We start from the raw sequence: 54,030 nt of genomic DNA, 5'->3' as shown, positions 1-54,030 counted from the left end.
TGGATCTCGAAGGCCACTTCGTTGGCGCCGCCGTGCTTCGGCCCACGCAGCGCGCCAATGGCGCCGGTGATGCAGGAGAACATGTCGGAGCCGGTGCCAGCGATCACGCGGGAGGTGAAGGTGGAGGCGTTGAATTCGTGCTCGGCGTAGAGGATCAGCGAGGTGTGCATGGCGCGGACCCAGGAGTCGCGCGGCTTTTCACCGTGCAGCAGGTGCAGGAAGTGACCGCCGATGGAGTCGTCGTCGGTCTCGACGTCGATGCGCTTGCCGTTGTGGCTGAAGTGGTACCAGTAGAGCAGCGCGGAGCCGAGGGAAGCCATCAGCTTGTCGGCGATATCGCGAGCGCCCGGATGGTTGTGGTCATCCTTCTCCGGGGACAGGCAGCCCAGTACGGAGACGGCGGTACGCATCACGTCCATCGGGTGGGCGGACGGCGGCAGTTGCTCAAGGGCGGCCTTGACGCCAGCCGGCAGGCCGCGCAGGGCCTTCAGCTTGGCTTTGTAGCCAGCCAGTTCGGCGACGTTCGGCAGCTTGCCGTGCACCAGCAGGTGAGCGATTTCCTCGAACTCACAGGCGTTGGCAAAATCGAGAATGTCGTAGCCACGGTAGTGCAGGTCATTGCCGGTACGGCCAACGGTGCACAGAGCGGTGTTGCCAGCGGCGGTGCCACTCAGGGCCACGGACTTCTTCGGTTTGAAGGCAGTAGTGGTTTCGGAAGCGCTCATCGCGTGATTCTCCTCATTTCAATCCGGTAGTTTGAGTCTTGTTATTCCGCAGGCCGCCCCATTAATGAAGGGGCGGCCCACTTCCGGTTACTTCTTGGCAGCGAACAGCGCGTCGAGCTTCTGCTCGAAGGCGTGGTAGCCGATGCGGTCGTACAGTTCCGCGCGGGTCTGCATCAGGTCGATGACTTCCTTCTGATGGCCGTCGCGGCGAATCGCGGTGTAAACAGCCTCGGCTGCCTTGTTGGCGGCACGGAAGGCCGACAGCGGATAAAGCTGGATGGCGACGCCGACCGAAGCCAGTTCATCGCGCGAGAACAGCGGGGTCGCACCGAATTCGGTGATGTTGGCCAGCACCGGTACGCCCAGCGCATCGACGAAGCGCTTGTAGGTCGGCAGGTCGTAGGCGGCTTCGGCGAAGATGGCGTCGGCACCCGCTTCCACGTACTGCTGGCAGCGCTCGATGGCGGCGTCCACGCCTTCAGCCTGGATGGCGTCGGTACGGGCGATCAGGAAGAACGCCGGATCGGTCTTGGCATCGGCAGCGGCCCTGACGCGGTCGACCATCTCCTCAGTGGAAACGATCTCCTTGCCCGGACGGTGACCGCAGCGCTTGGCGCCAACCTGGTCTTCGATGTGGGCAGCGGCCGCGCCAGCCTTGATCAGGTTCTTGACGGTGCGTTCGATGTTGAAGGCGCTGGGACCGAAGCCGGTGTCGATGTCCACCAGCAGCGGCAGGTCGCACACGTCGGTGATGCGGCGTACGTCGGTCAGCACGTCATCGAGGGTGTTGATGCCCAGGTCCGGCAGGCCCAGCGAACCCGCGGCGACACCGCCGCCGGACAGGTAGATGGCCTTGAAGCCGGCGCGCTTGGCCAGCAGCGCATGGTTGGCGTTGATGGCGCCGATGACCTGCAGAGGATGTTCTTCGGCGATGGCGTCGCGGAAGCGCTGGCCGGCGGTTTTCTGACTCATGACTCACCTCGTGTTTTGGACGGGTTGGCGAGCGCTTCCTGGTAGTGGCGCTCGATATTGCGCTTGGAGGCACCGATGTGACGGCGCATCAGCAACTCGGCCAGTTCGCCGTCACGATCGGCGATGGCATCGAGAATTCGGTGGTGCTCGTTGAAGGCCTGGCGGGGGCGATTCGGCACGGAAGAAAACTGTAGGCGGTACATGCGCACGAGCTGGTACAGCTCGCCGCAAAGCATCTTGGTCAGGGTCTGATTGCCACTGCCCTGGATGATCCGGTAGTGGAAGTCGAAGTCGCCTTCCTGCTGGTAGTAGCCGCGTCCAGCCTGGAAGGCCTCGTCGCGTTCGTGGGTATCCAGCACCCGGCGCAGCTCGTCGATCTCCGACTGGCTCATGCGCTCAGCGGCCAGGCGGCAGGCCATGCCTTCCAGGGATTCGCGAATTTCGTACAGCTCGATCAGCTCGGCATGGCCGAGGGACACCACCCGCGCACCGACGTGGGGCACACGTACCAGCAGGCGCTGCCCTTCCAGGCGATGGATCGCCTCGCGCAGGGGGCCACGGCTGATTCCGTAGGTCCGCGCCAGCTCGGGCTCGGAGATCTTGCTGCCCGGAGCGATCTCGCCGCGCACGATGGCCGTCTGGATACGCCGGAATACGCTTTCGGAGAGCGTTTCCGTGTCCAGCTGATCAGTAACGATGGCTTCAGGAGCGTCAATCATGATTGTCGACACATTGTTATTCGATGGGGCAAAACTACCCCCACCAACCCACGCATGTCAAACAAACACCGACCAATTGTCGACAATCCGTCTAATAGCCAAAAAACCAGGTACGGCATCACGCTCCAGCACCTGAAGCCATAAGCGTCTGTCGCGCCGGAAAATCCGCGTGTTAGAATGCGCGCCGCCAGCGCCAGTCTGGGCGCCAATGACTTGCCTGCTAGACTCCCAGACCAGGCGCCGCAGCCAAGATGGCCGTGGGCCGGGCTCCTGGACCGATGACCGCGTTACGCTCAAAGGACTTATGACACTCAAGCCCTTCGCCCCCTTTGCCTGCCTGCTTGCCCTCCCCGGACTTGGCTTCGCCACCGAGAAGACCGTCTACGGTCTCAATGAATACGCCAAGCTGAAGGATCTCGACCTGGAGGTCGCCGCCAAGCTCGACACCGGCGCCAAGACCGCATCCCTCAGTGCGCGCGATATCAAGCGTTTCAAGAAGGACGGCGAGACCTGGGTGCGCTTCTACCTGGCTATCGACGACGCCCACGAGCATCCGATCGAGCGCCCCCTGGCCCGAATCAGCAAGATCAAACGCCGCGCCGGGGACTTCAACCCCGACGAAGGCAAGACCTACACCGCACGCCCGGTCATCGAACTGGAGGTGTGCATGGGCAAGGCCCTGCGGCAGATCGAAGTGAACCTGACCGACCGTAGTGCTTTCCAATACCCGCTTCTGATCGGTTCCGAGGCGCTCAAGCGCTTCGATGCACTGGTCGACCCGAGCCTTAAATACGCTGCCGGCAAACCCGGCTGTGCCACCGACGCAAACTCTGACGAGTAACCCACATGCGCTCTCTTACCCTGCATCTGAAAGTCCTGATCACCCTGTTGGTGAGCCTGGGCGTTCTGATAACGGCCTACCAGATATTCATCCAGGGCATTCCGATCACCGAGGATGCGACCGACGACCTCTGGAACATCGACGCCAAGGTCGAGTTCCAGGCGAATCCGCGCGATCCGGTGAAGGTCCAGATGTTCGTTCCGCCGCTGAACCGGGACTACGTCAGCCTCAACGAGAGCTTCATCTCCAACAACTATGGGGTGAGCATCAATCGCGCCGACGGCAACCGCAAGGTGACCTGGTCCGCCCGTCGCGCCAGTGGCAACCAGACCCTCTACTACCGCCTGGTGTTGACCAAGCGCTACAGCGGCGAGAAGCCCAAGGACAAGGGTCCGATCTTCCGCGACAGCATTCCGGTGGAAGGCCCCGAGAAGATCGCCGCCGAAGCCCTGCTGGCTCCCATCCGCCAGCACTCGGCTGACGTCGAGACCTTCATCAGCGAGACCATCAAGCGGGTCAACAACCTGAACGATGACAACGTCAAGCTGCTGCTGGCCGGCGACACCGGCACCCCGAACAAGGCCAAGGCCATCGAGCTGCTGCTGTCCATCGCCCACGTCCCGATGGAGCGCGTCCACACCATTCGCCTGATGAGCGAACAGGCCCAGAGCCCCGAGCTCTGGCTGCGCAGCTTCAACGGCGAGAACTGGCTGTACTTCAACCCGGACACCGGCGAGCAGGGCCTGCCCAGCGACCGCCTGATCTGGTGGACCGGTGACGACAACCTGATCACCGTCGACGGCGGCAAGAAGGTCCAGGTGACCTTCAGCATGAACAACAGCGAGATGAACGCCATCCGCCTGGCCAAGCTGACCGACGAGAACACCGACGCCGACTTCCTCGAGTACTCGCTCTACGGCCTGCCGCTGCAGACCCAGCAGACCTACCAGATCATGATCATGATCCCGATCGGCGTGCTGGTGATCCTGATCCTGCGTAACCTCGGCGGCCTGCAGACCCTGGGTACCTTCACCCCGGTGCTGATCGCCCTCGCCTTCCGCGAAACCCAACTGGGCTTCGGCATCGTGCTGTTCACCATCATCACCGCGCTCGGCCTGTCGCTACGGTCGTACCTTGAGCACTTGAAGCTACAGATGTTGCCAAGGCTCTCGGTGGTGCTGACCTTCGTGGTGGTGCTGATCGCGGTGATCAGCCTGCTGAGCCACAAGCTCGGCCTGGAACGCGGCCTGTCCGTGGCCCTGTTCCCGATGGTGATCCTGACCATGACCATCGAACGCCTGTCCATCACCTGGGAAGAGCGCGGCGGCGGCCATGCCTTCAAGGTGGCCATCGGCACCCTGGTCGCGGCCACCCTGGCGCACCTGCTGATGACCGTGCCGGAGCTGACCTACTTCATCTTCACCTTCCCGGCCGTGCTGCTGATCATGGTGGGCTTCATGCTGGCGATGGGTCGCTACCGCGGCTACCGCCTGACCGAGCTCTTCCGCTTCAAAGCCTTCCTGAAGGACTGAGCCATGTTCGGCCTGATCAAGACGTGGAAAGCCCTCGAAGCCAAAGGCATCATGGGCATCAATCGGCGAAACGCGGACTACGTGCTGAAGTACAACAAACGGCACCTGTACCCGATCGTCGACGACAAGATCATCACCAAGCAGCGCGCCATCGAGGCGGGGATCCACGTACCGGAAATGTACGGCGTCATCTCCACCGAGAAGGAAATCGAGAAGCTCGACGAGATCATCGGCGAGCGTAACGACTTCGTGATCAAGCCGGCGCAAGGCGCCGGCGGCGACGGCATCCTGGTGATCGCCGACCGCTTCGAAGGCCGCTACAAGACGGTCTCCGGCAAGATCATCAGCCACGAGGAAATCGAGCACCAGATTTCCTCGATCCTCACCGGCCTCTATTCCCTCGGCGGTCACCGTGACCGCGCGCTGATCGAGTACCGCGTGACCCCGGACCAGATCTTCAAGAGCATCAGCTATGAAGGCGTACCGGACATCCGCATCATCGTACTGATGGGTTATCCGGTGATGGCGATGCTGCGCCTGCCGACCCGGCAGTCCAACGGCAAGGCCAACCTCCACCAGGGCGCCATAGGCGTCGGCGTGGACCTGGCGACCGGCGTCACCCTGCGCGGCACCTGGCTGAACAACAAGATCGCCAAGCATCCGGACACCACCAACGCGGTGGACGGTGTGCAGCTGCCCAACTGGGACGGCTTCATGAAGCTGGCGGCCGGTTGCTACGAGCTGTGCGGCCTGGGCTACATCGGTGTCGACATGGTGCTGGACCAGGACAAGGGCCCGTTGATCCTCGAGCTCAACGCCCGCCCCGGCCTGAACATCCAGATCGCCAACGACTGCGGCCTGACCCACCGCGCCCATGCCGTCGAGGCCCGCCTCGAAGAGCTGAAGGCCAAGGGAATCCAGGAAACCCCGGAAGAACGCGTGCGCTTTTCCCAGGAGCTCTTCGGCTACGTACGGCCGACTGAGATCTGATTCATCGCGTCAAGGAAAAGCCCGGCCAAGTGCCGGGCTTTTTCGTTTGAACCTGAATCACCGGCTCTGCCTTCCTGTAGGAGCGAGCTTGCTCGCGAAAGATCGTGCACGGACTGTTCGCGAGCAAGCTCGCTCCTACAAGTGCGAAAAAAAGGGGCCTTTCGGCCCCTTCTTCATTTACCCGTGCAACCTCAATCGTTGCTCGGCTTGTTCACCGCGTGCAGGACGTACTGCGGCAGGGCGAAGGCGCCGACGTGGATTTCCGGGTTGTAGTAGCGGGTCACGATACCGCTGCCGGCATAACGCTGGCGCAGGGTCTCCACAGGGAGCTTGCGTAGCTCGGCGTCGGTAGCGCCCCAGGCGAAGGTCATGGCGCCGCCGATGTAGGTCGGCACCGCAGCCTGGTAGAAGTGCCAGTCGGCAAACAGGCTGTCCATGCGGCTGGCGGTGGTCTGCACTTCGCCAAGCTGCATGAAGGGGGTACCGTTCTGGGTGACCAGCACGCCGCCGTCGTTCAGGCAGCGGCGGCAGGCCTGGTAGAAGTTCTCGGAGAACAGCACCTCACCCGGACCGATGGGGTCGGTGGAGTCGGAGATGATGACGTCGAACTTCTCCTGGGTGGTGGCGACGAAGCGCATGCCGTCGTCGATCACCAGGTTCAGGCGCGGATCGTCATAGGCGCCCTTGGAGTGGTTCGGCAGGAACTCCTTGCACATCTCGACCACGGTGCCGTCGATCTCGACCATGGTGATGCGCTCGATATCGCGATGCTTGCTGACTTCACGCAGCATGCCGCCGTCGCCGCCGCCAATGATCAGGACGCTCTTCACCGCGCCATGGGCGAGGATCGGTACGTGGGTCAGCATCTCGTGATAGATGAACTCGTCCGCCTCGGTGGTCTGGATCACGCCGTCGAGGGCCATGACACGACCCATGCGCGAGTTCTCGAAGATCACCAGGTGCTGGTGCTCGGTGCGCACTTCGTGCAGCAGCTTGTCCATGCGGAAGCGCTGTCCGTAACCGTCGTAGAGAGTTTCCTGATAGTCGCTCATGGGTTGTTTCCCCTGCTGGCTGTATTAGCGGACGGTGCCACCGCCCCATGAAAAGGCGCGCATTCTACTGTGGCTTGGATGTCAGGTCGAACCGCGACTGGGGAATTTGAAAGTCAGTTTTGCAGAGACGGCGCAGCATCAAGAGAATATCGTCGCACCATGACTACCAACGCTCCCTTTTCAGATTCCCACGAGCCCACCGAGCCCATGCGCCTTGATTACTTCGAGCCCTGGAACTGGAAGCAGTTCCAGCAGCATTACGCCTTGCGTCGCCTGCCGGGTGTCGAGCAGCTGACCGCCGACAGCTACTGCCGCAGCTTCCGCCTGGGCGAGCGCAGCGGCTGGTTCCGCCTGCGCCCGCAGCCCGGCGCGCTGGAACTGGAGTTGAGTCCATCGACCCGGGACCTTGGGCCGCTGCTGGCACCGCGCATCCGCCAGATGTTCGACCTGGACAGCGATCCAGCAGCCATCGCCCACCACCTGGGCCGCGATCCATTGCTTCAGGCGCTGCTGGCACGCTTTCCCGGCCTGCGCCTGCCGGTCGCCTTCGACCCATTCGAACAGGGCGTACGCACCATCATCGGTCAGCAGGTCACGGTGAAGGCCGCCGTCACCATTGCCGGTCGCCTGGTGGAGCGTCTGGGCGAGCCACTGGCCGATGCCGAAGCTGACGGACCGCAGCGGCTCTTCCCCACCCCACAAGCCATCGCCGACGATCCGCTGCCCGGCATCGGCATGCCCGGCAAACGTGTCGACACTTTGCGCCGCTTCGCCCAGGCAGTAGCCGACGGCAGCCTGGAACTGAGCCTGGCCGCTGGCGTCGAAGCCCTGATCGAACGCCTGTGCGCTCTACCCGGCATTGGCCGCTGGACCGCCGAATACATCGCACTGCGCGCCTTTGGCCAGCCGGACGCATTCCCCACCGCCGACCTGGGCCTGCTCAAGTCGCCACTCTGGGGGCCCGGCGGCATCAGTGCGAAGGAACTGGCGAGCCGCGCCGAACAATGGCGACCGTGGCGCGCCTACGCCGCCGTCTATCTCTGGCAGAGCTACGCAGAGGAGCAATGAAGATGTATTTCCGCTATCACGAAAGCCCCACCGGCCCTCTGCTGCTGGCCGGCGACGAGTCCGGCCTGCAGATGCTTTATATGGACAATGAAGGACGCGGCTACCCGGACGAAAGCTGGGAAGCAGCCGGACGACGGCTGGACGAACCTTGCCGCCAGCTGGAGCGCTATTTCGAGGGCCGCCTGAAACGCTTCGACCTGGCACTGGCGCCTCGCGGCACGCCGTTCCAGCAGCGCGTCTGGCAGGCGCTGCTGCAGATCCCCTACGGCCAAACCACCAGCTATAGCGAACTGGCGGAACGACTTGGCAATCCGAAAGCCGTCCGTGCGGTAGGAACCGCCAACGGCGCCAATCCCATTTCCATCATCATTCCCTGCCATCGGGTCATTGGCCGCGATGGCAGCCTGACTGGATACGCCGGCGGCCTGCCGCGAAAGGCACTGCTACTCAAACTGGAAGGCGTGAAGCTGCAGCCGGAACAGGACCAGTTGCTACTGATCTGACTCAAGGCTGGCGGACGCGCGCCAATACTTTCGGTGGATCAGCCAGCGGCAACCCGATGATCAGCCCCTCCCCGCTCTTGGCCGCGACCCCGGTCAGGGCCTTGATGTTCACCTGGTGGCTGACCATCACCACCGGACGATCCTTGGGCACCTTCTCGATGGCCTTGCGCAACTCCACCGTCTGCGCCGCCTGACTGTCCGGATCGCTGAAGAAGGAATCCAGCGCCGACAGGGTTTCGACCGCCCCCAACCCCATTTCCTGCGCAGTGTCCTGCGCGCGACACCAGGTGCTGGTATAGAGGCGTGGCTGTTCGACCTTGCGTCGCACCAGCAGCTTGCCCCAGCGCCGGGCTTCCTGGCGCCCCTTGTCGCTGAGATTGCGCTGAGTGCTGCAATCCCCCAGGCGGAAGCCTTCCGGATCACCGGTGCCGGGGGCGGTGGTATGGCGCAGCAGGAGAAACGCCTTGCCCTCGCGCAGCGCCTGCCAGGCCGACTTCTGGTCAGCGGCCGCCGGCAATGCCAGCAGCGCCACCATCATCAGAACCAGTAGGCGGGTCATTGCCCGGCCGCCAGTTGCACCGTCCGGTCGCGGGTTGCCCTGTACATGCCCGGGGCGGGGCTATCCGTATCGATGCAAAGGCAGGAATCCATGGGGGGACGCTCCCAGGTGGATGCAGTCACCCCAAGGATAGATCGGCCGATCGAAGCCTTCCTCGTGCTCCGTCAGACGATTTCAGGAAGGGTCAGAAACGCGCCAGGTCGATCACCGCGAAGCTCGCTACCGTTTCGTGGCCCTCAAGCACGCCACCCTCACGCGCCAGCCCGATGGTCTGCATGCCGGCCTCGCGGGCAGCATCCAGCTCCTGGACCACATCGGAGAGGAAGAGAATCTCCTCGCCGGGCAGGCCGATGGCAGCTGCGATGCGCTGATAGGACGCGGCCTCGCGCTTGGGCCCGGAGGTCGTGTCGAAGTAGCCGGAGAAGTTCGGGGTCAGGTCGCCCGCCTCGGAGCAACCGAAAATCAGCTTCTGGGCCTGGATGGAACCGGAGGAATAAACGTAGAGCGCGTAGCCTTCCTGCTTCCAGCGGCCCAGCGCTTCCACCGCATCCGGGTAGACATGCCCCTTGAGCTGGCCGGCGCGATAGCCCTGCTCCCAGACCATGCCCTGCAGGGCCTTGAGCGGCGTGGCCTTGCGGTCTTCGGCGATCCAGCCCAGGAGAATATCCACCACCCGCTCGGGGCTGGCCCCGGCTTCGCCGCTTTCCGCGCGCACCGCGTCGATCTGCTGTGCCACCGCCGGCTCGTCGGCGTGAGTCAGGACAAACTCGGGCAGGTGGCGTGCAGCGAAGGGAAAGAGCACGTCGAAGACAAAGCTCACCGCGCTGGTGGTCCCTTCGATGTCGGTGAGAATGGCCTTGATGGGCATTGGGAAACTCCAGGTGAATCGAATGTTGCCGTCGTAGGAGCCAGCTTGCTGGCGAACTCACAACGCTTCGCGAGCAAGCTCGCTGCTACAGTGGCCGGGATCAGTCTTCCAGCTGCGGGAAGCGCTTGGCGATCTCGTCGCCGGTGAACTGGGCGACCCAGCCTTCCGGGTTGTTGAACAGTCGGATGGCGACGAAGTGCGGATGTTCACCCATGTCGAACCAGTGGCGGGTGCCGGCCGGTACGGAGATCAGGTCGTTCTTCTCGCAGAGCACGGCATAGACGTAGTCGTCGATATGCAAGGTGAACAGGCCGCGCCCGGCAACGAAGAAGCGCACCTCGTCTTCGCCGTGGCGGTGCTCGTCGAGGAACTTGGCACGCAGCTCCGCCTTTTGCGGGTGGTCGCTGGCCAGGCTGACCACGTCGACGGTGACGTAGCCCTGCTCCTGCATCAGTCGGTCGATCTGCGGGCGATACGCGGCGATCACCTCGTCCTGGCTGGCGCCCGGCGCGATGGGGGCGGAAGCCTCCCAGCGCTCGAAGTGCACGCCGACGGACGCGAGGGTCGAGGCGATGTCATCCAGGTGGGTCAGGACCTTGTTCGGCAGGTCGGGGCTGGATTCGTGGTAGACGGTCAGGCTGCTCATCTGGGTACTCCTTGCGGGCGTCCTCCCGGCTCTCTGGCGGGTCGGACGGCACCGTTGTCAGTCAGGCATCTTCGTGCGAAGGAAGCTTCAGCGCTGGGTGATCGAGAGCGTCTTCAGTTCGCATTCGAAGAGGAATTCGAAGGCTTCGACCTGGCGCAGGGCATCGCTCATGCGCGGCCCCCAAGTATAGAGGCCATGCCCCCGGATCAGGTATCCGACGCAGTCCGGATGCTCGTCCAGCCAGGGTTGCACCTGGGTGGCCAGGCGGGCGATGTCCTGGTCGTTGTCGAAGATCGGCACCAGCACCTGCGATTCGTGGGTGCTGATGCCACTGAAGGCCTTCTGCAGCTCGTAGTCGGCGAACACCAGCGAATCGGCCAGGGTCAGGCGCGACAGCACGGTGGCATTTACCGAGTGGGTGTGCAGCACGGCACCGATTTCCGGCTTCCAGCGATAGAGCTGGGTGTGCAGCAGGGTTTCCGCCGATGGCTTCTTGCCCGGTTCCAGGCTGTTGCCATCCAGGTCAGTGGCCAGCACGTCGTCCGGGCCGAGTTCACCCTTGTGCTTGCCGGAGACGGTCAGCAGCGCCTCGGTGGCGGAAAGCCTTGCCGAGTAGTTGCTGCTGGTGGCCGGCGACCAGCCGCGACCGTACAGGAAGCGGCCGGCGTCGATGATTTCCTGGGCGAGTTTCTGGCGATTCATGCCCGCTCCTCTTGCAATTGGGTGGCAATGATAACGGCTGCGGCAAGCGCCGCGAGACTGGCGATGGCGTAAGTCCAGACCGGTCCCAGGCTGCTCCAGCTGTAGCCCGAGTAGAGCGCACCCAGCGCTCCGCCGGTACCGGCGAGTGCAGCGTAGAGCGCCTGGCTCTGGCCCTGTTGGCGCGGTCCGAAACGACGTTGCACGAAATGGATGGCGGCTGCGTGAAAGCTGCCGAAGGTGGCGGCGTGCAACAGTTGGGCGAACAGCAGCACCGACAACTGGTCGGCGAAGTTACCGATCAGCAACCAGCGCAGGGCAGCGATCAGGAAGCTGGCCAGCAGCACCACTCGTACCGAGTAGCGCGCCAGGATGCGAGCCATCACGATGAACAGGAGCACCTCGGCCACAACCCCCAGCGCCCAGAGTTGGCCAATCAGGCTTCGCGAGTAGCCGAGGGATTCGAGATAAATGGTCTGGAAGCTGTAGTAAGGCCCGTGAGACAACTGCATCAGCCCCACACATAAATAGAAGGCCAATACACCCGGCTGGCGCAGTTGGGCCAGGAAACCACCCTGCCCTGGAGTGTCCGGCCGCGCCTGGGGAACCGCATTGGGCACCCAGAAGCTGCTGAGGACGATTCCCGCCATGATGAAGACCAGCGCCCAGGGATAGAGATCCAGGCTGAACAGCTCGAACAGCGTGCCCAGGCCAATCACCGTGAGAATGAAGCCGATGGAGCCCCACAGCCGAACCTGGCTGTAGCGCGCGGCTTGCTCGCGCAGGTGCGCCAGGGTGATCACTTCGAATTGCGGCAGCACCGCATGCCAGAAGAACGCGTGCAGGGCCATGATCAGGGCCAGCCATGCATAGCTGTGGCTGACGAAGATCAGCGAGAAGGTCAGCAACGTGCAGAACGCGCCGAAGCGCACGATGTCCAGGCGCCGGCCACTGCGATCACCCAGCCAGCCCCAGAGGTTGGGCGCCACGCAACGCATCAGCATCGGGATGGCCAGCAGTTCGCCGATGCGCGCACTGGAAAAGCCCAGGTGCGCGAAGTACAGGCCAAGGAAGGGCGCCGTGGCGCCCAGCAGGGAAAAATAGAAGAGATAGAAGCTGGACAGCCGCCAATAGGGCAGCGCGTTCGCGCTGCCGGTCACAGCTGGCCGAGCACCGGGGTTGCGACCCGCACGTCGGCGTTCTGCGCACGATGGCGCAGCAGGTGGTCCATCAGCACGATGGCCATCATGGCTTCGGCGATCGGGGTTGCCCGGATGCCCACGCAGGGGTCATGACGGCCCTTGGTGACCACGTCCACCGGGTTGCCATTGATGTCGATCGAGCGGCCGGGGGTGGTGATGCTGGAGGTGGGCTTCAGCGCCAGGTTGGCGACGATCGGCTGGCCGGAGGAAATACCGCCGAGGATGCCGCCGGCGTTGTTGCTGAGGAATCCTTCCGGGGTCAGCTCGTCGCGGTGCTGGGTACCACGCTGGGCTACGCTGTCGAAGCCGGCCCCGATCTCGACGCCCTTGACGGCGTTGATGCTCATCAGTGCATGGGCCAGTTCGGCATCCAGGCGGTCGAAGATCGGCTCGCCCAGCCCCGGCGGCACGCCTTCGGCGACAACGGTGATCTTCGCGCCCACCGAATCCTGGTCACGGCGCAGCTGGTCCATGTAGGCCTCCAGCTCGGGAACCTTGTCCGGGTCGGGGCTGAAGAAGGCGTTCTGCTCCACCGAATCCCAGGTCTTGAAGGGAATCTCGATGGGGCCGAGCTGGCTCATGTAGCCGCGCACGGTGATGCCCAGGGTGGCCAGGAATTTCTTGGCGATGGCACCAGCGGCCACGCGCATGGCAGTTTCCCGCGCCGAGGAACGGCCGCCGCCACGGTAGTCGCGGATGCCGTACTTGTGGTGGTAGGTGTAATCGGCGTGGGCCGGGCGGAACAGGTCCTTGATCGCCGAATAGTCCTTGGACTTCTGGTCGGTGTTGCGGATCAGCAGGCCAATCGAGCAGCCGGTGGTCTTGCCTTCGAAAACGCCGGAGAGGATTTCCACCTCGTCGGCTTCCTGGCGCTGGGTGGTATGGCGGCTGGTGCCCGGCTTGCGGCGATCGAGATCACGTTGCAGGTCCTCGAGGGACAGTTCCAGCCCCGGCGGGCAGCCGTCGACTATGGCGACCAGCGCCGGACCATGGCTTTCGCCAGCGGTGGTGACGGTGAACAGCTTGCCGTAGGTGTTGCCGGACATGCACAGTGCTCCGCAGAAATGGGCCTCGATTCGAAGGTCGAGCAGTATACCCGCGGCGCCTGGCCAGTTCACCCCTCGAACCTTGCGCCGCCAGTCACGTCCAACCCGCCAACCGACAACCGACTCCGTCCCGATGCCGCGACTCTTCCTTCTACTCCTTCCCCTCCTCGCCAGCCTGGCCCAGGCCGCCCCCCAGAGCGTGCTGCAACGGCCCATCGAACTGGACACCGGCAATGGCGTGTTGCGCGGCACCCTGCTTCGCCCGAAGACCGATCAACCGGTACCGGTGGCGTTGATCATCGCCGGCTCCGGCCCCACCGACCGCGATGGCAACAACCCACTCGGCGGACGCAACGACAGCCTGAAGAAGCTTGCCCAATTGCTCGCCCGCAATGGCATCGCCAGCGTGCGCTACGACAAACGCGGCATCGCCGGCAGCCAGGACGCGGGTACCGACGAGCGCCAGCTCAGCATCGAACTCTATGCCCGCGATGCGGCGGCATGGGGCCAACGCCTGAAATACGACCCGCGCTTCTCGCGACTCATCCTCATCGGCCACAGCGAAGGCGCGCTGATTGCCAGCCTGGCAGCGGAGACGGCCGGCGCGGATGCGCTGGTGAGCATCTCCGGTAGCGCCCGCCCCATCGACCAGCTGTTGCGCGACCAGTTGCAGAGCCGCCTGCCGCCGCCACTTCTGCGCCAGAGCGAAGCCTTGCTGGCCAGTCTGCGCGCGGGCCAGCAAGTGCCCGAGGTGCCGCAATCGCTGGAAGTGCTGTTCCGGCCAAGCGTGCAGCCTTACCTGATTTCCCTGTTCCGCCAGGACCCGTCCGAAGCCTTCGGTCGGCTGCACATCCCGGCTCTTATCCTGCAGGGCAGCCACGACATCCAGGTCAGCGTGAGCGACGCGGAGCAGCTCAAGGCCGCACGACCCGACGCGGAGCTGGCCATCATCGAAGGCATGAACCACATGCTGCGCATCGTGCCCATGGACATGGAGCAGCAGCTGGCCTCCTACGGCAACCCGAACCTTCCCCTGGCGCGGGAGCTGGGCGAACGCATCCTGGCGTTCATTCAGCAGCAGTTCGACTCCAGAAACTCGAAAGTCAGTCGATAAAGGCGAAAGGTTCTGTAGGAAATCTCGCCTGGCAAGGGCAGTTGCGCACAGAATATTGCACTGACGTACCAAATTCATCGCCGCCAGCCCTTACAAGGTACTTCCCGATGACCGAAAGCCCCGCCGAACAGCAGAGCGTCGAAGAAGCCGCCCCCCAGCCCCATCCATGGTCCGAGCTGGCGGCCGAACAGTTCGACCTGCTACGGCTCGCGCCACTCCCAATCGACCGGCACACCGGATCACGACCGCTGCGCTTTGTCGAACTCGGACGCGTGGAACGCCACAGCAAGGAGCAGAGCGTGCTGCGCCTGAGCGTCGGACTTCCCGGACAGAAGGTGCGCAAGGAGCAGAATCTGCTGGAAGTCTGGGTGGACCACCGCAGCAAGCAAGTGCGCTTCGGCCCGGACAGCGGATTGAACCTGGAGCCACAGAACCGCGGCCTGGGTCGCTTCCTCCTGGCCCAGGGCATCGCCTGGGCCAAGCAGCACTGGGCGCACTATCGCGTCGAAGGTGGCGAGCTGCCGGCCAAGGATGCCCTGGACAACGAAGCACGCCTGCGCCGCGACCATGTGCTCAAGGCGCAAGGTTTCGGGATCGAATACCTCGACAACCTACAGCTCAAAGCCAATTACGGCGCCGGGCGGCTCAGTGAGCTGCACGGCGACTGGCACCGCGAGAAGGTCCAGTTGGTGGGGCTGCAGGAAGCCGCTGCAATGCTCGAACAGGCGGATCAGAACCTGCATCGGCAGGAAGTGGAGATTCGCAAACTGGAAGAGCGCATCGCCGTCTACAAGCGAGAGGACAGTGGACTGCGCTTCACGATCGCGTGCCTGGTGGTTTTCGCGGTTTTCCAGGCCGGCCTGCTGATCTGGATCACCACCCGCTGACCCGACGGGTCAGGGATTCAAGCGCGAGCGGAACAGCGCCTGGTGCTCGCGGCACTGCTTGGCGCTGAGCATGAATACCCCGTGGCCACCGTGCTCGAAGTCCAGCCAGAGGAAGTCCACCTCCGGGTAGATATCTTCCACATGCACCTGACTGTTGCCCACTTCCACGATGAGCAAACCTTTCTCGGTCAGGTGATCGGCCGCTTCGGCCAGCATGCGCCGCACCAGGTCCAGCCCATCATTGCCGCAGGCCAGGCCCAGTTCGGGCTCGTGCTGGTATTCGGCCGGCATGTCGGCGAAGTCTTCGGCATCCACATAGGGCGGATTGGAAACGATCAGGTCGAAGCGCTGCCCCGGCAAGCCGTCGAAGCCATCGCCCTGCACGGTGTAGACCCGATCTTCCAGGCCGTGGCGCTCGATGTTCAGGTTGGCCACCTCCAGCGCGTCGAACGAGAGATCGCCCAGCACCACCTCCGCTCCGGGGAAGGTATGAGCGCAAGCAATGCCGATACAGCCCGAGCCCGTGCAGAGGTCGAGCACGCGCGCCGGCTCCTGGGGCAGCCAGGGCGCGAAATGCTGCTGGATCAGTTCAGCGATGGGGGAACGCGGCACCAGCACCCGCTCGTCCACGACGAAAGGCATTCCACAGAACCAGGCTTCGCCGAGCAGGTAGGCCACCGGCACGCGCTCTTCGATACGCCGGTGCAGCAACTCGCGCAGGCGGGCGCATTCGTCTTCTTCCAGACGGCAATCCAGATAGCTGTCAGAAATCTCGTAGGGCAGGTGCAGCGCGCCGAGTACCAGTTGGCGAGCCTCATCCCAGGCGTTGTCGGTGCCGTGACCGAAGAACAGGTTCTCAGCATGGAAACGGCTGACAGCCCAGCGGATGTAATCACGCAGGGTGCGCAGGCGGGATTCAGACACGGCAACTACCTCAGGAAACGGGGCGCCGATTCTATCACCCCTGCCGCCCCGGGGCAGCCCGCGGCAGCCGACGAACGGAAGCGCCCATCTGCGCCTCGATCCGCGATCCACGCTGCCCGGCAACTGGCCGTCACGCTCTGGCAGGGCAACTGGACCTTGGTCCATGGTTCACTTATTCCGTCGCAGGGCGGAGAATGGTGGCCATGTCGTACCTGGAGATTCGCATGTCCGCCCCGAAATCCATGTTCCAGCTCAGTGGCCGTGGCTATCCGCCCGCCAGTCTGAACAATGCCACCCTGGTGATCATCGACGCTCAGGAAGAGTACCGCAGCGGCGTCCTCGCCCTGCCCGGCCTGGATGCCGCACTCGGCGAAATCGCCAGTCTCCTTGCCACTGCCCGTACCATGGGTAGCGCCATCGTCCACGTGAAGCACCTTGGCGTACCTGGCGGCATCTTCGATCCCCGCGGCGAGCGCGGTGAGCACCTGCCGGAAGTCGCGCCCCTGCCGGGTGAGATCGTCGTCGAGAAGCGCCTGCCCAACGCCTTCGCCGGCACCGACCTGCACGACCGCCTGCAGGCTATCGGCCATCTTGACCTGATCGTCTGCGGCTTCATGACCCATTCCAGCATCAGCACCACGGTCCGCGCTGCGAAGGACTATGGTTATCGCTGCACGCTGGTGAGCGCCGCCTGCGCAACCCGCGACTTGCCGACCGTCGACGGCGGCGTCATCAGCGCGGAAGACATGCACCGTGTCGAGGTGATCGCACTCGCCGACAACTTCGCCAGCGTGGTGCCGCAGGCCAAGGCGCTTATCTAATCCCAGGAAGCGTCGTTACATCCCGCGACATCCGCGACGGGGTAGATCGGAACAACCGCCAGCTGGCGCCGGTCATACCCCGATCTAGCAAGAGGACGTCCGGATGAAGTTATCCGATGGTTTCGATGCCCGCCGCCTCCGCCCACGGGGCCCAGGTAGCTGGCGCTGGCGTTTCGCAGCGGCCTTGTCCGCGCTCTTCGCCGTGTTCGGCGTGCTGCTGGCGATGGCCGGCACCGCCACCCTCCTTGGCCGCTCCCCTGCGCTCGGCCCACTCAACGACAGCACTGGCGCGGCCATCGTGCTGCTGCTCTTCGGACTGCTCTTTCTCTGGATCGGCATACTCGCCTGGCGACTCTGCCGGCGGCGTTCACGGCGCCGCGACGGCCTCAGCATGTCGCCCCATCTGATGAAGAAACGCGACTGAGCCTCGCACGAGTCATTTGGGTACACTAGCCGCCCTTCGCGGAGGCCTGCATGCAAGACGACACCCAGAAAAACGACTCCTGGAACGACGACGAAAGTTCCTTGTTCGCCGACCAGATGCGCGGCGTGAAGCGCATCCAGAATGATCGCGCCGACACCGGCAAGGTACGGGCCGACCAGAAGCAGCTGGCCAACCGTCGGCAGAATGCGACCGTCAGCGTGGCCAACGTCAAGGTCGACGGCCTGTCCGACCAGTTCGTCATCGACGTCGGCGCCGAAGACGAACTGCACTGGGCCCGGGACGGCGTGCAGGAAGGCCAGATGCGCAAGCTCAAACAAGGCCAGATCGGCTTCGACGGCAGTCTCGACCTGCATGGCATGACCGTGGAAAAGGCCCGCGAAACACTCTGGGACTTCATTGCCGAAGCCACCCGCTTCGAAGTGCGCTGCGTGCGTGTGACCCATGGCAAGGCGGCACGCCTGGACGGCAAGCGACCGCTGATCAAGAGCCACGTCAACACCTGGCTGCGCCAGCACCCACAGGTGCTGGGCTTCACCTCCTGCCTGCCGAAGCACGGCGGCACCGGCGCCGTCTATGTGATGCTGCGTCGGACCATGCTCGATGGTCGCGACGAATAACCACGGATCTCCTGCCCATCGGAAAATGGTGAGGCGGGTTACTGCCTGAGGGTGGATGGCGAAGAACTGTTACAACGCTGCCTGCCCCTCGCGGAGTGGGCGGAGCACTGGACCAACCGTCTGCCCGTGCCTGAAAAATGACTCGCACTGGCGCATGGTGCCCTTGCCAGCCGCCCCTTCGCGCCCTACCCTGCGCCTTTGCGTAAATCCCCACAGGAATTTCCATGTCCCTGGAACAGCATTACACCGCGATCCTCGGCCAGCTCGGCGAGGATGTCTCCCGCGAAGGCCTGCTCGATACCCCGAAGCGCGCCGCCAAGGCAATGCAGTACCTCTGCCGCGGCTACCAGCAGACGCTGGAGGAAGTCACCAACGGCGCCCTGTTCAGCTCCGACAACAGCGAAATGGTGCTGGTGAAGAACATCGAGCTGTACTCGCTCTGCGAACACCATCTGCTGCCGTTCATCGGCAAGGCCCACGTGGCCTATATCCCCAACGGCAAGGTGCTGGGGCTGTCCAAGGTCGCGCGCATCGTCGACATGTTCGCCCGCCGGCTGCAGATTCAGGAAAACCTCAGCCGCCAGATCGCCGAAGCCGTGCAACAGGTCACCGGTGCCCTCGGCGTGGCCGTGGTCATCGAAGCCCAGCACATGTGCATGATGATGCGCGGTGTTGAGAAGCAGAACTCCTCCATGGTCACCTCGGTGATGCTCGGCGAGTTCCGCGAGAACGCCGCCACCCGCAGCGAATTCCTCAGCCTGATCAACAACTGAGTTATCGCTGTCCCCGAAAAAGCCGGCGCAAGCCGGCTTTTTTGTTGCCGCGCCAAAGTGCCGGGACTATTGGTCAGGGATTTTTCCAGGCAATTGGATATCGGGATTCTCCGGGATGTCGCGCAATCTGGCATTCCAGAGACCGCCCCATCACATGCCGAATGGAAGGAGATGGACCATGTCGACCGCAACTCCCCGCCCGATACTGATCCGCGCTTCGCGCCAGAACACCCGGCACCTGCTGCCTTACTTGCACAGCCTCGCCTTGGGCGGCCAATTGGAAGCGCGAGATACCGGCGAGTGGGTTCTGGCCGCTGAAGATGAGGCAAAGGCCGAAGAAGCGCTGGGAAAGCTTTTCGACAGCGGCCTGGTTAGCTGCCTGAGCTTCTGACTAGAAGCTCTTGCCGTCCACCTTCACCACCTTGAGCCCGTCCACGGGAACATCCTCCAGACAGCGGACATTCACTGCCGCCATGGCCTTGCCCTTGGGATCGGTCGCTTCACCGAAGGGGGCGCATCCGCAGTTGGCGCAGAAATGGTGGGCGATGTGCATGCGGTTGAAGCGGTAGGTGGAAAGATCGGACTCGGGCGTGGACAAGCTGAACTGTTCGCGAGGGACGAACCAGAGCAGGTAGCCGCGCCGGCTGCACAAGGAGCAGTTGCACTCCATGACCTGCTCCAGGTTGCCTTCCACTTCAAAGGCGATCTTCCCGCAGTGACAACTGCCTCGGTATTTCATGGTCGACACTCCCGGAAACGCCTGTTGGCAGGCTGGAGCGTCCAACTTAGTACAAGGCCGGAAGGTCCGCCATGAATGCGGAAAGCAGGCTGCGGCCTGCCCTCAACCGAAGAATCGCCTCATCGAGCGCGAAAGCCAGCCGCCGTTGCTGTCGTCCCGCGTCAACTGCTGCATGTTGGCCTTGACCGCTTCGACGTAGTTGGCGTCGTCATTGCGGATGTGATTGAACAGCCAGCGACCAAGCAGATCCTTGAGCTCGTCGGCCACGTCATCACCGGCCTGATGACGCGTGCGGAACACGTTGACCCGCCGGATGAACAGTTCGTGGACCTTCTTGTGCGCCCGGCTGAACTGGTAGCCGGCATCTTCCAGCAGGGTTTCTTCGAAGGCGAAGTGCGACAGCGTGTAGTCGACCACTTCCTCGATCACCCGTGCCACAGCTGCCTTGTCCATCTGCAATTGGGCGGCATGCAATCCATTGATCATCTCGACGATGCGCTTGTGCTGGCCATCGATGACTTCGATGCCGGTGTCCAGATCACTTTCCCACTCGAGATACACCACTTGCTCTCCTCACCGTGCCGCCCGGCGTTGTCTGAAAAATCGAAACGGCCGGTAGGCTAGTGGCTGGCAGTGGGAAAAATCTTGATTCCAATCAATAAGATGAGAACAACCTGCAGCGGAGACGTGAACAGGCTTTCGAGTCACCGCGCGGGTTCGCTGATAGGGATCACCGAACAATCCGGAGCAACGGATATCCGCCAGGCGCCCGCTGTCCGCCAAAAACGAAGAAGCCGGCTTGCGCCGGCTTCTTCGTGGACCAGAAAACCTCAGTCGAACATCCCCACATGCCGGGGATGGCTGGCCACGCGGTCCAGCCAGGCGAGGATCGCCGGGTAGCCGGACAGGTCGAAGCCGCCTTCATGGGCCACATGGGTGTAGGCATAGAGGGCGATATCAGCGATGGAGTAGCGATCTCCCACCAGGTACGGCGTGCGCTGCAGCTGCTTCTCCATCACCTTCAGCGCCTTGTTCCCGCGCACCTGGCAGACCTTGTACTCCTCCAGGCGATCTTCCGGCATGCCCTTGTAGAGCTGGATGAAGCGCGCCACCGCGACATAGGGCTCGTGGCTGTACTGCTCGAAGAACTGCCATTGCAGCACCTGGGTGCGCAGGCGCGGCTCCGCGGGCAACAGGTCGCTGCCTTCAGCGAGGAAGTTCAGGATGGCGTTGGATTCCCAGAGCGTGGTGCCGTCTTCCAGCTCCAGGACCGGGATCTTGCCATTGGGGTTCTTCTCGAGAAATTCAGGGCTCTCGGTCTCGCCCTTGAGGATGTCCACCGGCACCCACTGGTACGGCAGGCCGAGCAGATTGAGGATCAGCTTGACCTTGTAGCAGTTGCCGGATTTGTAGTCGCCGTAAACCTTGTACATCGCTCTACTCCTCTGTGGTCAGGCAGCTTCCGCAGCCTGGGCCTGGCGGATGACGCCTGCGAGTCGTTTCAGACCTTCGCCCAGGCGCTCAGGCGCCACATGGCTGAAGTTCAGGCGTAGGTGACCCGGGTGCTTGTCCGGGTCGATGAAGAACGGCTCGCCCGGCATGAAGGCAACATTCTGCTCCAGCGCCGGCTTGAGCAGCGTGCGAGTGTCCAGCGGCTGTTTCAGGGTCAGCCAGAAGAACAGCCCGCCCTGGGGAACTTCCCAGGTGGCCAGCTCGCCGAAATGTTCCTCCAGTGCGGCTTGCATGGAATCGCGGCGCACACGGTAGAAATCACGCAGCTCGGCCAGGTGCTGGCGGTACTGTTCGGTGCCGAACCACTGCAGCGCCTGCCACTGGCCGATGCGGTTGGTGTGCAGGTCGGCGGACTGCTTCAGGCGCAGCAGGTGCGGGAAGAGATCCGGGGTGGCAATCAGGAAGCCCACGCGCAGACCCGGCAGCAAAGTCTTGGAAACGGTACCGGTGTAGATCCAGCTGGCCTTCTTCAGGCGGCTGACGATGGGCGTGGCGCTGCCTTCGTCGAACACCAGCTCACGGTAGGGCTCGTCTTCGATCAGGGTTACGCCGAATTCGTCCAGCAGTGCAGCGACCGCATCACGCTTGGCCTCGCTGTAGCGGGTACCGGACGGATTCTGGAAGGTCGGAATCAGATAGGCGAAGGAAGGCTTGTGCTGCTCCAGACGCTGGCGCAGGGCCGCGATTTCGGGGCCATCGGCTTCCTGGGGAACGGCGATGCAATCGGCGCCGAACAGCTGGAAGGCCTGGAGGGCCGCCAGGTAGGTCGGAGCTTCCAGCAGCACTTCGGTGCCCGGATCGATGAACAGCTTGGATGCCAGGTCCAGGGTCTGCTGCGAGCCGCTGACGATCAATACCTGGCTCGCCTCGCAGTGCACGCCCAGGGCACGTGCTTCGGCGGCGATGGCCTCGCGCAGTGCCGGTTCGCCCTCGCTCATGCCGTACTGGCCCATGCTGGCCGGCATCTCGTCCCAATCCACTTTCGGCAGCATCGGCTCGGCCGGCAGGCCTCCGGCGAAGGACATCACTTCCGGACGCTGGGCGGCGGCAAGGATTTCGCGGATCAGGGAGCTTTTCAGGCGGGCGATGCGTTCGGAGAAGGCCATGGATTGTCACCGGGTGCGGAAGCGAGGAAATTAAGTCAAACTGCTTGACCGAAACTACGACGACCACGTCAGATACGTCAATATGCTTGACCTGAAAAATCCCAGCATTCAGCAAGCCGCCATGGAAGCCTTCTTCTTCGGCTACCAGGCCTTCACCAGCAAGCCGGACGAAATCCTCGCACGCCGAGGCCTGTCGCGGGTGCACCACCGCATCCTGTTCTTCATCGCCAAGTACCCGGGGCTGAGCGTCAAGGAATTGCTGGGCTACCTGGGCGTGACCAAGCAGGCACTGAACACGCCGCTGCGACAGCTGATCGAGTTGAAACTGGTGGAAAGCGTCGCTGCCGACGACGACAAGCGTAAGCGCCTGCTGGGGTTCACCGCCGAAGGCGCCAGACTGGAACAGGCCCTGCGCCGGGAACAGGCGCGACTGCTGCAACGTGCCTTTGGCGAAGCTGGGGAAGAAGCGGTACGCGGCTGGCTGGAGGTCAACCAGGCGCTCTGCACCGCGCGGCAGACAGAAGCCGCCGAGGGCTAGCTGGACGGCTCCAGTTCGCGCGCGCCGCGGAAAAACACCAGCATCATCGCCAGGTTGCCAGCGATCAGCGGCAGCAATCCCAACAGCATCAATACGATGGTGGCCATCATGATGCCGCCCACCAGGTCCAGCCAGCCCATCACCCTGAAAGCCGGATAGGCGTTCTGCACCTTGAGCAGGCGCACCCCGAGCCAGGCGGTCAAGGCGCCGAGAACGGCAATTGCACCGAAGTAGAACAGCATGGGCCAGCCCGGTTCGGTGCTGGCATCCCCCATCAGGACATCCAGCAATTCGATTGCCAGGCTCCCGACGATCACCGCCCAGACCGGCGGCGCCAGCCCCTCGGCAGAAAAGCGTGCCTCGGCGAATAGCTTCAGGCGGATCAGCAGGTAGCAGCCCAGCAGTGTCAGCGCCGCGCCGATCCAGTCGGACAGGCGAGTCATCAGCGCGTCTTCGGTGGCGCCGGCGGCCACGGCAACACCTGTGAGGATCAGGGTACCCAGTGCACAGGCCAGGCTCAGCCAGCCCAGCAATCTCAAATGCCCCGGCGTCCAGCCGTTCATCTGGCGGGGCCCCGCGTCCTCCACCAGATCCACCCGAGGGGCGGCGTAGGGGTTCTCGTCCATGTGCATCACTCCAGGCGGCGAAAGCATCACAGTAGCCGCAGATACCCCAGGTGCCAACCGACTGTATTGCTCAACCCGTGCGTTGCTGTATGGGGACGTTACCAGCCACCTGGCCTTAGGCTCTGCACGAAAAACGCCTGCGCATCGGTGATGCTTCGTTAAAAATCGATTCGGAATGCTCATTAACGTCTGTTAACTCCGCTTCCTCACCGATTTTTGCCTCGCCTGACCTTCGCTCGGCGGTTTTCGTACAGACCCTGGTCTGTCGATACAACGACAAGGTGACCGCCATGAGCCTGGAACTGATCTTCGCCTTTATCCTCTTCGCCTTCGTCACCTCCGTGACGCCTGGCCCCAACAACATGATGCTGCTCGCTTCCGGGGTGAACTTCGGGGTACGCCGCAGCCTGCCGCACATGCTCGGCATCAGCCTCGGCTTCATGGTGCTGGTGATGTGCGTCGGCCTGGGACTGTCCCAGGTATTCCAGCAGGTCCCCATGCTCTACACCGCGCTGCGCTACATCGGCGCCGCCTACCTGCTCTACCTGGCCTGGAAGATCGCCGGTTCCGGTGCACCGGATGCCAGCAACTCCGAGAAGCGGCCGAAGCCCTTTACCTTCCTCCAGGCCGCGGCGTTCCAGTGGGTCAACCCCAAGGCCTGGGTCATGGCCATCGGCGCCATCACCACCTACACGCCGCAGGACAACTTCGTGGTCAATGTGGTCCTGATTGCCGCCCTGTTCGCCCTGGTCAACTGCCCCAGCGTCGGACTCTGGACGATCGCCGGCAGCCTGCTGCGCCGCTGGTTGTCCGAACCGCGCATACTGCGCCTGTTCAACATCGGCATGGCCCTGCTGCTGGTGGCCTCGCTCTACCCCATCCTGGTCGACGTCCACGGAAAGATCTGATGACCTCAACTTCAGAAACCCCGGCCAATCCCACGCGCCTTCGCCCTCTGGCCGACTCCTCGCCGTCGGCCATTGTGGCGGGTTTCATCGCCATGCTCACCGGTTACACCAGTTCCCTGGTGCTGATGTTCCAGGCGGGACAGGCTGCCGGGCTCAGCAGCGCGCAGATTTCCTCCTGGATCTGGGCGCTGTCCATCGGCATGGCGCTGACCACCATCGGACTCTCGCTGCGCTACCGCACACCCATCGTCGTAGCCTGGTCCACGCCCGGCGCTGCCCTGCTGATCACCAGCCTACCGGGTGTGAGCTATGGCGAGGCGATCGGCGCCTTCATCGTCTGCGCCGCCCTGCTCGCCCTGGTGGGCCTGACCGGTGGTTTCGAGCGGTTGATGCGTCGCCTGCCGGGGTCACTGGCAGCCGCGTTATTGGCGGGCATCCTGTTCAAGATCGGCAGCGAGATCTTCATCGCCGCCCAGCACCGCACGGCCCTGGTGCTGGCAATGTTCTTCAGCTACTTGGTGTTCAAGCGCCTGCAACCGCGCTACGCCGTACTGGTAGCGCTGCTGGTGGGCTGCGTGATGGCGGCAGCTCTCGGCCTGCTGGATTTCAGCGGCTTCGAATTCGCCCTGGCCGAACCGGTTTGGACGACGCCGGACTTCTCCGTCACGGCGGTGATCAGCATCGGTATCCCGTTGTTCGTGGTGGCCATGGCATCGCAGAACATCCCCGGCATCGCCGTGCTGCGCGCCGACGGTTACCAGGTACCCGCTTCGCCCCTGATCTCGGTCACCGGCATCGCGTCGCTGCTGCTGGCGCCGTTCGGCTCCCACGGCATCAACCTGGCGGCCATCAGCGCGGCCATCTGTACAGGTCCCCACGCCCATGAAGACCGCAATAAGCGCTACACGGCCGCGGTCTGGTGCGGGATTTTCTATGGCATTGCGGGGACCTTCGGCGCAACCCTGGCGGCTCTGTTCGCCGCATTTCCCAAGGAGCTGGTGCTGTCCATCGCCGCCCTGGCGCTGTTCGGTTCCATCAGCAATGGCCTGACCGCAGCGATGCAGGAGCCCAAGGAACGTGAGGCCGCGCTGATCACCTTCATGGTCACCGCCTCGGGCATGACGCTGCTGTCGATCGGCTCGGCCTTCTGGGGCCTGATCGCCGGCGTGCTGACCTTGCTGATCCTCAACGTCGACAGTGGCAAGAACAAATGAAAAAGGCGCCGCAAGGCGCCTTTCTCTTTTTGTGGGAGCGATTTCAATCGCGAATGAATTCGCTCCCACAATTCAATCCACAAATCAGATCGCGGTAGCCCCGCCATCCACCGCCAGCGCATGGCCGGTGGTGAAGCCTGCCGCGTCGCAGCAGAGGTAGAGCACCGCCGCAGCGATCTCCTCCACTTTGCCGATGCGTCCCACCGGGTGCATGGTGGCGACGAACTCGGCCTTCTTCGGGTCGGCTTCGTAGGCGCGGCGGAACATATCGGTGTCGATCACCGCCGGGCATACGGCATTCACCCGTACCTTCTTCTTCGCGTATTCGACGGCAGCCGACTTGGTCAGGCCGATCACCGCGTGCTTGGAAGCGGCGTAGATGCTCATCTTCGGTGCGGCACCCAGCCCCGCTACCGAGGCGGTGTTGACGATGGCACCGCCGCCCTGGGCCAGCAACAGCGGGATCTGGTACTTCATGCAGAGCCACACGCCCTTCACGTTGACGCCCATGATGGCGTCGAACTCGACCTCGCTGCCCTCGGCCAGCTTGCCCTTCTCGATCTCGATGCCGGCGTTGTTGAAGGCGTAATCAAGGCGGCCGTAGGCAGCCACGACACCCTCCATCAGTGCCTGGACTTCCGCATCGCGGGTCACGTCGCAGCGAATGAAGCGTGCATCGCCACCGGCGGCGCGAATCAGCTCCACGGTGCCTTCGCCACCGGCAGCGTCCACGTCGGAAACCACTACTTTCAGACCTTCGGCGGCAAATGCCAGGGCAGTGGCGCGGCCGATACCGTTGGCGGCGCCGGTCACCAGGGCAACCTGGCCGGAGAACTTCATGCTCATCTGTGAATCCTCGACGGGAATGGAAACTGCGGCGAAGTCTAGTCAGTGACGGGTACCGGGCGTCAGCATCATCAGGGCTCTGGTGAGCACACCATCCAGATCGATGATGAACGACGGCATGCAGGATCACGATTATCGATGCCTGAACATTCCGCCCGGTCAACGGACTTGCCCTGGCTGTGACGAGGAACTATCACCAAGGCTTTCCTCTTCCGGAGTTCCTGCCATGTCCCCGCTCAACCGTCAGTTCCTCCTCGCCCAACGCCCGGTCGGTCCGGCCACTCGCGAGACCTTCTCCTATGTGGAAACCGCGGCTGGCGAACCCGCTGCTGGCCAGGTACTGGTGGAGAACCTTTATCTATCCCTGGACCCGGCCATGCGCGGCTGGATGAATGACGCCCGCTCCTACATCGCACCCGTGGCGATAGGCGAGGTGATGCGCGCCTTGGGCATCGGCAAGGTGGTGGCCTCCGGACATCCGGACTTCAAGGTGGGCGATCACGTCAGCGGCGTGGTGGGCGTGCAGGACTACTTCCTGGGCGAACCACGTGACTTCCACAAGGTGGACCCGAACCAGGCTCCCCTGCCCCTCTACCTTTCCGCCCTGGGCATGACCGGCATGACCGCCTACTTCGCCCTGCTCGACGTCGGCCAGCCCAAAGCCGGGGAAACCGTGGTCATCTCCGGGGCCGCCGGTGCGGTGGGCAGCGTTGCCGGACAGATCGCACGGATCAAGGGTTGCCGCGTGGTGGGCATCGCCGGCGGTGCCGACAAGTGCCGCTACCTGGTGGAAGAACTGGGCTTCGACGGCGCCATCGACTACAAGGCCGAGAACCTCCACGCCGCGCTCAAGCGTGAGTGCCCCAATGGTGTTGATGTGTACTTCGACAACGTCGGCGGCGACATCCTCGATGCCGTGCTCACCCGCATCAATCGCAAGGCGCGCATCGTCATTTGCGGCGCCATCAGCCAGTACAACAACAAGGAAGCGGTGAAAGGCCCGGCCAACTACCTGGCGCTGCTGGTCAACCGTGCGCGCATGGAAGGCATGGTGGTGTTCGATTACGCGCCGCGCTTCGGCGAGGCGATCAAGGACATCGCCGGCTGGCTGGCCAGTGGCGACTTGAAGAGCAAGGAAGATGTGGTGACGGGGCTGGAAAGCTTCCCGGAGACCCTGGGCAAGCTGTTCAGCGGGGAGAACTTTGGGAAGCTGGTGTTGAAAGTGCGCTGAATTAAATGAAAGGTGCGCTGCCTGCGCAGCGCACCTTCGGCATCAGGCCAGTTCGGCGACGACTGCCGCCAGCGCTTTGGCCGGGTCGGCAGCCTGACTGATCGGACGGCCGATCACCAGGTAGTCGGAACCGGCATCCAGGGCCTGGCGCGGGGTGAGGATGCGGCGCTGGTCATCCTGGGCGCTCCCGGCCGGGCGGATGCCGGGCGTCACCAGTTGCAGGCGCGGATAAGCGGACTTGAGGTCGGTGGCTTCCTGGGCCGAGCACACCAAGCCATCCATGCCGGCTTTGTCGGCCAGGCCTGCCAGGCGCAGCACCTGTTCCTTGGGCTCGATGTCGAGACCAATACCGGCCAGGTCTTCGCGCTCCATGCTGGTCAGCACGGTCACGCCGATCAGCAGCGGCTTGGGGCCGTTGAACTTGTCCAGGGTCTCGCGGCAGGCCGCCATCATGCGCAGACCGCCGGAGCAGTGCACGTTGACCATCCACACACCCATCTCGGCAGCAGCCTTCACCGCCATCGCAGTGGTATTGGGGATGTCATGGAATTTCAGGTCGAGGAAAACCTCGAAGCCCCGGTCACGCAGGGTCGAGACGATTTCCGCAGCGCAGCTGGTGAACAGCTCCTTGCCCACCTTGACCCGGCACAGCTTGGGGTCCAGCTGGTCGGCCAGCCGAAGCGCGGCTTCGCGGGTAGGAAAGTCGAGGGCGACAATGATCGGCGTCTGACAGGCGGACATGGAGGAAATCTCATACGAATCGGAAACGGCGCGCATTGTAGCGGAAGCCGGCGCGCGCCGCTGCTCTCAGACCAGATGATCGAGGGCGAAGGCAGTCATAAACCCCGTCAGCGTGATCAGCCCGGTCCAGGCATGGGTGCTTTCGAAGGCTTCGGGAATCAGGGTATCCACCAGCATGCACAGCACCGCCCCCGCCGAGAAGCCCAGGGCGAAGGCCAGCCAATGGGGCTGAAGGTCGGCGAACAGCCCCGGACCGGCCATGGCCGCCAGTCCCGACAGCAACGCGATCACACCCCAGAGCGCGAACACCACCCAGCCGCTGCGCTTTTCCTCGCGCAGCCCGGCGGCGCTGGCCAGGCCCTCGGGCAGGTTGGCCAGGAAGATCGCCACCAGCATCAGCAGGCTGACCTCGCCACCGTCCAGCAGCCCCAACCCCAGGCCGAGGGATTCGGGAATGCCATCAAGAAAGGCGCCGACGGCGATCAGCAAGGCGACCATGCCACTGCCGCCATTGCTGCTCTTGCCGCGATGGTGCCGTTCCAGGCGGTCGATGTACTGGCTGGCCAGGACGAACACGGCGCCACCGGCCAGCAGCCCCGCCATGGTTGGCCAGAGACCGCCGATGCGTTCGGCTTCGGGAATCTGGCCGAAGCAGAGGGCGGCGACGAGCACGCCGCTGCCATAGGCCATGATCGAGGCCACCACCTTCTGCGGCAGCTTCACCAGGAAGCCGATGGCGGCGCCGATCAGCAGGCTGCTGGCGGCCAGCCAGCCCCAGAGGCCGGCCTGGATGGTGACGGGAATCTGCATGTCCTTCCTCCTTGAACAACCGGGACCAAGGCTACCAGAACGCTCTCAGCGCGCTGCCGGACGGTCCAGCAGGCGCTCCAACAACCAGCTCGCCGCAGGCCCCAACGGACGCTGGCGGGACCAGACCACATCCACGGCCTGACTGCGCGGCCAGCCGGGCACCTGCAACTCCTTCAGACGCCCATTGGCGTAGCCGCTGACCAGCCAGCGCGGCAGTTCGGCCCAGCCGAAACCGTTGCTGGCCATATCCAGCAACATCAGGTAGCTCGGCGCCGACCAGCAGCGGCCGCCGCTGAACGGAAGCTTGTCATCCAGCGCCATGGCGTCGCCCACGGTATTCAGGCGCAGCAGCCGCCAGCCGGCGAGGTCGCTCTCGCGTACATCCGCCAGTTGCGCGAGGGGGTGCTCCCGGGCCGCGAACAAACCGAAGTCCGCCCGCTCGGCCACGGTCGCCGAGCCCACCTCCGGCGGGTAGCTGCCCTGTGCCGCCAGCAGGCCCAGGGTGGCGCGCCCTTGCACGACCAGTTCGATCACGTCGTGATGCTCGGCGATCAGGCATTCGAATTCGAGGTCGGGATAGCGCTGATCCAGTTCCGTCAGGCGCTCTTCGTACTGCGCCGACTGGTAGGCGTCCGACAGCGCCAGGCTGACACGTGGCTCCAGCCCGCCAGCCAATTGCGCCGCAGCATGCTGCAAGCGGTCGGATGCGGCGAGGATCTCATCGACCCGCCCCAGCAGGGCCCGGCCGGCGTCGGTCAGTTGCGGCTGGCGGCTGCTGCGATCGAAGAGTTCCAGCCCAAGGTCGATCTCCAACCGGGCGATGGCTTCGCTGACGGTGGACTGGCTCTTGCCCAGCTTGCGCGCGGCGCCACTGAAGGAGCCAAGGGCGACCGCCTGGGCAAAGGCTTCAAGGGATTCAGGGGAGTAGTTCATATCGGTTTTCCCGATGGCATCTCACTTAACCCTATCCCATCAACCGATGAGAATACAGGGCATGTTTTCACTGGGAGCCAGGAGAGCACCATGACCCGGACCACCACCACCGCCGCCCTGAACAAATCCATCAAGGAGCGGGTTTTCCATGCCCTGGCCTTCGAGGGCCTGGCCGTGCTGCTGACCGCGCCCGTACTGTCGCTGGTACTGGGCAAGTCACTGGCGCATATGGGTGCGCTGACCCTGATGTTCTCCACCGTGGCGATGCTCTGGAACATGCTCTTCAACAGCCTGTTCGACCGTGCCCAGGAGCGCATCGGATTTCAGCGCACCCTGTCGGTGCGCATGATCCACGCCGTGCTGTTCGAGCTGGGCCTGATCCTGGTGCTGGTGCCGCTGGCGGCGTGGTGGCTGTCGATCGGACTGCTGGAGGCCTTCGTGCTGGATATCGGGCTGCTGCTGTTCTTCCTGCCCTACACCCTGCTGTTCAATTGGAACTACGACACGCTGCGCGCCCGTCTACTGGAAGTACCAGCAGAACAGGCCGGAGGCTGCAGCTCCCGCTGACGTGAGGGCGGCTCGTGCGCAGCCGCCTATCGAAATGAATGATTCTCGGGAACGTGGAAAGGCGCGCACAATCGAATAGAGTAACCACCCCTTTCCGCGGGAGATGATCATGCCCTGGTATGCCTGGCTGATACTGGTCCTGGCCATCGGCTCCATAGTCGGTAGCCTGATGGTGTTGCGCGATACGGCAAAGAAACTGCCGCTGACCGAAGAGCAACTCAAGCGCATCCGCGAGCGCAATGCCGAAATGGATGCCAAGGAAGCCAAGGACCGCTGAGCCCGTGCCCTCTTCTGACGAACAGACTGCGGCATCGCCACAGGGAAGCGGCATGCCGCTTCATTTGCAACTGCTGTTTCCGCTCGTCGTCCTCGCCCTCGGGCAGGGCCTGGGTGGCGTGGAGGTGGGGGCGCTGCTGGCCGGGGTCGCCTTCTCCGGCTGGGTTCTCGCCGAACACCACTTGCCGGCCCGCCTCTGGCTGACGGTAACCCTGCTTTCCTCCATCGCGTTGGCTGCCCATCTGGTGCCGGGCTTCAGCCCGCTGGTCCTGGCTGACCCACAGCAATTGAGTCCCGATGCTCCGCCCTATTCCTTGCGCCTGTCCTGGGACAAGTTGCTGGTGGGCATGACGCTGCTTGCCTGCTGGCTGGGCCGTCCGGCACTACCCGCGCCGGCCCCGCAGCGGGTAGCGCTCGCTGTGCTGATAACGCTGTTGCTGGTGCCAACGTTGGCCGTCGCGATTGGCCTGGTAGGTTGGCAGCCGAAATGGCCGCCAATGATCTGGGAGTGGCTGGCGGTGAACCTGCTGGCCACGGTGCTTGCGGAAGAACTGGTGTTTCGCGGCCTGCTCCAGCCCATGCTGGTTTCCTGGCTGGGTGGGCGCAAGGGCGTGCTGCTCACAGCGGCGATCTTCGGGGCCGTCCACCTGCCCTTCAGCCCACTCTTCGCGCTAGTCGCGGCAGTTGCCGGCTTGGGTTACGGCCTGGCGTTCCACTACAGCGGCCGGCTCTCGTTGGCCATTGCGCTGCACCTGGGGGTCAATCTCTGCCATCTGTTGCTACTGAGCTATCCGTTGCGGCTGGCCTGACCACCACGCCATAACGCCCGAATATCCGCTGCAACTGACCGCCGCTGCGCAGTTTGTCCAGCAGGGCGGCAAACTGCGCGGCGCTGATGGGCGCTCCCGGCCTCAACACAGCGTAGTGGTGATAGCGCTGATCCAGCCGCTCGCTGGCCAGGAAACTGCCTGCGAGGCTCGGGTTCTGCTCCAGGTAGACGTTGAAGTAAGAGCGAGTGACCAGGGCGATATCGGCCCGATCCCGCAGCAGCATGCGCAGGTTGCTGTCGTGGGAGTAGGTGAGCTTCGCGTCGAACTCGCGCTGGAGGAATTCAGGGTCGGGATTGAAGCCGGCGAAGCCGTAGTGATAGCCGTTGTAGAGTGCCAGGCGCTTGCCGGTCAGCTTGGCGAAATAGTGCTGGTCACGACCCTGCTGAGCCTTGGCGACGAAGATTTCGGCATCTTCCAGGCCCAGGTCGATCCGTGCGCCAGGAATCCCCTGCCAACCCCAGTCCGGATTTTCGAATACCGCGAGATCGATCTTTCCTTCCTGGAAATCCCGGAAGCGCCGGGGAATGGCAGTCGGTCGCACGACGAAGCGATAGTCCGACTGCAACTCATTGAGTGCAGCGAGCATGTCCAGCAGCAGCCCACTGGCTTCGGCCGATTCCGGCTTGATCACGTAGGGTGGGAAATGCGCGCCGGCGACCTGCACGGTCTGCGACGCCACCACAGGCGCTGAAATCAGCAGGACTACGGCAACCCACAACGCCCTCAGGGACAACCCCCTGCAAACTTCCATTTCTACAGCTGCTCCCTGCAGTTACGGCACTGCGCCGCAGAGTACGTGATTAACGTTGCAACTACCCACGCTCTCCAGAACGGGACGTGACGGACGTCACATTTGCCGTCAGGCGTCCTTGATCACCAGCGACAGCGCCTGCTCGGCGAGTTGGTCAAGCGTCATCGGACCCTCCGGACGGAACCAGGTGGTGGTCCAGCTCAAGGCACCGGTGAGGAAACGCCGCAGGATGAACGGGTCGGCAGTGAAATACCCTTCGGCGCGCGCCTCACCCAGGACGCCCAGCCAGAGTTGCTCATAGGCCTCGCGCAGCTGGAGGATGTACTGCTGCCCTTCCTCCGACAGCGAACGCCACTCGTACACCAGCACTGCCATGGCTTCGCCGGTGCCGCCCATGATGGATTGCAGTTCGCAGCGGATCAGCGCCAGCACCCGCTCGCGCAAATCGCCAGCCTCCGCCAGCGAGGCACGCATCAGCGCCGTGTTGTAGAGGACGGTCTCCTCCATCACCGAACGCAGGATCTCATCCTTGCTTTTGAAGTGGTGGAAGATGCTGCCGGACTGGATGCCGACCGCGCTCGCCAGGTCGCGCACCGTGGTGCGTTCGTAGCCCTTGCTGCGGAACAGGTGGGCGGCGGTCTGCAGCAGCTTACCGCGGGCACTTTCAGGGTCGGTGATCTGGCCACTGGCAACCAGTTCCTGCATCACCGCCTGGGCTTTTTCGTCGTCAAGGCTCATTCGTTTCCCCGCTGCGCTCAGCCATTCCAACTTAAGAATGGTTCGCAAGTCTCTGTCTTGATTAACGAAATCTATGCCGGCTAATGCGCCCAAGCAAGCGCTCGGGTGAAAAAGAACTTGGTAGGCACTTTTCAACCAAGCGCTTGCTTGGTAGTGTTCGATCCATCACCCAACAGTGCTGCGGAATACTCCAATGACAAGAACCGTACGCATCGGCTGCGCCTCTGCATTCTGGGGCGACACCTCCACCGCTGCTGCCCAGTTGGTGCATGGCGCCACACTGGATTACCTGGTCTTCGATTACCTGGCCGAGATCACCATGTCGATCATGGCGGGGGCGCGTCTGAAGGACCCGAATGCCGGCTTCGCCACCGACTTCGTCGAAGTCCTGGCTCCCCTATTGCCGGCCATCGCCGAGAAAAAAGTACGCGTGATCAGCAATGCCGGCGGCGTGAACCCGGTCGCCTGCGCCAATGCCCTGGCCGCAGCCTGCGAAAAGGCCGGCGTGACGCTGAAGATCGCCGTCCTGCATGGCGACAACCTGCAGCCCCGGCTGGGCGAACTGGCCAAATCCGGCGTCCGCGAGATGTTCACGGAAGCCCCGCTCCCGCCGATGTGCGTCTCGGTCAACGCCTACCTCGGCGCCCCGGGGATAGTCGCCGCGCTGGAACAGGGCGCCGACATCGTCATCACCGGCCGGGTGGTGGACAGCGCAGTGGTCAGCGCCGCGCTGGTGCATGAGTTCAACTGGTCCTGGGAGGATCACGACAAGCTCGCCCAGGCCGCCCTCGCCGGCCACCTGATCGAGTGCGGAGCCCAGTGCACCGGTGGAAATTTCACCGACTGGGAGTCGGTGCCGGACTACGAACACATCGGGTTCCCCATCATCGAAGTCGAGGCCGATGGCAGTTTCTGCGTGACCAAGCCGGAAGGTTCCGGCGGCCTGGTCACGCCTTTCTCCGTCGGCGAGCAGATGCTCTACGAGATTGGCGACCCGCGGGCCTATCTGCTTCCCGACGTGGTTTGCGACTTCACGCGCGTAACCCTCGACCAGGCAGGACCGAATCGCGTCCGCGTACTGGGTGCCCGAGGAATGGCTCCGACGCCGCAATACAAGGTCAGCGCCACCTATCCCGATGGTTTCCGCTGCACCGCCAGCTGCCTGCTGGCCGGCATCGATGCGGTCAGGAAGGCCGAGCGGGTCAGCCGGGCAATCATCGCCAAGACCGAAGAGATCTTCGCCGAGCGCGGTTGGGGGCCCTACCGGGATGTGAACATCGAGTTGCTCGGCAGCGAAGCGACCTATGGTCCTCACGGCCAGCGCCAGGACAGCCGCGAAGTGGTGATTAAGATCGCCGTCAGCCACACCCGCAAGGACGCCCTGGTGCTGTTCTCCCGCGAGATCGCCCAGGCCGCGACCGGCATGGCTCCAGGCCTCACCGGCATCGTCGGCGGCCGACCCACCGTCTACCCGGTGATTCGGCTGTTTTCCTTCCTGGTGGACAAGTCCGCCTGTCAGCTCGACGTGGAAATGGATGGCCAGCGCAGTCCCTGCGACCTGCCGCACCTGCACGATTTCGACGTCGCCGACCTGGCCGACGACCTGGCCCCCCCTGCCGCAGAGGGTCAGGCCAGCGCCAGCGTCCCCCTGGTGAAGCTGGCGGTTGCGCGCTCCGGCGACAAGGGCAACCACAGCAACATCGGCGTAATGGCGCGCAAACCCGAGTACCTGCCCTGGATCGCTGAAGCCCTGACTCCGGAAGCCGTGGTCGACTGGATGGACCATGTGCTCGACCCGCAGCTCGGCCGCGTGGCGCGCTGGTACCTGCCGGGCAGTCACAGCCTGAACTTCCTGCTGGAGAACGCCCTCGGCGGCGGTGGCGTCGCCAGCCTGCGCATCGACCCACAGGGCAAGGCCTTCGCCCAGCAACTCCTGGAATTCCCGGTGCCGGTGCCCAAGGCGCTGGCCGACAGCCTCTGAGGACGCAATCCATGGCATACGACTCGGTATTCAAGCCCGGCCTGTTCAGCGGCCAGACCATCATGGTCACCGGTGGCGGCAGCGGCATCGGCCGTTGTACCGCCCATGAACTAGCAGCCCTGGGCGCGCACGTGGTGCTGGTCGGCCGCAAGCCGGAAAAGCTGGAAAAGACTGCAGGCGAAATCATCGAAGACGGCGGCGTCGCCAGTTGGCAGGCCTGCGACATCCGCGACGAAGACGCGGTGAAGGCCATGGTCGCGACCGTGCTGGCTGAGCGCGGCACCATCCACCATCTGGTCAACAATGCCGGCGGCCAGTACCCCGCGCCGCTGGCCTCCATCAGCCAGAAGGGCTTCGAGACCGTGGTGCGCACCAACCTGGTAGGCGGCTTCCTGGTGGCTCGCGAGGTGTTCAACCAGGCGATGAGCAAGACCGGCGGCAGCATCGTCAACATGCTCGCCGACATGTGGGGCGGCATGCCTGGCATGGGCCACTCCGGCGCCGCCCGCGCCGGCATGGAGAACTTCACCAAGACCGCTGCCGTCGAGTGGGGTCATGCTGGGGTTCGGGTCAACGCCGTGGCGCCCGGCTGGATCGCCTCCAGCGGCATGGACACCTATGAAGGCGCTTTCAAGGCCATCATCCCGACCCTGCGCGAACACGTGCCGCTCAAGCGCATCGGCAGCGAGTCGGAAGTGGCGGCCGCCATCGTCTTCCTGCTCTCCCCCGGCGCCGCCTTCATCAGCGGCAACACCATTCGTATCGACGGTGCTGCCAGCCAAGGCAGCCGCGCTTTCCCCCTGGCCAAGGCCAAGCCGGGTCAGAGCAAGGGCTACAACGGCTTCCACCGCGCCTACCTGCCCGATGTGCTGAAGGACCAGGAGTGACACGATGACGGTCATCCAATCCGAACTCGATTCCCAGGGCGAAGACTTCGCCCGAAACCGCGACGCCATGCTCTCCGCTATCGCCAGCTTCCGTGACGTCGAGCAAAAGGTGCTGGACAAGGCCGCCGAGTCGAAAGCGAAGTTCGAGAAACGCGGCCAGCTATTGCCCCGCGAACGTCTGAACCTGCTGCTGGACCCGGGCAGTCCCTTCCTCGAACTCTGCTCTCTGGCCGGCTACAAGCTGCATGACGACAAGGACGGCACCCAGGCCGGCGGCGGCATCATCGCCGGCATCGGCTACATCTCCGGGATTCGTTGCCTGATCAGCGCCAGCAACAGTGCCATCAAGGGCGGCACCATCTCCCCCACCGGCCTGAAGAAGACCCTGCGCCTGCAGCAGATCGCCGTGGAGAACAAACTGCCGTTGGTGGCCCTCACCGAAAGCGGTGGTGCCAACCTCAATTACGCTGCGGAAATCTTCGTCGAAGGTGCACGCGGCTTCGCCAACCAGGCACGGATTTCCGCGATGGGCATCCCCCAGCTGACCGTTGTACACGGCTCCAGCACCGCCGGCGGCGCTTATCAGCCGGGCCTTTCGGACTACGTGATCGTGGTTCGCGGCAAAGCCAAGATGTTCCTCGCAGGCCCGCCCCTGCTCAAGGCCGCCACCGGCGAAGTGGCGAGCGACGAAGAACTGGGCGGCGCCGAAATGCACGCCCAGGTGGCCGGCACAGCCGAGTACCTGGCCGAGAACGACGCCGACGCCCTGCGCCTGGCCCGTGACATCCTCGCCATGCTGCCCTGGAACGCCCAATTGCCGGTCCGAGCCCAGACCGAATGGCGTGAGCCGCTGTACAGCGCCGAAGAGCTGCTGGGCGTAGTACCGGCCGATCCGAAGAAGCCCTACGACGTGCGCGAGATCATTGCCCGCATCGCCGATGGCTCGGAATTCCTCGCCTTCAAGAACGAATTCGACAGCCAGACCGTCTGCGGCCACCTGCGCATCGAAGGCCGTCCCTGTGGACTGATTGGCAACAACGGCCCCATCACACCCCGGGGCGCGGCCAAGGCGGCGCAGTTCATCCAGCTCTGCGAGCAGGCCAACGTGCCGCTGCTGTTCCTGCACAACACCACCGGTTTCATGGTCGGCACCGAGTCCGAGCAACTGGGCGTGATCAAGCACGGCTCGAAGATGATCCAGGCCGTGGCCAACGCCCGCGTACCGAAACTCACCCTGGTGGTGGGCGGTTCCTACGGTGCTGGCAACTACGCCATGTGCGGCCGCGGCCTCGACCCGCGCTTCATCTTTGCCTGGCCCAACAGCCGCACGGCGGTGATGGGCGGCGCCCAGGCCGGCAAGGTGCTGCGCATCGTCACCGAGGAAAAGCACGCCAAGGAGGGCAAGGAGCCTGACCCGAAGATGCTCGACATGCTGGAGCAGGTGACCGCGCAGAAGCTCGACAGCCAGTCCACCGCCCTCTACGGCACGGCCAACCTCTGGGATGACGGTCTGATCGACCCGCGAGACAGCCGCCGCTTGCTCGGCTATCTGCTGGATATCTGTGCGGAAGCGGAAGTGCGTCCTCTGAAAGGCAATAGTTTTGGGGTAGCGAGGTTCTAACCAGACACATGGGGGCGAGGTCATTTCCCTCTCCCCCCGCCCTCTCCCTAAAGGGAGAGGGAGCCAAAGCCACCCGGCATGAAACGGACCGCCGTGCCCACTCCGGACAGCCCCCTCTCCCTTCAGGGAGAGGGTTGGGGAGAGGGCCAGAGGCGGAGAAACAGTCAAGGCTCAAGGAGAACAACAACAATGATCTTCACCCAGGAACACGAAGAACTTCGCCGCACGGTGCGCAATTTCGTCGACAGGGAGATCAACCCCCATGTCGACCAGTGGGAAAAGGAAGGCCGCTTCCCGATCCACGACATCTTCAAGAAGGCGGGCGAGCTGGGCCTCCTGGGTATTTCCAAGCCGGAGAAATTCGGCGGCATGGGCCTGGACTACAGCTACTCCATCGTCGCTGCCGAAGAGTTCGGCACCATCCACTGCGGCGGCATTCCCATGTCGATCGGCGTGCAGACCGACATGTGCACCCCGGCCCTGGCCCGTTTCGGTTCCGATGAGCTGCGTGAGGAGTTCCTCCGCCCAGCCATCGCCGGCGAGATGGTCGGCTGCATCGGCGTATCGGAAGTGGGCGCCGGCTCCGACGTCGCCGGGATGAAGACCACCGCCCGCAAGGACGGCAGCGACTACGTGATCAACGGCAGCAAGATGTGGATCACCAACTCCCCCAGCGCCGACTTCATCTGCCTGCTGGCCAACACCTCGGACGACAAGCCGCACGTCAACAAGTCGCTGATCATGGTGCCGATGAACACCCCCGGCATCACCCTCAGCGCCCACCTCGACAAGCTCGGCATGCGCAGCTCGGAAACCGCCCAGGTGTTCTTCGACAACGTTCGCGTGCCGCAGCGTTACCGCATCGGCCACGAAGGCGCGGGCTTCATGATGCAGATGCTGCAGTTCCAGGAAGAGCGCTTGTTCGGCGCCGCCAACATGATCAAGGGCCTGGAGCACTGCGTGGACGTCACCATCGACTACTGCAAGGAACGCAAGACCTTCGGTAATCCGCTAATCGACAACCAGGTGATCCACTTCCGCCTGGCCGAGTTGATGACGGAGATCGAGGCCCTGCGCGCACTGGTCTACCAGGCCGTGGAGCTGTACGTCACGGGCAAGGACGTCACTCGCCTCGCCTCCATGGCCAAACTCAAGGCCGGCCGCCTCGGTCGCGAAGTCACCGATGCCTGCCTGCAGTACTGGGGTGGCATGGGCTTCATGTGGGACAACCATGTTTCCCGCGCCTACCGCGATACCCGCCTGGTCTCCATTGGCGGCGGCGCGGACGAAATCATGCTGGGCATCATCTGCAAGCTGATGGGCATCCTGCCAGGCAAGAAGAAGGGCTGACGCCATGACCCTGCCGAACTGCGAAACCCTGCTGCTGGAACAGGCCGCTGGCGTGCTGCACATCACCCTCAACCGGCCAGATAGCCGCAATGCCATGAGCCTGGCCATGGTCGAGGAACTGCGCGCAGTCCTGGCTGCCGTGCGCACCGATTCCGATGTGCGCGCCCTGGTGCTGCGCGGTGCCGGCGGGCACTTCTGCGCCGGCGGCGATATCAAGGACATGGCCAGTGCCCGAGCGGCTGGCAGCGACGCGTACCGCAACTTGAATCGCGCCTTCGGCAGCCTGCTGGAAGAAGCCCAGGCGCAGCCGCAAGCACTGGTCGTGGTGCTGGAAGGCGCGGTGCTGGGCGGCGGCTTCGGCCTGGCCTGCGTCTCGGACATCGCCATCGCCCACGCGGGTGCCCAGTTCGGCCTGCCGGAAACCAGCCTTGGCATCCTGCCGGCGCAGATCGCGCCCTTCGTGGTCAAGCGCATCGGCCTTACCCAGGCACGCCGCCTGGCCCTGACCGCCGCGCGTTTCGACGGTAGCGAAGCCCTGCGCCTGGGTCTGGTGCATTTCGCCGAGGCCGATACGGCCGGCGTGGAGCAGCGCCTGGCTGAGAGCCTGGAGCAGGTCCGGCGCTGCGCGTCTGGCGCCAACGCCCGCACCAAAGCACTGCTGCTGGCCACGGAAAACGAACCCCTTGGCGCCTTGCTGGATAGCGCTGCCGAGCAGTTCGCCGCCGCCGTGACTGGTGCGGAAGGCACCGAGGGCACGATGGCGTTCGTACAGAAGCGCAAGCCCGCTTGGGCTCAGTGACCCATCACTCACACCGAACAGCCCCCTCTCCCTTCAGGGAGAGGGTTGGGGAGAGGGAACAACCACCATGCCCGCTTTCAACAAGATCCTGATCGCCAACCGCGGCGAGATCGCCTGCCGGGTGATGCGCACCGCCCAGGCCCTCGGCTATCGCACTGTCGCCGTCTACAGCGAAGCCGATGCCGATGCGCGCCATGTTCGTCTGGCTGACGAAGCGGTGTGCATTGGTCCGGCACCGGTGGGCCAGTCCTACCTGTCGATCCAGGCGATTATCGGCGCCGCGCAAAAGACCGGTGCCGACGCTGTTCACCCCGGCTACGGCTTCCTGTCCGAGAACGCCGACTTCGCCCGTGCCTGCGAGGCCGCCGGTATTACCTTCATTGGCCCGACCGTGGAGGCCATCCACCTGATGGGCAGCAAGCGCCTGTCCAAGCTGGCCATGCTGGAGGCCGGTGTGCCCTGCATCCCCGGCTACGAAGGTGTCGAGCAGGACGACACCACACTGGCCCGCGAAGCCGGACGCATCGGCTACCCGCTGATGATCAAGGCCAGCGCCGGCGGTGGCGGACGTGGCATGCGCCTGGCGAACAACGCGGACGAACTCGCAGCTCAGCTGCGCACCGCTCGCTCCGAGGCCCTGAATGCCTTCGGCAGCGCCGAACTGATCCTGGAAAAGGCCGTGCTGCAGCCACGTCACGTGGAAATCCAGGTGTTCGGTGACCAGCACGGCAACCTGGTCTATCTCGGCGAGCGCGATTGCTCGGTGCAGCGCCGCCATCAGAAAGTCATCGAAGAAGCGCCCTGCCCGGTCATGACCGCCGAACTGCGCCAGGCCATGGGCGAGGCGGCGATACAAGCCGCACGCACGGTGAACTACGTCGGCGCCGGCACGGTGGAGTTCCTGCTGGATGCCCGTGGCGACTTCTACTTCCTGGAGATGAACACCCGTCTGCAAGTGGAGCACCCGGTGACCGAGCTGATCACCGGCCAGGACCTGGTGGCCTGGCAGATTCGCGTCGCCGAGGGCCAACCGCTGCCCTTGAAGCAGGAAGAGATCCGTCTCAACGGCCACGCCATGGAAGTACGCCTCTATGCCGAGGACCCAGCCGCCGGGTTCCTGCCCCAGACCGGCGACGTGTTGCGTTGGGAGCCCGCCGACCTGGAAGGCATCCGCATCGACCACGGTCTGGTGGAAGGCCAGGCCGTGACGCCGTTCTACGACCCCATGCTGGCCAAGGTGATCGCCTGGGGTGCCACCCGCGATGAAGCCCGGCGCAAGCTGGCGCGTGCAGTAGAGGATTGCGTGCTGCTCGGCGTGAAGGGCAATCAACGCTTCCTCGCCAACTTGCTGCGACACTCGCAATTCGCGGCCGGGGATGCCACCACTGCCTTCATCGGGGATACCTTCGGCGACGACCCGAGTCTCAGCCCGCAATCGCCTTCGCCGATGGAACTGGCGGTCGCCGCCACCCTGCTCTACCAGGCCTCGGCCACCCACTCCGCCCACCACGGCGGTCTTGCCGGCTGGCGCAGCGCAGGCAGCGCGCCCTGGCGCCTGGTACTGCGCCAGGGCGAGCAGAAGCACGCCGTCGAGTTGGCCGTGCAGGACGCCGGCCGGCAACCGCGCCTGCTGGCAAGGGTGAATGACATAGAAGTCGCCGTTCGCCTGGTGAGCGCAGACGGCCGCTGGGCGGTGATGGAGCTGGACGGAATCCGTCGTCGCATCGCTTACCACCAGCAAGCCTCACAGCTCTGGCTGTTCGGCCAGAACGGCAACCTGGAACTGCAGGACGTCACCCACGAGCCTGCCGGCGGCCAGGCTGGTGCCGGCTCCGGCGTGGTGAAGGCGCCTATGGACGGTGCCATAGTCGAAGTGTTGGTCGCCGAAGGCAGCCGCGTCACCAAGGGCCAGCTACTGGTGGTACTGGAGGCCATGAAGATGGAGCACCCACTGAAAGCCGGCGTGGACGGTGTGATCCTTCGCGTCCAGGTCAGCCAAGGCGACCAGGTGAAGAGCCGCCAGTTGTTGGTAGAGGTGGAAGAAGCCTCTTAACGAACGATTTTCTGTAGGGGCGAATTCATTCGCCAAGGGCCGCAGCGCGGCCCCGGACAACAACAAGAACCAGGAGGTCCAGATGTCCCTTTCCGGCAAGACCCTGTTCATCACCGGCGCCAGCCGCGGCATTGGTCGTGAAATCGCCCTGCGTGCCGCCACCGATGGCGCCAATATCGTCATCGCGGCCAAAAGCGCGGAGCCCCATCCGAAGCTCGCCGGCACCATCTTCAGCGTGGCCGAAGAAGTGGAAGCCGCCGGCGGCAAGGCCCTGGCCCTGCAACTGGACGTGCGCGACGAGAACGCCGTGCGCGATGCCATGGCCAAGGCAGCCGAACACTTCGGCGGCATCGATGGGCTGGTCAACAATGCTGGCGCCATCAAGCTGGTGGGCGTCGAACGACTGGATCCCAAACGTTTCGACCTGATGTACCAGATCAATACCCGCGCGGTGATGGTCTGCAGCCAGGCCGCGCTGCCCTACCTGAAGCAGAGCGGCAACGGCCACATCATCAACTTGTCGCCGCCGCTCAATCTCGCGCCCAAGTGGTTTGCCCAGCACGGCCCCTACACCGTCACCAAGTACGGCATGAGCATGCTCACCCTGGGCATGAGCGAGGAGTTCAAGCGCTATGGCATCAGCGTCAACTCGCTCTGGCCGCAGACCATGATCGCCACCGCCGCCATCGAGTTCGAACTGGGCAGCCGCGACGCCTTCAAGCGCGCACGCACGCCCGCGATCATGGCCGACGCCGCCTACGCCATTCTGGCAAGCCAGGGCCGCAGCATCACCGGCCGCCTGTTGATCGACGAAGAAATCCTGCGCGAGCAGGGCCAGACCGACTTCGAGCAGTATCGCTACGACCCGCAGGGCGGTTCGCTGGTGCCGGATTTGTTCCTGGATTGAAGTTACCACCCCCTGGATTGGCCTAACCAGGCTGTGGGGGCGAATTCATTCGCTATGGCTGCGCAGCAGCCCCCGAAATCCCGAATAGCAGGACTTCGTCCTGCTCAGCGAATGAATTCGCCCCCACAAAGAAGAGGTCCTCCTGCCCAATTTGCCCATCTGCCCCCACATCGCCGCGCCAGGGTCATGGTGGGGTCTGGCTGCCCGTTCTAGAGTCAGGAAGACGACTGCGTACAACAACGACAACACGCGAGAACCATGAGCCAGGTCGAATTGATTTCCCCGCTGAGTTTCATCGCCCGCCTGCCGGCCAACCTGCCACGTCTGCCGCGCCTGCTGCTGGGCCTGTACTACACCGGCATTCGCAACCGCGAGAAAGCGCTCTCCCTGGGCTGGGCGCTGGAGCGGGCGGCACGCCTGTATCCCGCACGCCCCGCCGTGATCGACGAACAACGCCAACTCGATTACGCCCAGCTCAATGCCTGGAGCAACCGTCTGGCCCATGCCCTGAAGGCCGAAGGCGTGGTCCATGGCAGCGTGGTGGCGGTGATGCTGGAGAACCGCATCGAGGTGCTGGCAATACTGGGTGCGTTGGCAAAACTCGGGGCGATCGCCGCCCTGGTGAACACCACCCAACGCGGCAAGGTCCTCTGCCATAGCCTCAACCTGGTGAAGGCCCGGTATTTCGTGGTGGGCGAAGAACTGCGCGGCGCCTTCGATGAGGTTCGCGAGGAACTGGAGGACGCCCGCCGCTGCTACTGGGTGGCCGATGACGATAGCCTGCTCGAGACCGGTGACGCCCCGGCCGGCTGGCAGAACCTGATGCGCCTCGCCCTGGGCCAGTCCGCCGACAACCCGGCAGACACCGGGCAAGTGCGCCTCAAAGACGCCTGCTTTTATATCTACACCTCGGGCACAACGGGCCTGCCCAAGGCCTCGATCCTCAGCCATGGCAAATGGATCAAGGCCTATGGTGGCTTCGGCCATTCGGGCCTCGGCCTCACCGAGACCGACGTTTTCTATTTGACCCTGCCCTGCTACCACAACAATGCGGTCACCGTGAGCTGGGCCTCGGTGCTGGCGGGTGGCGCCGCCATCGCGCTGCGCCGCAAGTTCTCGGCCAGCAATTTCTGGAAGGATGTCGCGCGCTACCAGGCCACCTGTTTCGGCTATATCGGCGAGCTCTGCCGCTACCTGCTGAACCAGCCGCCCTGCCCCGAAGAGCGCAACAACAGCCTTACCTGCATGATCGGCAACGGCCTGCGCCCATCGATCTGGGGCGAGTTCAAGTCGCGCTTCGGCATCGAGCGGGTGATGGAGTTCTATGCCTCCAGCGAGGGCAATATCGGTTTCACCAACGTCTTCAATTTCGACAACACGGTGGGCTTCTCCCCCGCCACCTTCGCCATCGTTCGCTACGACCTGGAGAACGACCGTCCGCTACGGGACCCACGTGGATTCCTTCAGGAAGTGGCGCAGGGTGAGTCGGGCCTGCTGATCAGCGAGATCAGCCCGATGTGGCCCTTCGACGGCTATACCGATCCGGCCAAGAGCGAAGCGGTAATCCTTCGTGACGTGTTCAAGAAGGGCGACGCCTGGTTCAACACCGGCGACCTGATGCGCGGCATCGGCTGCAAGCATGCGCAATTCGTCGACCGCCTTGGCGACACCTTCCGCTGGAAAGGCGAGAACGTTTCCACCACCGAAGTCGAGAACACCCTGGGCGCCTTCCCCGGCGTGGAGGATGCCGTGGTCTACGGGGTGGAGATTCCCGGCACCAATGGCCGCTGCGGCATGGCCGCCTTGCGCCTGGCCAGTGGCGCGCGCCTGGATCACCGGGCCCTTGCCGACCATCTGGACCGCGAGCTGCCGGCCTACGCCTCGCCGCTTTTCGTGCGCCTGCTGGGAGAGGTGGAGACCACGGGAACCTTCAAGTACAAGAAGACCGATCTGAAGCAGCAGGCCTATGACCCGTCAGCAGTGAGCGAACCGCTTTTCGCGCGACTGCCCGGCGATCCGGCCTTCCGCCCGTTGGATGGGGCGCTGTATCAGGCCATCCAGCGCGGGGAATATCGCTTCTGAGGCGGGCCTTGTGATTCCTACTCACGCGACCTGCGACTGTTTCGGATCAGAACCGCTGAATTGGGATTTGTGAATCTGTAGGAGCGAGCTTGAACTCGAACTGCAACTCGGCGCCCTCGACAGAGCGCCAGAACCGTAGGATGGGTGGAGCGGAGCGATACCCATGCGGACACGGCTGATGGGTATCGCAAGCTCCACCCATCCTACGTCGCTTTGGGCCTGGCCTCTTCGCGAGCAAGATCGCTCCTACCATCCGTCACCCGTAACTCACGACCACGCGATCAGCGCTTGAACTCGAACTGCAACTCGGCGCCTTCCACGTCTTCCCGCTCATTGGTAATCAACTTGCCGTTGAGCTGGAAGGGGCTTTCCGGTGCAGGCTTTTCCGCGAACATCTGCGGTAGCACGGGCTGGTCCGGTAGATCGGTAGTGGCTTCGCTGGCCTGCAACTGATCGACCAGATCCTTTGGCAAGGTGAGGTCGAGCTTGGCCTTGGGCAGTGGCGCCGTGGTTGCGGCGGCTACCGGCGTTTCCTTCGGTTTGACCGGAGCGGGCGGCGACGGCACCGGTTTGGGCGTTGGCACCGGAGGCGGCGGAACAGGTGCCGTCTCGGGCACCGACGGCACGGGCGTGGCCGGTTCGGCAGCCGAGGGCGCCGGCTCCGGGCTGGAGGAAATGGGGGGCAGTGCGGGCGGCGCCTTGGGCTGCGACGGGGCATCCTTGTCGCACGCCGCCAATAGAGTCAGCGCCAGGCCGGCACAAAGCAGATGAATCGAACGCATGGAAGTTCTAGCGGGGGGCAGTGATGGCGCCATGCTCTACTTTCGCCAGCACCGTGGCAAGTCCGGCGCGACCGTCGTCAACGGTCACGCTCCAACTCGCGCAATTCAGCGGCGATGTCGCGCTGCGGATAGCGAGCCTGCAACTCATCCAGAAGCTTGTGCGCCTCTTCGCGTTTGCCTTCCGCCTGTAGCGCCAGCACCCGTTGCAAGCTGGCTTGCGGCTCGACCTGCGGAGCCACCCTGGCCATTTCCGCCTTCGGAGCAGCCTCCTCCAATGCCATCGGTGCCTGCTGGCGCGCCTCGACTTCAGCGCTGCTGTCGGCCATGACCGAAGCTTTCTTTTCAGCCTGGACCGGAGGGCTGGCCAGGGTAGCCGGCGCGGCCTTGGACATGGGTGCCGCCGCCGGAGCTGGCGCCGAATACTGGGCGGGGCTGGCGGGCGGCGCATCGAAACGCTGCTCGGCCTCCTGCTGGGTCCGCAGGGTCAGGCTGAGCCCGATGCCGAGGGTGGCGAATCCGACGACGGCGACCGCCCAGCGTTGCCGACCGCCAGCACCAAACAGCCAGGCATGCAGCCGCTCTCCCCAGGAAGGCGCAGCTTCAGCCCGGTTCTGTGCCGCCTGTGCCGCAGCAGCGGCGAGGATGCGCTGGTCCAGCAACGCCGAGAGTTCGTCATGGCAATGGCAGCGGTAGTGTTCGAGCAGTTCCCGTTCCATGTCGTCCGGCTTGTGCGGGTCTTGGTTCATGCGGATACCTCCTCCGCCGCGGCCGGGTCGGCCAACAGCCGACGCAACTTCTGCAGCGCATAGCGCAGGCGGCTTTTCACCGTCTCCGCGGGTGTACGGGTGAGTTCGGCGATCTCGGTCACTTCCAGGTCACCGTGGGCACGCAAGAGGAACACTTCACGCTGCTCGCCCGGCAATTCATCCAGCGCCGCGCGCAGGCGTTGCTGGTCCCGGCTCAGGGAAAGCTCCCGCTCGGGGTCCGGGCTGCTGCCCGGCAGGGCGTCACCGTGCATCGCCTCATCGAAGGTCTCTTCACGCCCCTGCAAGCGCCCGTGCTTGCGCCAGTGGTCGATCAGGCGATTACGGGCGATCTGATAGAGCCAGGTCTTGAAGCTGGCCTGACCCAGTGGCGACGACTCGCTACGGATCAGGTTCAGCCAGGTTTCCTGGAAGATTTCCTCGGCGAGCGCGCCATCACCACACCGGCCACAGAGAAAGCGATAAAGGCCAAGGCGATGGCGCGCATAGAGCACGCCGAAGGCCTCGGAATCGCCGTTGCGATAACGCCGCAGCAAGGCGGCGTCGTCATCCGTGAGGGTCGCGTTCACGTCATTCCTTCCGCGCTTGGGATGGTGCGGGAGTTTGCAGGCTTTGCGCGAGTTCCACCAGTTGCACGAATTCGCCGCGCAGGCCGAAGCGGTCGTCACCACGAGCCGCGCGGGCCAGGCTGGCGCTGTCGGACAGGCTGAACTCGCCGGTGTATTGCCCGCCCTTGAGTTGCTGGGCGAACGCAGCTACCGCAGCGGCAAAGCGCAGGTCCTCGCTGGCCTCGTTGAGGCTTACGACCTTGGTGGCAGCGATGGGCCGCTCCAGCAGGCGGCTTTGATCCGCGCCCGGCGCCTTGTAGCGCACGCGCAACCAGGCCAGCTCGCCGGAATTGCCTTCGGCCTCGGCGGCTGGCTGATAGCGCAGTGGCTCCAGCCAACCCTTGGCACCGACGGGGACGATCTCATAGAGCGCGGTGATGGTATGTCCGGCACCGATTTCGCCGGCATCCACCTTGTCATTGCTGAAGTCTTCACGCTTGAGTGCGCGATTCTCATAACCCAGCAGGCGGTATTCGCTGACTTCGGCCGGGTTGAATTCCAGTTGCAGCTTCACGTCCCTGGCCACAACCGACAGCGTGGAACCGAGCTGATCCACCAACACCTTGCGCGCCTCGCGCAGGTTGTCGATGTAGGCGTAATTGCCGTCACCGGCATCGGCCAGTTGCTCCATCAGCCGTTCGTTGTAGTTGTCCATGCCGAAGCCCAGGGTGGTCAGGGACACCCCGCCCTTGCGCTTCTGCGCGGCCAGCTGCTTCAGGCTTTCGAAATCGCTGATGCCGACGTTGAAGTCGCCATCGGTGGCCAGGAGGATGCGGTTGATGCCATTGGGGATCAGGCCCTTCTGCGCTTCGGCATAGGCCAGCTGGATGCCCGACTCGCCGGCCGTGGAGCCACCGGCGCTGAGCTGATCGATGGCGGCGCGGATCTTCACCTTCTCGCTACCGGGCGTGGACGCCAGCACCACCCTCGCCTCTCCCGCGTAGGTCACCAGGGACACGCGATCCTGTGGGCGCAACTGGTCCACCAGCAGCTTGAGGGTGCCCTGCACCATGGGCAGGCCCTCGCGACGATCCATGGAGCCGGAAACATCCACGAGGAACACCAGGTTGGCCGGCGGCAGCTGTTCGACGCGGCTCTCAGACGCCTTGATCGCCACACGCAGCAGACGCGTCTGCGGGTTCCACGGCGTTTGCGCCAGTTCGATGCCGATGCCGAACGGCACATCGCCCTCGGGAAGCGGATAGCTGTAGGGGAAATAGTTGACCATCTCCTCCAACCGCACGGCATCAGCCGGAGGCAGCTGGCCGCCGCTGAGGAAGCGCCGCACGTTGGCATAGCTGCCGGTGTCGACGTCGATGCTGAAGGTGGAGACCGGCTCGCTGGCCACCGCGTGCACGGGGTTGTCGGCGAGGTGCTGGTACTGCTCACGCGGCACGTCGCGGTAGCCCGGCTGCAAGGCATCCTGCATGGGCGCAGGCGCGATCATCGGCATCTGCCGTGACTCGGCAGCGTAATCGGCGCGCTTGGCCAAGGTTGCCGGTGCGCTGGCCTTGGTCTCCTCGCGCAGCTCCGGCTCCACCTGGATCGATGCGGGCGGCGGTGCCTCGGCCTTGCCGCTGGCAGGCGCAGAAGCATCCTGCGCACTGCAGGCGGCCAGGGCCAGCAGCAGGCCGGCGGTGAAGCCGGCTGCCAGGGGTTGGTGCGGAAGGAAACTGTGGCTGGACATGGGACGCCTCCTGGGAACGAATGAGCCATTCGCACCAGTAGACGGATGCCTAGCGCCAGCGGGGTTAACGCAGAGGAAAAAATTAAACGCCGAGGGCCATGAGCGGCCCTCGGCGAAAGGTCACAATCCCGCTTCCTGGCAGAGCTGCTTCGCCAGCATGCCGAGCGTCATCATGGCCCGCTCGGCCTCGCGGTTCCACGGGATGCCACAGTTCAGCCGTACGCAGTGGTTGAACTGTTCCGTGTTACTGAAAATCAACCCCGGCGCGATGCTGATGCCCTGCTGCAAGGCACGCATGTGCAGGTCCTTGGTGTTCACCTTGGCCGGCAGGCTGATCCAGAGGATGAAACCGCCGTTGGGCCGGGTGATCTGGGTGCCTTCTGGGAAGTACTGCTGGACCGCGAGCTGGAAGGCCGTGAGGTTCTTCCGGTACTCCTGCCGGATATAGCGCAGGTGCCGGTCGTAGCCGCCATTCTCGAGATAGGCTGCCACGCCCATCTGGGTGACGCTGCACGCCGAATGGGTACTGAAGGTCTGCAGACGCTGGATTTCCGCCTGGTACTTGCCGGCGATCATCCAGCCGATGCGCACACCGGGCGACAGGGTCTTGGAAAAGCTGGAGCAGTAGATCACCCGATCGTCGAGGTCGTAGGCCTTGATCGCCTTGGAAGGTCCCTGGTCGAACATCAGTTCGCCATAGATATCGTCTTCGATGATCTGGATGTCGAAGTCCGAGGACAGGCGCAGCAGTTGCTTCTGCCGCTCTTCGGGAATCGTGCCGCCGAGGGGGTTGCTCAGTCGCGCGGTCAGTACCAGCGCCTTGATCGGCCATTGGTTAGCGGCCAATTGCAAGGCTTCCAGGCTGATGCCTGTGGTCGGGTCGCTGGGAATCTCGATGACCTTCAGGCCCAGCAGGTCGGCCAGTTGCAGCAAGCCGTAGTAGGTCGGCGACTCGGTGGCAATCAGGTCACCCGGACGGGTCAGCACCCGCAAGCTCATCTGCAGTGCGTCCACGCAGCCGTGGGTAATCACCACTTCGCTGGGGTCCACCACCACGCCGGCATCGCGCATGCGAATCGCCACTTGGCGACGCAGTGGCTCGAAGCCGGGGCTGAACATGTAGCTGAAGGCGCGCGGGCTATGGAAGCGTGTGACCTTGGCAAGCTGCTGGTGCAGGGTGCGCACCGGCAGGTAATCGACATGGGGTACCGCCGCCCCCAGCGGGAAGACACCTTCACGACGGGACTCGGCCAGTACCTGCTGGATGATGCTTGCACGGGTGACGAGACCCGGGCGTTCTACGCGGGCGATATCCGGGGTGGACGCGGTCAGGGCCGGGGTCTGGTGCACATAGAAGCCGGATTGCGGGCGAGCGCGAATCAGCCCCTGGTCCTCCAGGCTGGCGTAGGCCTGCAGCACGGTAGCGTGACTGACGCTGAGCTGGGAGCTGAGCTTGCGCACCGACGGTACGCGTTCGCCCGGTTGGTAGACACCACGGCGAATATCATCGGCCAGTTGCTGGGCGATGCGTTGGTAGAGCAACAGATTGGTCATGACGGCACCTGTATCACTGGACCGAAACACTATCTGAACACTTCAAAACTGCACCGGTACAGATCGGGAAATTGTGTGCGATACAGTGAATTTGTCCAGCCATGAAAAAGCCCCGGTGCCGAACGGCAACCGGGGCCCTTGTGGCAGTGCAGCTTCAGCGTGCCGAGCCGAGCTCGCCCTTTTCGTTGGAGAAGACGATTTCTACCCTGCGGTTCTGTGCCCGGCCCCGGTTGGAAGCGTTCTCCGCCACAGGGAAGGCTTCGCCATAGCCCTGGACCTGGATGCGTTTGGCATCGATGCCGAGGTCGACCAGGGCGTCCGCCACCGCCTGCGCACGGTCGGTGGAGAGTTTGAGGTTGTCTGCCTTGGTACCGCTGCTATCGGTGTAACCCTCGATGCGCACGACACGGCGCGGGTTCAATTGGAGGAACTGCACCAGTTTCAGCACGGTGCGGTTGGCCGATGCCTTGAGATCGGCATGACCGGTGTCGAACAGCACATCGCCCAGGGTCATCACCAGGCCACGATCTGTTTCGGTGGCGGCCAGCGCGATCATCTGTTCTTCAAGCCACTTGCCCTGTTGCTGGACGCTGAGCAGCTTGGCTTCACGCAGGGCCAGCTGCAGGCGCTCGCGCTCCAGTTGCAGCTTGGCGGCACGGGCCTGGTTGAGATTCTGCTCGCTGTGCTGGCTGGCGATCTCGCTGTAGCGCTGGCTGAGATAGGCGTAGTGGACAACGTCCTTGTCATTGCCCCAATAACTGGACAGACGCTCGGCACGGGCAAGGGACTCGCCCGCGCGGATCACATCCTTCGGCGCGGCGCTGAGGACGTTCTGGTCCTCCTTGACCTTCTGGAACATCTGGCGCGCCTGCTCGAGGCTCTGTTCGGTCTGCTGCTGGTTGGCGCAACCGCCGAGGAGCCCGAGGCTGAGCACCAGGCCGGCGGTCAAAGCATGATTCCGATTCACTGCACGTCTCCCAACTGCTTGCGCAGGCGATTGATCCGCGCGGTCAGCTCGGCCAACTGGTCCTGGCTCTTCTTCGTCAGCACCTTGGCTTCAGCCAGGCGTGCATCCAGTTCGGCTTCTTCGGCCAGGACGCGTGCGCGCTTGTAGTCCTGCTCACCCATGTTCTTTTCCGCCAGGGCGAGCTTGTCCTGGGCAAGCTTCATTTCCTCGATCTGTTCGGTGGCGCCGACGGCCTTGGCCTGCTCCACAGCCTTCTCGGTAAGGCGCATCTGTTCGATGGGCGCCGGGTCGCTGGCGCAGCCGGCCAGGGCCAACACAACCAGGCCGGCTGCAAACAGGGGTGTCTTGCTCACTAGAGGATTCCTAATCATTCGGGAGTACCGGCGGGTTGCATCTGCAGTGCCTTCCAGCGTTCCAGGTTGCGCTGCAGCAGGGTTTGCGGCACTCCGGCGGCGACCAATTCTGTCATTTTTTTCGCGAGCTGTCCGCGCAGCCAGGGGTCGTTGCAGGCCGAGTTGTGGGACAGGGTCAGGTACAGACCTTCACTGGAAATCGGAGGTTCCAGTGCGATCAGATCGTCGGCCATACCCAGGGTGTCGGCCAGCACCAGGCCGGGGTAGCGCTCGTAGAGTACGTAGTCGGTGCGCTCCAGCAGCAGCTTCTGGTAGGCCTGGGTCAGGCTGGGAACCTCTTCCAACTTGAGGTTTTCCTTGGCGAAGCGGTCGAAGGCTTCGCCAAAGCTGTTCTTGACCAGGGTGCCGCCAGTGTGGCTGCGCAGATCTTCCCAGCCGCTGTAGGGGAACGCGCGTTCGCGCTTCACCCAAACGACGCTCTGGGTTTCCAGGAAGGCAGGATGAACGTAATCCATGGTTTCCAGGCGCGGCAGGGTGAGGAATGCACCCGCGATCAGGTCGACTCGGCCCGTACGGACTTCATCCTGGGCGCGGGACCACGGGCCGGTGTAGAGGATTTCCACCTTGACGCCGAGTTCCTTGGCAATCTGCTTTAGCAGGTCGGCATTGGCGCCTATGAGTTGCTTGGGATTCTCGGGATCACGCCACAGATACGGGGGATATTCGGGATTGCCGGTGGCCACCAGACGCTCGCATTTCCCGGCGGCCTGCCCGAGTCCGGGCAACAGGCACAGCGCGAGGAGAAAGGACGAGAGCTGCAATCTTGGCATCTGAGGTTTCCTGGGCTGGACATTCGATTGGCGCTGGCGCGGGGCGCATCGCCTGGAGCGAGCTTCATGCTAGCGTACAGGCGGTTGAAAGGACTATTCGCGATAAGGGCAGGCCATGAAGAAACTCTTCATCGCAGTCGTCATCCTCTTGGTGGCGGCAGCGACAACCCTCTATTTCTCGCCGGCGGCGCTCACCGCCAGCGTGCGTCTCATGGAGCGCCAACTCGCCGGCTTGACGGAGCGCCAGGTCGCGCTGGGCGATCTTAGCATCCATTACTACGAGGGCGGCCCGGCCAAGGGCGAAACCATCGTGATGTTCCATGGCTTCGGCGCCAGCAAGGACAACTGGCTGCGCTTCGCTCGCCCCTTCACCGAGCGCTACCACGTCATCGCACTCGACCTGCCCGGCTTCGGCGAAAGCGACCGTCCGAACGGCAGCTACGACGTCGGTACCCAGGCAGAGCGTCTGGAGTCCTTCATCAAGACGCTGGAGCTGGGCAAAGTGCACCTGGTGGGCAATTCCATGGGCGGCCATATCGCCGGGATCTTCGCAGCACGCTACCCACAGCAGGTGCGCAGCCTGGCGTTGTTCGACAACGGCGGAGTCACCGCGCCGAACAGGAGCGAAATGTTTCGCCTGATCGAAAGCGGCCAGCCCAACCCTCTGGTCGTACGCAATGCCGATGACTTCCAGCGTTTGCTGGATTTCGTCTTCGTCGAGCCGCCGCCCCTTCCCGAGTCGGTGAAGGCCTACCTCGCCGAGCAATCCGTGGCCAACGAGGCGCACTACAACGAAGTCTTCCGCCAGCTACGCGAGCGGTATATCCCACTAGAGCCGGAGCTGCCGCGAGTCGAGGCCCCTACCCTGCTGCTCTGGGGAGATCGCGACCGGGTGCTGGATGTCTCCAGCATTGAAGTGATGAAACCTCTGCTGAGAAAACCGACGGTGGTGATCATGCGCGATTGTGGTCACGCGCCCATGCTCGAGCGCCCGGAGGAAACCGCCCGCCACTACCAGGCCTTCCTCGACGCCAGTGGTAGCTGACAGGAAATAAAAAACGCTGTCTGCATTAAGGGTTGCAGGTAGCTGTATTGCCCGTAGGAGCTGGCTTGCCAGCGAATGGCCCCTTTTCGCTAGCAAGCTAGCTCCTACAAGGCTCTTGGACCGGCGGTCGACTTCCAGCAACAGCTAATTCAGTTCAGACATAGCCATAAAAAAACCCGCTCCGAAGAGCGGGTTTTCTGTACGGCAGGCCGGGAAGCGCTATTACAGCAGCTTTTCCAGTTCCGGTACGGCTTCGAACAGGTCAGCCACCAGGCCGTAATCAGCCACCTGGAAGATCGGGGCTTCTTCGTCCTTGTTGATCGCGACAATGACCTTGGAGTCCTTCATGCCGGCCAGGTGCTGGATGGCACCGGAGATGCCCACGGCGATG

At 63.9% G+C, this 54,030-nt stretch carries 58 protein-coding genes and 1 pseudogene (1 of these 59 only partly in view); 28 read left to right on the top strand and 31 right to left on the bottom strand.

Annotation, left to right across the window (positions count from 1 at the left end; translation table 11 throughout):
- The 3 genes from prpC to E8E95_RS16785 form a co-directional block, all read right to left on the bottom strand.
- On the bottom strand, nt 1–725 hold the 5' portion of the coding sequence (gene prpC / locus E8E95_RS16795; RefSeq protein ID WP_179062096.1) for a 2-methylcitrate synthase. Its footprint begins 433 nt before the window's first position; 725 of the gene's 1,158 nt are visible here — the first part of the coding sequence; its start codon is at nt 723–725; its stop codon lies off the left edge, out of view.
- 87 nt (nt 726–812) lie between these two features.
- Entirely contained in the window at nt 813–1,697 is an 885-nt protein-coding gene (gene prpB / locus E8E95_RS16790) for a methylisocitrate lyase (protein WP_077526073.1), read from the bottom strand.
- Nucleotides 1,694–2,416 carry a GntR family transcriptional regulator gene (locus E8E95_RS16785; RefSeq protein WP_280352008.1) on the bottom strand — a complete coding sequence of 241 codons (723 nt, stop codon included), beginning with the start codon at nt 2,414–2,416 and terminating at the stop codon, nt 1,694–1,696. Before E8E95_RS16785 ends, prpB begins: the two co-directional genes overlap by 4 nt.
- A 304-nt stretch (nt 2,417–2,720) precedes the next feature.
- Between E8E95_RS16785 and E8E95_RS16780 the strand changes: the two genes are divergently transcribed.
- Genes E8E95_RS16780 through E8E95_RS16770 form a run of 3 tightly spaced genes read left to right on the top strand, consistent with a single transcriptional unit; the run spans nt 2,721 to nt 5,779 of the window.
- Entirely contained in the window at nt 2,721–3,257 is a 537-nt protein-coding gene (locus E8E95_RS16780) for an ATP-dependent zinc protease (protein WP_179062093.1), read from the top strand.
- A gap of 5 nt (nt 3,258–3,262) precedes the next feature.
- Nucleotides 3,263–4,789, top strand: coding sequence for an inactive transglutaminase family protein (locus tag E8E95_RS16775; RefSeq protein WP_120650216.1), 1,527 nt, complete (start codon nt 3,263–3,265; stop codon nt 4,787–4,789).
- 3 nt (nt 4,790–4,792) lie between these two features.
- Complete coding sequence (locus E8E95_RS16770; RefSeq protein WP_077526077.1) at nt 4,793–5,779, top strand: alpha-L-glutamate ligase-like protein; 987 nt, start codon at nt 4,793–4,795, stop codon at nt 5,777–5,779.
- 191 nt (nt 5,780–5,970) lie between these two features.
- Here the strand turns inward: E8E95_RS16770 and speE are convergent, their stop codons facing one another.
- Nucleotides 5,971–6,831 (bottom strand): polyamine aminopropyltransferase, encoded by an 861-nt coding sequence (gene speE / locus E8E95_RS16765; protein ID WP_280352002.1) that lies wholly within the window; start codon nt 6,829–6,831, stop codon nt 5,971–5,973.
- Between the two features lie 207 nt (nt 6,832–7,038).
- On the opposite strand from speE, the gene E8E95_RS16760 reads away from it, so the two are divergent.
- Both E8E95_RS16760 and E8E95_RS16755 read left to right on the top strand, forming a co-directional pair.
- Nucleotides 7,039–7,899 (top strand): DNA-3-methyladenine glycosylase, encoded by an 861-nt coding sequence (locus tag E8E95_RS16760; protein ID WP_280352164.1) that lies wholly within the window; start codon nt 7,039–7,041, stop codon nt 7,897–7,899.
- A gap of 2 nt (nt 7,900–7,901) precedes the next feature.
- Entirely contained in the window at nt 7,902–8,402 is a 501-nt protein-coding gene (locus tag E8E95_RS16755) for a methylated-DNA--[protein]-cysteine S-methyltransferase (RefSeq protein ID WP_280352000.1), read from the top strand.
- Between the two features lies 1 nt (nt 8,403).
- Here E8E95_RS16755 and E8E95_RS16750 read toward each other — a convergent pair whose 3' ends face one another.
- From E8E95_RS16750 to aroC, 6 genes are all read right to left on the bottom strand, one after another.
- On the bottom strand, nt 8,404–8,961 hold the full coding sequence (locus E8E95_RS16750; protein WP_280351998.1) for a histidine phosphatase family protein: 558 nt from the start codon (nt 8,959–8,961) through the stop codon (nt 8,404–8,406).
- Nucleotides 8,962–9,145: 184 nt separating this feature from the next.
- Nucleotides 9,146–9,829: an acireductone synthase gene (mtnC, locus tag E8E95_RS16745; protein ID WP_280351996.1), complete on the bottom strand. Its 684-nt coding sequence runs from the start codon at nt 9,827–9,829 to the stop codon at nt 9,146–9,148.
- A 100-nt stretch (nt 9,830–9,929) separates the two neighbouring features.
- Nucleotides 9,930–10,475, bottom strand: a complete 546-nt coding sequence (locus E8E95_RS16740) for an acireductone dioxygenase (RefSeq protein ID WP_280351994.1) — start codon at nt 10,473–10,475, stop codon at nt 9,930–9,932.
- Between the two features lie 87 nt (nt 10,476–10,562).
- Nucleotides 10,563–11,177: a methylthioribulose 1-phosphate dehydratase gene (locus E8E95_RS16735; RefSeq protein ID WP_179062087.1), complete on the bottom strand. Its 615-nt coding sequence runs from the start codon at nt 11,175–11,177 to the stop codon at nt 10,563–10,565.
- Nucleotides 11,174–12,334: an MFS transporter gene (locus E8E95_RS16730; protein ID WP_280351990.1), complete on the bottom strand. Its 1,161-nt coding sequence runs from the start codon at nt 12,332–12,334 to the stop codon at nt 11,174–11,176. Before E8E95_RS16730 ends, E8E95_RS16735 begins: the two co-directional genes overlap by 4 nt.
- On the bottom strand, nt 12,331–13,422 hold the full coding sequence (aroC, locus tag E8E95_RS16725) for a chorismate synthase (protein ID WP_280351988.1): 1,092 nt from the start codon (nt 13,420–13,422) through the stop codon (nt 12,331–12,333). Before aroC ends, E8E95_RS16730 begins: the two co-directional genes overlap by 4 nt.
- 133 nt (nt 13,423–13,555) lie before the next feature.
- Here aroC and E8E95_RS16720 point away from each other — a divergent pair, with 133 nt between their 5' ends.
- Together E8E95_RS16720 and E8E95_RS16715 are read left to right on the top strand one after the other, a co-directional pair.
- Nucleotides 13,556–14,536, top strand: a complete 981-nt coding sequence (locus E8E95_RS16720) for an alpha/beta fold hydrolase (RefSeq protein WP_280351986.1) — start codon at nt 13,556–13,558, stop codon at nt 14,534–14,536.
- 107 nt (nt 14,537–14,643) lie between these two features.
- A complete protein-coding gene (locus E8E95_RS16715; RefSeq protein WP_280351985.1) occupies nt 14,644–15,423 on the top strand; it encodes a hypothetical protein in 780 nt (259 codons plus the stop codon).
- Between the two features lie 9 nt (nt 15,424–15,432).
- On the opposite strand, the gene prmB is transcribed toward E8E95_RS16715, so the two are convergent.
- A complete protein-coding gene (gene prmB, locus E8E95_RS16710; RefSeq protein WP_280351983.1) occupies nt 15,433–16,347 on the bottom strand; it encodes a 50S ribosomal protein L3 N(5)-glutamine methyltransferase in 915 nt (304 codons plus the stop codon).
- Nucleotides 16,348–16,571: 224 nt separating this feature from the next.
- On the opposite strand from prmB, the gene E8E95_RS16705 reads away from it, so the two are divergent.
- From E8E95_RS16705 to E8E95_RS16685, 5 genes are all read left to right on the top strand, one after another.
- Nucleotides 16,572–17,168 carry a cysteine hydrolase family protein gene (locus E8E95_RS16705; RefSeq protein WP_179062081.1) on the top strand — a complete coding sequence of 199 codons (597 nt, stop codon included), beginning with the start codon at nt 16,572–16,574 and terminating at the stop codon, nt 17,166–17,168.
- Nucleotides 17,169–17,271: 103 nt separating this feature from the next.
- Entirely contained in the window at nt 17,272–17,592 is a 321-nt protein-coding gene (locus E8E95_RS16700) for a hypothetical protein (protein WP_179062080.1), read from the top strand.
- Nucleotides 17,593–17,642: 50 nt separating this feature from the next.
- Nucleotides 17,643–18,230 carry a Smr/MutS family protein gene (locus E8E95_RS16695; RefSeq protein WP_280351979.1) on the top strand — a complete coding sequence of 196 codons (588 nt, stop codon included), beginning with the start codon at nt 17,643–17,645 and terminating at the stop codon, nt 18,228–18,230.
- Nucleotides 18,231–18,454: 224 nt separating this feature from the next.
- On the top strand, nt 18,455–19,003 hold the full coding sequence (folE, locus tag E8E95_RS16690) for a GTP cyclohydrolase I FolE (RefSeq protein WP_004422399.1): 549 nt from the start codon (nt 18,455–18,457) through the stop codon (nt 19,001–19,003).
- Between the two features lie 178 nt (nt 19,004–19,181).
- Nucleotides 19,182–19,394, top strand: coding sequence for a hypothetical protein (locus tag E8E95_RS16685; protein WP_280351976.1), 213 nt, complete (start codon nt 19,182–19,184; stop codon nt 19,392–19,394).
- On the opposite strand, the gene E8E95_RS16680 is transcribed toward E8E95_RS16685, so the two are convergent.
- The 4 genes from E8E95_RS16680 to E8E95_RS16665 form a co-directional block, all read right to left on the bottom strand.
- On the bottom strand, nt 19,395–19,742 hold the full coding sequence (locus E8E95_RS16680; protein ID WP_280351974.1) for a GFA family protein: 348 nt from the start codon (nt 19,740–19,742) through the stop codon (nt 19,395–19,397).
- 102 nt (nt 19,743–19,844) lie between these two features.
- Nucleotides 19,845–20,306: a bacteriohemerythrin gene (locus E8E95_RS16675; RefSeq protein ID WP_179062076.1), complete on the bottom strand. Its 462-nt coding sequence runs from the start codon at nt 20,304–20,306 to the stop codon at nt 19,845–19,847.
- Nucleotides 20,307–20,572: 266 nt separating this feature from the next.
- Complete coding sequence (locus E8E95_RS16670) at nt 20,573–21,175, bottom strand: glutathione S-transferase family protein (RefSeq protein WP_280351971.1); 603 nt, start codon at nt 21,173–21,175, stop codon at nt 20,573–20,575.
- A gap of 18 nt (nt 21,176–21,193) precedes the next feature.
- Nucleotides 21,194–22,360, bottom strand: coding sequence for a PLP-dependent aminotransferase family protein (locus E8E95_RS16665; RefSeq protein WP_280351969.1), 1,167 nt, complete (start codon nt 22,358–22,360; stop codon nt 21,194–21,196).
- Nucleotides 22,361–22,442: 82 nt separating this feature from the next.
- Between E8E95_RS16665 and E8E95_RS16660 the strand changes: the two genes are divergently transcribed.
- Nucleotides 22,443–22,898, top strand: a complete 456-nt coding sequence (locus E8E95_RS16660) for a helix-turn-helix domain-containing protein (protein ID WP_280351967.1) — start codon at nt 22,443–22,445, stop codon at nt 22,896–22,898.
- Here the strand turns inward: E8E95_RS16660 and E8E95_RS16655 are convergent.
- Complete coding sequence (locus E8E95_RS16655) at nt 22,895–23,524, bottom strand: hypothetical protein (RefSeq protein ID WP_280351965.1); 630 nt, start codon at nt 23,522–23,524, stop codon at nt 22,895–22,897. The two genes, E8E95_RS16660 and E8E95_RS16655, sit on opposite strands and share 4 nt — an antisense overlap.
- 290 nt (nt 23,525–23,814) lie before the next feature.
- Between E8E95_RS16655 and E8E95_RS16650 the strand changes: the two genes are divergently transcribed.
- Together E8E95_RS16650 and E8E95_RS16645 are read left to right on the top strand one after the other, a co-directional pair.
- Nucleotides 23,815–24,432, top strand: coding sequence for a LysE family translocator (locus E8E95_RS16650; protein ID WP_280351963.1), 618 nt, complete (start codon nt 23,815–23,817; stop codon nt 24,430–24,432).
- Nucleotides 24,432–25,646, top strand: a complete 1,215-nt coding sequence (locus E8E95_RS16645; RefSeq protein WP_280351961.1) for a benzoate/H(+) symporter BenE family transporter — start codon at nt 24,432–24,434, stop codon at nt 25,644–25,646. Before E8E95_RS16650 ends, E8E95_RS16645 begins: the two co-directional genes overlap by 1 nt.
- Nucleotides 25,647–25,730: 84 nt before the next feature.
- On the opposite strand, the gene E8E95_RS16640 is transcribed toward E8E95_RS16645, so the two are convergent.
- On the bottom strand, nt 25,731–26,492 hold the full coding sequence (locus E8E95_RS16640; protein WP_280351959.1) for an SDR family oxidoreductase: 762 nt from the start codon (nt 26,490–26,492) through the stop codon (nt 25,731–25,733).
- A 226-nt stretch (nt 26,493–26,718) separates the two neighbouring features.
- Between E8E95_RS16640 and E8E95_RS16635 the strand changes: the two genes are divergently transcribed.
- Nucleotides 26,719–27,723, top strand: coding sequence for an NADP-dependent oxidoreductase (locus E8E95_RS16635; protein WP_280351957.1), 1,005 nt, complete (start codon nt 26,719–26,721; stop codon nt 27,721–27,723).
- A 42-nt stretch (nt 27,724–27,765) separates the two neighbouring features.
- Here the strand turns inward: E8E95_RS16635 and pyrF are convergent, their stop codons facing one another.
- From pyrF to E8E95_RS16620, 3 genes are all read right to left on the bottom strand, one after another.
- Complete coding sequence (gene pyrF / locus E8E95_RS16630; RefSeq protein ID WP_179062067.1) at nt 27,766–28,464, bottom strand: orotidine-5'-phosphate decarboxylase; 699 nt, start codon at nt 28,462–28,464, stop codon at nt 27,766–27,768.
- A gap of 66 nt (nt 28,465–28,530) precedes the next feature.
- Nucleotides 28,531–29,274, bottom strand: coding sequence for a hypothetical protein (locus E8E95_RS16625; RefSeq protein ID WP_280351954.1), 744 nt, complete (start codon nt 29,272–29,274; stop codon nt 28,531–28,533).
- A 45-nt stretch (nt 29,275–29,319) separates the two neighbouring features.
- Nucleotides 29,320–30,207: a LysR family transcriptional regulator gene (locus tag E8E95_RS16620; protein WP_280351952.1), complete on the bottom strand. Its 888-nt coding sequence runs from the start codon at nt 30,205–30,207 to the stop codon at nt 29,320–29,322.
- Nucleotides 30,208–30,297: 90 nt separating this feature from the next.
- On the opposite strand from E8E95_RS16620, the gene E8E95_RS16615 reads away from it, so the two are divergent.
- The 3 genes from E8E95_RS16615 to E8E95_RS16605 all read left to right on the top strand — a co-directional run bounded on the left by E8E95_RS16615 (nt 30,298) and on the right by E8E95_RS16605 (nt 31,859).
- Nucleotides 30,298–30,774, top strand: a complete 477-nt coding sequence (locus tag E8E95_RS16615) for a multidrug/biocide efflux PACE transporter (protein WP_280351950.1) — start codon at nt 30,298–30,300, stop codon at nt 30,772–30,774.
- Nucleotides 30,775–30,883: 109 nt separating this feature from the next.
- Nucleotides 30,884–31,051 carry a DUF2897 family protein gene (locus E8E95_RS16610; protein WP_077526131.1) on the top strand — a complete coding sequence of 56 codons (168 nt, stop codon included), beginning with the start codon at nt 30,884–30,886 and terminating at the stop codon, nt 31,049–31,051.
- 52 nt (nt 31,052–31,103) lie between these two features.
- Nucleotides 31,104–31,859, top strand: coding sequence for a CPBP family intramembrane metalloprotease (locus E8E95_RS16605; RefSeq protein ID WP_280351947.1), 756 nt, complete (start codon nt 31,104–31,106; stop codon nt 31,857–31,859).
- Here the strand turns inward: E8E95_RS16605 and E8E95_RS16600 are convergent.
- Nucleotides 31,810–32,631, bottom strand: a complete 822-nt coding sequence (locus E8E95_RS16600) for a transporter substrate-binding domain-containing protein (RefSeq protein ID WP_280351945.1) — start codon at nt 32,629–32,631, stop codon at nt 31,810–31,812. The genes E8E95_RS16605 and E8E95_RS16600 overlap by 50 nt on opposite strands.
- A gap of 108 nt (nt 32,632–32,739) precedes the next feature.
- On the bottom strand, nt 32,740–33,369 hold the full coding sequence (locus tag E8E95_RS16595; RefSeq protein ID WP_199824569.1) for a TetR/AcrR family transcriptional regulator: 630 nt from the start codon (nt 33,367–33,369) through the stop codon (nt 32,740–32,742).
- 193 nt (nt 33,370–33,562) lie between these two features.
- Between E8E95_RS16595 and E8E95_RS16590 the strand changes: the two genes are divergently transcribed.
- The 8 genes from E8E95_RS16590 (at nt 33,563) to E8E95_RS16555 (ending at nt 45,049) form a co-directional block, all read left to right on the top strand.
- Nucleotides 33,563–35,350: a DUF1446 domain-containing protein gene (locus tag E8E95_RS16590; protein ID WP_280351942.1), complete on the top strand. Its 1,788-nt coding sequence runs from the start codon at nt 33,563–33,565 to the stop codon at nt 35,348–35,350.
- Nucleotides 35,351–35,361: 11 nt separating this feature from the next.
- Nucleotides 35,362–36,237, top strand: coding sequence for an SDR family oxidoreductase (locus E8E95_RS16585; RefSeq protein ID WP_280351940.1), 876 nt, complete (start codon nt 35,362–35,364; stop codon nt 36,235–36,237).
- Nucleotides 36,238–36,241: 4 nt separating this feature from the next.
- Complete coding sequence (gene atuC / locus E8E95_RS16580; RefSeq protein ID WP_280351937.1) at nt 36,242–37,858, top strand: geranyl-CoA carboxylase subunit beta; 1,617 nt, start codon at nt 36,242–36,244, stop codon at nt 37,856–37,858.
- 189 nt (nt 37,859–38,047) lie between these two features.
- Entirely contained in the window at nt 38,048–39,208 is a 1,161-nt protein-coding gene (gene atuD / locus E8E95_RS16575) for a citronellyl-CoA dehydrogenase (RefSeq protein WP_280351935.1), read from the top strand.
- A gap of 4 nt (nt 39,209–39,212) precedes the next feature.
- A complete protein-coding gene (gene atuE, locus E8E95_RS16570) occupies nt 39,213–40,007 on the top strand; it encodes an isohexenylglutaconyl-CoA hydratase (RefSeq protein ID WP_280351933.1) in 795 nt (264 codons plus the stop codon).
- Nucleotides 40,008–40,074: 67 nt separating this feature from the next.
- On the top strand, nt 40,075–42,060 hold the full coding sequence (gene atuF, locus E8E95_RS16565) for a geranyl-CoA carboxylase subunit apha (RefSeq protein ID WP_280351931.1): 1,986 nt from the start codon (nt 40,075–40,077) through the stop codon (nt 42,058–42,060).
- An 82-nt stretch (nt 42,061–42,142) separates the two neighbouring features.
- A complete protein-coding gene (locus E8E95_RS16560) occupies nt 42,143–42,967 on the top strand; it encodes an NAD(P)-dependent oxidoreductase (protein ID WP_280351929.1) in 825 nt (274 codons plus the stop codon).
- 258 nt (nt 42,968–43,225) lie between these two features.
- Nucleotides 43,226–45,049, top strand: coding sequence for a long-chain-acyl-CoA synthetase (locus E8E95_RS16555; RefSeq protein WP_280351927.1), 1,824 nt, complete (start codon nt 43,226–43,228; stop codon nt 45,047–45,049).
- 281 nt (nt 45,050–45,330) lie between these two features.
- Here the strand turns inward: E8E95_RS16555 and E8E95_RS16550 are convergent, their stop codons facing one another.
- The 8 genes from E8E95_RS16550 to E8E95_RS16515 all read right to left on the bottom strand — a co-directional run bounded on the left by E8E95_RS16550 (nt 45,331) and on the right by E8E95_RS16515 (nt 52,594).
- Nucleotides 45,331–45,831 (bottom strand): hypothetical protein, encoded by a 501-nt coding sequence (locus tag E8E95_RS16550; protein WP_280351925.1) that lies wholly within the window; start codon nt 45,829–45,831, stop codon nt 45,331–45,333.
- 77 nt (nt 45,832–45,908) lie between these two features.
- Nucleotides 45,909–46,577: a hypothetical protein gene (locus E8E95_RS16545; RefSeq protein ID WP_280351923.1), complete on the bottom strand. Its 669-nt coding sequence runs from the start codon at nt 46,575–46,577 to the stop codon at nt 45,909–45,911.
- A complete protein-coding gene (locus E8E95_RS16540; protein ID WP_280351921.1) occupies nt 46,574–47,164 on the bottom strand; it encodes an RNA polymerase sigma factor in 591 nt (196 codons plus the stop codon). Before E8E95_RS16540 ends, E8E95_RS16545 begins: the two co-directional genes overlap by 4 nt.
- Nucleotide 47,165: 1 nt before the next feature.
- Nucleotides 47,166–48,890, bottom strand: a complete 1,725-nt coding sequence (locus E8E95_RS16535; protein WP_280351919.1) for a VWA domain-containing protein — start codon at nt 48,888–48,890, stop codon at nt 47,166–47,168.
- 120 nt (nt 48,891–49,010) lie between these two features.
- Entirely contained in the window at nt 49,011–50,444 is a 1,434-nt protein-coding gene (locus tag E8E95_RS16530) for a PLP-dependent aminotransferase family protein (RefSeq protein ID WP_179062050.1), read from the bottom strand.
- Between the two features lie 154 nt (nt 50,445–50,598).
- Nucleotides 50,599–51,411 (bottom strand): OmpA family protein, encoded by an 813-nt coding sequence (locus E8E95_RS16525; protein WP_280351915.1) that lies wholly within the window; start codon nt 51,409–51,411, stop codon nt 50,599–50,601.
- Nucleotides 51,408–51,764 (bottom strand): DUF4398 domain-containing protein, encoded by a 357-nt coding sequence (locus E8E95_RS16520; RefSeq protein ID WP_077526125.1) that lies wholly within the window; start codon nt 51,762–51,764, stop codon nt 51,408–51,410. Before E8E95_RS16520 ends, E8E95_RS16525 begins: the two co-directional genes overlap by 4 nt.
- A gap of 14 nt (nt 51,765–51,778) precedes the next feature.
- Nucleotides 51,779–52,594, bottom strand: coding sequence for a transporter substrate-binding domain-containing protein (locus E8E95_RS16515; protein WP_280351913.1), 816 nt, complete (start codon nt 52,592–52,594; stop codon nt 51,779–51,781).
- 115 nt (nt 52,595–52,709) lie between these two features.
- Between E8E95_RS16515 and E8E95_RS16510 the strand changes: the two genes are divergently transcribed.
- The gene (locus tag E8E95_RS16510; protein ID WP_280351911.1) at nt 52,710–53,639 is read left to right on the top strand and encodes an alpha/beta hydrolase; all 930 of its coding nucleotides are present in this window, start codon (nt 52,710–52,712) and stop codon (nt 53,637–53,639) included.
- Nucleotides 53,640–53,861: 222 nt separating this feature from the next.
- Here the strand turns inward: E8E95_RS16510 and E8E95_RS16505 are convergent.
- Nucleotides 53,862–54,030 (bottom strand): annotated as a pseudogene (locus tag E8E95_RS16505) (electron transfer flavoprotein subunit alpha/FixB family protein); the annotation flags it as partial.

This window comes from Pseudomonas sp. BN414, from assembly GCF_029871275.1.
Classification (GTDB): domain Bacteria; phylum Pseudomonadota; class Gammaproteobacteria; order Pseudomonadales; family Pseudomonadaceae; genus Metapseudomonas; species Metapseudomonas resinovorans_C.
The sequence above is the reverse complement of the archived record's forward strand: the minus strand, read 5'-3'. Positions and strand labels throughout refer to the sequence as shown.

Excerpts from the sequence above, each read along its gene's own strand:
- prpB (WP_077526073.1), bottom strand. The coding sequence starts at position 1,697 with ATGAGTCAGAAAACCGCCGGCCAGCGCTTCCGCGACGCCATCGCCGAA.
- E8E95_RS16785 (WP_280352008.1), bottom strand. The coding sequence starts at position 2,416 with ATGATTGACGCTCCTGAAGCCATCGTTACTGATCAGCTGGACACGGAA.
- E8E95_RS16780 (WP_179062093.1), top strand. The coding sequence starts at position 2,721 with ATGACACTCAAGCCCTTCGCCCCCTTTGCCTGCCTGCTTGCCCTCCCC.
- E8E95_RS16775 (WP_120650216.1), top strand. The coding sequence starts at position 3,263 with ATGCGCTCTCTTACCCTGCATCTGAAAGTCCTGATCACCCTGTTGGTG.
- E8E95_RS16770 (WP_077526077.1), top strand. The coding sequence starts at position 4,793 with ATGTTCGGCCTGATCAAGACGTGGAAAGCCCTCGAAGCCAAAGGCATC.
- speE (WP_280352002.1), bottom strand. The coding sequence starts at position 6,831 with ATGAGCGACTATCAGGAAACTCTCTACGACGGTTACGGACAGCGCTTC.
- E8E95_RS16760 (WP_280352164.1), top strand. The coding sequence starts at position 7,039 with ATGCGCCTTGATTACTTCGAGCCCTGGAACTGGAAGCAGTTCCAGCAG.
- E8E95_RS16755 (WP_280352000.1), top strand. The coding sequence starts at position 7,902 with ATGTATTTCCGCTATCACGAAAGCCCCACCGGCCCTCTGCTGCTGGCC.
- E8E95_RS16750 (WP_280351998.1), bottom strand. The coding sequence starts at position 8,961 with ATGACCCGCCTACTGGTTCTGATGATGGTGGCGCTGCTGGCATTGCCG.
- mtnC (WP_280351996.1), bottom strand. The coding sequence starts at position 9,829 with ATGCCCATCAAGGCCATTCTCACCGACATCGAAGGGACCACCAGCGCG.
- E8E95_RS16740 (WP_280351994.1), bottom strand. The coding sequence starts at position 10,475 with ATGAGCAGCCTGACCGTCTACCACGAATCCAGCCCCGACCTGCCGAAC.
- E8E95_RS16735 (WP_179062087.1), bottom strand. The coding sequence starts at position 11,177 with ATGAATCGCCAGAAACTCGCCCAGGAAATCATCGACGCCGGCCGCTTC.
- aroC (WP_280351988.1), bottom strand. The coding sequence starts at position 13,422 with ATGTCCGGCAACACCTACGGCAAGCTGTTCACCGTCACCACCGCTGGC.
- E8E95_RS16720 (WP_280351986.1), top strand. The coding sequence starts at position 13,556 with ATGCCGCGACTCTTCCTTCTACTCCTTCCCCTCCTCGCCAGCCTGGCC.
- E8E95_RS16715 (WP_280351985.1), top strand. The coding sequence starts at position 14,644 with ATGACCGAAAGCCCCGCCGAACAGCAGAGCGTCGAAGAAGCCGCCCCC.
- E8E95_RS16705 (WP_179062081.1), top strand. The coding sequence starts at position 16,572 with ATGTCCGCCCCGAAATCCATGTTCCAGCTCAGTGGCCGTGGCTATCCG.
- E8E95_RS16700 (WP_179062080.1), top strand. The coding sequence starts at position 17,272 with ATGAAGTTATCCGATGGTTTCGATGCCCGCCGCCTCCGCCCACGGGGC.
- E8E95_RS16695 (WP_280351979.1), top strand. The coding sequence starts at position 17,643 with ATGCAAGACGACACCCAGAAAAACGACTCCTGGAACGACGACGAAAGT.
- folE (WP_004422399.1), top strand. The coding sequence starts at position 18,455 with ATGTCCCTGGAACAGCATTACACCGCGATCCTCGGCCAGCTCGGCGAG.
- E8E95_RS16685 (WP_280351976.1), top strand. The coding sequence starts at position 19,182 with ATGTCGACCGCAACTCCCCGCCCGATACTGATCCGCGCTTCGCGCCAG.
- E8E95_RS16680 (WP_280351974.1), bottom strand. The coding sequence starts at position 19,742 with ATGAAATACCGAGGCAGTTGTCACTGCGGGAAGATCGCCTTTGAAGTG.
- E8E95_RS16670 (WP_280351971.1), bottom strand. The coding sequence starts at position 21,175 with ATGTACAAGGTTTACGGCGACTACAAATCCGGCAACTGCTACAAGGTC.
- E8E95_RS16665 (WP_280351969.1), bottom strand. The coding sequence starts at position 22,360 with ATGGCCTTCTCCGAACGCATCGCCCGCCTGAAAAGCTCCCTGATCCGC.
- E8E95_RS16660 (WP_280351967.1), top strand. The coding sequence starts at position 22,443 with ATGCTTGACCTGAAAAATCCCAGCATTCAGCAAGCCGCCATGGAAGCC.
- E8E95_RS16655 (WP_280351965.1), bottom strand. The coding sequence starts at position 23,524 with ATGGACGAGAACCCCTACGCCGCCCCTCGGGTGGATCTGGTGGAGGAC.
- E8E95_RS16650 (WP_280351963.1), top strand. The coding sequence starts at position 23,815 with ATGAGCCTGGAACTGATCTTCGCCTTTATCCTCTTCGCCTTCGTCACC.
- E8E95_RS16645 (WP_280351961.1), top strand. The coding sequence starts at position 24,432 with ATGACCTCAACTTCAGAAACCCCGGCCAATCCCACGCGCCTTCGCCCT.
- E8E95_RS16640 (WP_280351959.1), bottom strand. The coding sequence starts at position 26,492 with ATGAGCATGAAGTTCTCCGGCCAGGTTGCCCTGGTGACCGGCGCCGCC.
- E8E95_RS16635 (WP_280351957.1), top strand. The coding sequence starts at position 26,719 with ATGTCCCCGCTCAACCGTCAGTTCCTCCTCGCCCAACGCCCGGTCGGT.
- pyrF (WP_179062067.1), bottom strand. The coding sequence starts at position 28,464 with ATGTCCGCCTGTCAGACGCCGATCATTGTCGCCCTCGACTTTCCTACC.
- E8E95_RS16625 (WP_280351954.1), bottom strand. The coding sequence starts at position 29,274 with ATGCAGATTCCCGTCACCATCCAGGCCGGCCTCTGGGGCTGGCTGGCC.
- E8E95_RS16620 (WP_280351952.1), bottom strand. The coding sequence starts at position 30,207 with ATGAACTACTCCCCTGAATCCCTTGAAGCCTTTGCCCAGGCGGTCGCC.
- E8E95_RS16615 (WP_280351950.1), top strand. The coding sequence starts at position 30,298 with ATGACCCGGACCACCACCACCGCCGCCCTGAACAAATCCATCAAGGAG.
- E8E95_RS16610 (WP_077526131.1), top strand. The coding sequence starts at position 30,884 with ATGCCCTGGTATGCCTGGCTGATACTGGTCCTGGCCATCGGCTCCATA.
- E8E95_RS16605 (WP_280351947.1), top strand. The coding sequence starts at position 31,104 with ATGCCGCTTCATTTGCAACTGCTGTTTCCGCTCGTCGTCCTCGCCCTC.
- E8E95_RS16600 (WP_280351945.1), bottom strand. The coding sequence starts at position 32,631 with ATGGAAGTTTGCAGGGGGTTGTCCCTGAGGGCGTTGTGGGTTGCCGTA.
- E8E95_RS16595 (WP_199824569.1), bottom strand. The coding sequence starts at position 33,369 with ATGAGCCTTGACGACGAAAAAGCCCAGGCGGTGATGCAGGAACTGGTT.
- E8E95_RS16590 (WP_280351942.1), top strand. The coding sequence starts at position 33,563 with ATGACAAGAACCGTACGCATCGGCTGCGCCTCTGCATTCTGGGGCGAC.
- E8E95_RS16585 (WP_280351940.1), top strand. The coding sequence starts at position 35,362 with ATGGCATACGACTCGGTATTCAAGCCCGGCCTGTTCAGCGGCCAGACC.
- atuC (WP_280351937.1), top strand. The coding sequence starts at position 36,242 with ATGACGGTCATCCAATCCGAACTCGATTCCCAGGGCGAAGACTTCGCC.
- atuD (WP_280351935.1), top strand. The coding sequence starts at position 38,048 with ATGATCTTCACCCAGGAACACGAAGAACTTCGCCGCACGGTGCGCAAT.
- atuE (WP_280351933.1), top strand. The coding sequence starts at position 39,213 with ATGACCCTGCCGAACTGCGAAACCCTGCTGCTGGAACAGGCCGCTGGC.
- atuF (WP_280351931.1), top strand. The coding sequence starts at position 40,075 with ATGCCCGCTTTCAACAAGATCCTGATCGCCAACCGCGGCGAGATCGCC.
- E8E95_RS16560 (WP_280351929.1), top strand. The coding sequence starts at position 42,143 with ATGTCCCTTTCCGGCAAGACCCTGTTCATCACCGGCGCCAGCCGCGGC.
- E8E95_RS16555 (WP_280351927.1), top strand. The coding sequence starts at position 43,226 with ATGAGCCAGGTCGAATTGATTTCCCCGCTGAGTTTCATCGCCCGCCTG.
- E8E95_RS16550 (WP_280351925.1), bottom strand. The coding sequence starts at position 45,831 with ATGCGTTCGATTCATCTGCTTTGTGCCGGCCTGGCGCTGACTCTATTG.
- E8E95_RS16545 (WP_280351923.1), bottom strand. The coding sequence starts at position 46,577 with ATGAACCAAGACCCGCACAAGCCGGACGACATGGAACGGGAACTGCTC.
- E8E95_RS16535 (WP_280351919.1), bottom strand. The coding sequence starts at position 48,890 with ATGTCCAGCCACAGTTTCCTTCCGCACCAACCCCTGGCAGCCGGCTTC.
- E8E95_RS16530 (WP_179062050.1), bottom strand. The coding sequence starts at position 50,444 with ATGACCAATCTGTTGCTCTACCAACGCATCGCCCAGCAACTGGCCGAT.
- E8E95_RS16515 (WP_280351913.1), bottom strand. The coding sequence starts at position 52,594 with ATGCCAAGATTGCAGCTCTCGTCCTTTCTCCTCGCGCTGTGCCTGTTG.
- E8E95_RS16510 (WP_280351911.1), top strand. The coding sequence starts at position 52,710 with ATGAAGAAACTCTTCATCGCAGTCGTCATCCTCTTGGTGGCGGCAGCG.